The sequence below is a fragment of the Streptomyces hyderabadensis genome (genome assembly GCF_020404845.1).
In the GTDB taxonomy this organism is placed as follows: Bacteria; Actinomycetota; Actinomycetes; order Streptomycetales; family Streptomycetaceae; genus Streptomyces; species Streptomyces hyderabadensis.
In genome coordinates, this window is sequence record NZ_JAIOJZ010000039.1 from 1 (window position 1) to 57,671 (window position 57,671).

Here is a 57,671-nt window from a genome sequence, read left to right on the forward strand (position 1 = left end):
TACCGAGGTCGCTGTACAGGTGCGGGGAGGTGGAGTAGGTCTCCGCCGGGTCGTTGAAGCCCAGGTCCAGCGCCTTGTTGATCAGCTGCCAGCGCGGGATGTCGTCCCAGTCGACCAGCGTGATCGCCGTACCCTTCGCGCCCGCGCGGCCGGTGCGGCCGATGCGGTGCAGGTACGTCTTCTCCTCCTCCGGCGACTGGTAGTTGATGACGTGGGTCACGCCCTCGACGTCGATGCCGCGGGCGGCGACGTCGGTGCAGACGAGCACGTCCACCTTGCCGTTGCGGAAGGCGCGCAGCGCCTGCTCGCGGGCGCCCTGGCCGAGGTCGCCGTGGACCGCGCCGGAGGCGAAGCCGCGCTGCTTGAGCTGGTCGGCCAGGTCGGCGGCGGTGCGCTTGGTGCGGCAGAAGACCATGGCCAGACCGCGGCCCTCGGCCTGCAGTATGCGGGCCACCATCTCGGGCTTGTCCATGTTGTGCGCGCGGTAGACGAACTGCTTGGTGTTCGCCACCGTCGCGCCCGCGTCGTCCGGCGAGGTGGCGCGGATGTGCGTGGGCTGCGACATGTACCGGCGGGCGAGTCCGATGACCGCGCCCGGCATGGTCGCCGAGAACAGCATGGTCTGGCGCCGGACCGGCAGCATGTTGATGATCTTCTCGACGTCGGGCAGGAAGCCCAGGTCGAGCATCTCGTCGGCCTCGTCGAGCACCAGGCACTTGACGTGCTTGAGGCTCAGCTTCTTCTGGCCCGCCAGGTCCAGCAGGCGGCCCGGGGTGCCGACGATCACGTCGACGCCCTTCTTCAGGGCCTCCACCTGCGGCTCGTAGGCGCGGCCGCCGTAGATCGCGGTGACGCGCACGTTGCGGACCTTGCCGGCGGTCAGCAGGTCGTTGGTGACCTGCTGGCACAGCTCGCGCGTCGGAACGACGACGAGGGCCTGCGGGGCGTCGGTGAGGGACTCGGGGGCGGCGCGGCCCGCCTCGACGTCGGCGGGGACGGTGACGCGCTCCAGGAGCGGGAGGCCGAAGCCGAGCGTCTTGCCCGTGCCGGTCTTGGCCTGGCCGATCACGTCCGTGCCCGACAGGGCCACGGGGAGCGTCAGCTCCTGGATGGGGAAGGGAGTGGTGATGCCGACGGCTTCGAGGGCTTCGGCGGTCTCGGGGAGGATCCCGAGGGATCGGAACGTCGTAGTCAGGGTGCTGCCTCTTCTGTGTGCGTGGTGCGAGGCGAGCGCGCGGGTCGTGCCGGACCGTGTCGGGGACGTCGGCTGCCTTACGGGTGAGCCGTAGGACACGGGACCTCTGTCGACGCTCCAGCGCTCGTACCACTGAGGGTCCCCCTCCGGAATCCGTACGCAGCATGGCGTACGGCAGGGAGGGCTGTCGGGTCGGAGCCGATCGGGCCACCGACCGGGCATCCTCATGCGTGCGGCCCGACGACGATGTCACGTACCCGTACGTCACATACTCGGCAGGCGCATTACCACCATACCCCGGATTCGCGCACATGCGATGGCCGATTTGCTCACGTAGTCGTCGTCACACTGACTGACCAGGGACTTACCACCGCCGAAGAGCGGGCTATTGTGCGCTGCATGACGAGCTCTGACAAGCCTGGCCCCGCCGCAGACGCCCCCGCCGAGACCTCCGGAGCAGCCGGTGGCGCCGGAGCCACGCCGGTCGCCGCCCGCGACTGGGACACGGCCGCGTCCGACCCGCAGTACCGCGCCGCGGTCGTGGACCTGCTCGGCGCGCTCGCGTACGGCGAGCTGGCGGCGTTCGAGCGGCTCGCGGAGGACGCCAAGCTGGCGCCCACGCTGGCGGACAAGGCGGAGCTGGCGAAGATGGCGTCGGCGGAGTTCCACCACTTCGAGCGGCTGCGCGACCGGCTGGCCGAGATCGGCGAGGAGCCCACGGGCGCCATGGAGCCCTTCGTGGCCGCCTACGACGGCTTCCACAAGCAGACGGACCCCTCGGACTGGCTGGAGGGCCTGGTCAAGGCCTACGTCGGCGACTCCATCGCCAGCGACTTCTACCGCGAGGTCGCCGCCCGCCTCGACACGGACACCCGCGAGCTGGTGCTCGCCGTGCTCGACGACACCGGGCACGCCGGTTTCGCCGTGGAGAAGGTGCGCGCGGCGATCGAAGCCGACCCGCGCGTGGGCGGGCGGCTCGCGCTGTGGGCGCGGCGGCTGATGGGGGAGGCGCTCTCCCAGTCCCAGCGGGTGGTGGCCGACCGGGACGCGCTGTCGACGATGCTCGTCGGCGGGGTGGCGGACGGCTTCGACCTGGCCGAGGTCGGCAAGATGTTCTCCCGGATCACCGAGGCGCACACGAAGCGGATGGCGGCGCTGGGCCTGGCCGCCTGAGCGGGCCTGAGCGGGATCGACGGCCCGGCCACCGTCGGACGGGGCCCCGCCCGCTACGGCGGCCGCCGGTCAGGCGGCCGCCGAGCTGCGACGCAGTCGCCCCGCGGGGCGCAGCAGCAGCGACAGCGAGGCCGCGCAGAGCGTCGCCGAGCCCAGCAGCACCAGCACGAACCCTCCGGCGCCCAGCGCGGTGTGCGTGACGAACGCCCCGAAGAGGGCCCCGGCGACGCCGGTCGGCAGGACCAGGAGCGGGGCGGGCAGGCGGTGGGGCAGACGGTGCGCGGCGGCCCATGCCAGGGCGAGGCCGAGGAGTACGGCGCTGAGCGCTTCCAAGATCATGTCGGGGTCCCTCCCACATGGCCGGCCTGCCCCAAACGGTCACAGCCGACTTACCCCTGACCTGCGGAATGCAATCCTCCCCCTGTGGGTGAACTGTGCTCCGCCCGTGAACGGGAAACGGGAGCGGGACGGGCACGGAACGGGAGCGGAACGGGAGCGGAACGGAGCGGGACGGGAACGGAACGAGGGCAGGGACGGGGGCGGCACGACCGGAAAAGTGACGGGGCGGGACGGGCAGACGCGTGGGGCCCGGCGGTGTGTCACCGCCGGCCCCCACCCGGTCTTCGTCCGTCGTCCCGCGTCCGGCGGCTACAGCGCGCCGAAGCCCACCTTGCGCGGGGCCGGCTCACCGATCTCGACGTAGGCGAGCCGGTCGGCCGGCACCAGGACCTTGCGGCCGTGTTCGTCCACCAGGCTCAGCAGCTGCGACTTGCCGGCCAGTGCCTCGCCCACCACGCGCTCGACCTCCTCGGCGCTCTGACCGCTCTCCAGAACGATCTCGCGGGGCGCGTGCTGCACGCCGATCTTGACCTCCACGGCTATGTCCCTCCGACGGTCATCAAGTGCGCGATCTCCCGCGCCGTACCAGCACACATTAGCCCGGTGAGGGGACGTACACGCTGCGTCGGAGAACGCCAGGAGCGAACAGCCGACGGGAACAGAACCCGCGCCCCGGTGGTCAGTGCTGCTCGGTGCCGTGCAACGGGAAGCCGGCGATGCCCCGCCAGGCCAGCGAGGTCAGCAGCTGGACCGCCTGGTCGCGGGGCACGCTGCGGTCGCTGTGCAGCCAGGAGCGCGCCACCACCTGCGCGAGACCGCCCAGGCCGGAGGCGAGCAGCATCGACTCCGCGCGCGAGAGACCGGTGTCCTCGGCGATGACGTCGCAGATCGCTTCGGCGCACTCGTTCGTCACCTTGTCCACGCGCTCGCGCACGGCGGGCTCGTTGGTCAGGTCCGACTCGAAGACCAGGCGGAAGGCGCCGCCGTCGTCCTCGACGTAGGCGAAGTAGGCGTCCATCGTCGCCCGGACGCGCTGTTTGTTGTCGGAGGTCGAGGCGAGCGCGCCGCGCACGGACTGGATCAGCGCCTCGCAGTGCTGGTCCAGCAGGGCGAGGTAGAGGTCGAGCTTGCCGGGGAAGTGCTGGTAGAGGACCGGCTTGCTGACGCCGGCGCGCTCGGCGATGTCGTCCATGGCGGCCGCGTGGTAGCCCTGGGCCACGAACACTTCCTGTGCGGCGCCCAGCAGCTGGTTGCGTCGGGCTCGGCGGGGAAGGCGTGTGCCCCGCGGGCGTACCGCCTCTGTCTGCTCGATGGCTGTCACGCCGCCTCCCATAGTCGTCCTCGTGCGGTGTGCGCCGCGTCGACATCGTACTTTTCGGTAACCGTGGTGTGGGTGCTGCGAGCGCAGAATTTCACGGACCGGACGGTGGCGAAAGCCGCACAACAGGTTTCAAAAGGGTCCAGGCCGGGCAAAAGTCGGCCTCCCTTCTGCTCGGTGGAGCCGCTCCGCCGTCTCGTGGCGTCGGGCGTCCCCGCCGTTCAGCGGTAGTCGTCCTCGTCCTGCGAGACGACCCGGGCCTGTTCGGCCAGGTCGGCCTCGTTGGCGCGGTCCGGCTCGACGCCGGTCAGCGGTTCGTCGCGGTCCTGCCCGATGTCCGCCCGCTGCTCGGCGGCGTCGGCGTCGGGCGCCTCCACGTCGCGGTCCTCCGGATCCGGTGCCTCGTCCTCGAAGGTGTCGGGGTCGGTCGGGTCGACGGTCATGCTGGGCTCCCTTCCTACGGACTCTCCCCGGGGGTGCAGGGGTCACACGCGGGTGCCCACTTCACGAGCCTAGGAGACACCCGATCCGGACGCCATGCGTCGCTCGTCCCGGTCTGGTGCGGTCCCGATCTCGTGCGGCGGGTCCCGGCGCCGACCGCATCCGTACCCCGCGGACGCGCCTCGGCAGCCCCGCCTGTGACTGCGAACACATGAGCCACCGCGTGATCGTCTCGTAACATTGGCACATGCCTTCGACCGAGCCGCCGTCCGTGCCGCCCGCCAACGTGCTGCCGAGGGTCGCGGCCGTCAAGGCCGCGGACGGGGAGCGGCTCAGGTCGGTCCACCTTCCCGGCATCACCCTTACGGTGCGGTCGAGGCGGCCCGCCCACGAAGGACTGCCGCCCGCCCTCTACGTCCACGGCCTCAGCGGCTCCTCGCAGAACTGGTCGGCGCTCATGCCGCTGCTGGACGGGGTCGTCCACAGCGAGGCCCTCGACCTGCCCGGCTTCGGCGACTCCCCGCCGCCGGACGACGGCGACTACTCGATCACCGGCCACGCGCGTGCGGTCGTCCGTTACCTCGACGCGTCCGGGCGCGGTCCCGTGCACCTGTTCGGGAACTCGCTGGGCGGTGCCGTCGTCACCCGCGTCGCCGCGGCCCGTCCCGACCTGGTGCGGACGCTGACCCTCGTGTCGCCCGCACTGCCGGAGATACGCGTGCAGCGCAGCGCCGTACCGACGGGGCTGCTGGCGGTGCCCGGGGTGGCGACGCTGTTCACCCGGCTCACCCGGGAGTGGACCGCGGAGCAGCGGGTGCGCGGCGTCATGGCGCTCTGCTACGGCGACCCCGGCAGAGTGAGCGAGGAGGGGTTCCGCAACGCCGTCGAGGAGATGGAGCGGCGGCTGCAACTGCCGTACTTCTGGGACGCGATGGTGCGTTCCGCGCGGGGAATCGTGAACGCGTACACGCTCGGCGGCCAGCACGCGCTGTGGCGACAGGCCGAGCGGGTTCTCGCACCCACGCTCCTGGTCTACGGTGGACGGGACCAACTCGTCGGCTACCGCATGGCCCAGCGGGCCGCCCGCGCCTTCCGTGACTCCCGGCTGCTGACCCTGCCGGACGCGGGGCACGTGGCGATGATGGAGTATCCGGAGACGGTGGCCACGGCGTTCCGTGAACTCCTCGCGGACACCGCGGGCACCGCGGACGCGGTGGACACCGGGAAGCCGGCGGGTGGCGAAAGGACCGACGGGGCCGCGGACAGCGAGCCCGCCAACCAGACCACAGGAGGCTGAGGCGCGACGTGGGACGCCACAGCCGCCGCGGGCCCGCCCCCAAGGCAGACGCCGCGGACACCGCCGCCGCACGCGAGAACCGGTCCGCCCGGCCCGACCCGCGCCGGTCGGACGGGCCGTCGCAGGAGCCTCAGGGGCCCCTGGGGCCTCAGGGGCCGTATCAGCCCCAGGGACCTCAGGGGCCTTACCGGCCGCAGGGGGCCTACGGGACGCCCCGAGGGGCGGTGCCGGGCGACGCGCCCGGCGTCCGACAGGGGTACGCGGGCACCGGTCCCGGCTCTGAGAGGGGCCCGGGCGGGAGGATCCCGGAGCGGACACCGGCCCGCGGTTTCCCCCGGACGGCGGACGGCACGCCGGCGCGGGGTGTTCCGAGGCTCCCCGACGGCACGCCGGCGCACGGCGTCCCCCGGTTCTCCGACGGGACGCCGGCTCATGGGGTCCCCGGATTTCCCGACGGCACCCCGGCGCAGGGTGTGCCGCGGGTCCGAGGCGGACACCCAGAGCAGCGGGAACCCGGCGGCGGCTGGGGTGAGTTGGGCGGGATGCCCGGTGCCGGGCGCGGATCGGCGACGGGGCCGCGTACCGGTGCGCCCGGTGCTTCCGGTGCCCCCGGGGCCTTCGCGCCGCCCTCGCCCTTCCCCAGGCAGCGGCAGGCGCCCGCGGAGGGGCCGCGGCAGGACTACCTCGACGCCTTCGGGGACGATGAAGACGTCTTCGCGGCCCGCCCCCAGGGGCGTACTCCCGCTGCGCCACCGCCCGCCGACCCGTACGCCTCCGTCACCGACTGGAGTGCCGTCGACGGCGGCGGGGGCGGGGGCGGTGCCGCCGACGCGGGCGGGGACGCCGACGACCTGCCGCCCACGGGGGAGCCCGCACCGGCGAAGGGCGGCAAGGGCCGGACCTTCACCGGTATCGCGGCGGCCGCCGTCACCACCGTGCTGGCCGTCGTCGTGGCCGGCCAGGTCGCCGACGGGTCGGACGGGAACGACATGCGCGCCCAGTCCGCCACCGACCAGGCTCGGGGCGCCCACGATCCGACGTCACGGGACGACGAACGGTCGACGCCGACGCCCTCCGCGTCCGCGGACGCGAAGCCGCTGACGTACGCGCAGAAGATGGGCAAGACGTACCCGCTCAGCGCCACCCTGAAGGGCTCGGGGAAGTTCGACGCCATCCCGGGCATCGCCAAGGGGACCGGGAAGGGGGAGCGGTACACCTACCGCATCGACGTGGAGCAGGGGCTCGGCCTCGACGGCGAACTCTTCGCCCAGGCCGTGCAGAAGACCCTCAATGACGACCGGAGCTGGGCCCACAACGGCGCCCGCACCTTCGAGCGCATCGAGTCGGGGCAGCCCGACTTCGTCATCACGCTGGCCAGCCCCGGCACCACGGCGGAGTGGTGCGCCAAGTCCGGCCTCGACACCACCGAGGACAACGTCTCCTGTGACTCGGCCGCCACCCAGCGCGTGATGATCAACGCCTACCGCTGGGCCCAGGGCGCCGCGCCCTACGGTGACGCGATCCACGCCTACCGGCAGATGCTGATCAACCACGAGGTCGGCCACCGCATCGGCTACAACCACGTCACCTGCGACAAGGACGGCGAACTCGCCCCGGTCATGCAGCAACAGACGAAGTTCATCGACCACGACGGAATCGACTGCCGCCCGAACCCCTGGGCCTACCCGAACGGCTGACGGAGCGGGACGGATCAGGTCGGGGCCAGTGCGTCACGCATGGTGACCAGTTGATCTCTTAGCGCGACCGAACGCGCCTCGCACGGGAAAGTTACGACCGTTCACCCCTTTTGGTGGCGCGATGGACAACCGTCCATCGCGCCACCTCCCTGTCCGCATACGTTCGTCCCGCTGCGAGCCGCCGGGCCAACGGCGGCTCCCCAAACGGGAGATCGGGGGTGCGCGCGTGCGCATCGGACTGCTTACGGAGGGTGGCTATCCGTATCTGAGCGGTGAGGCCGGGCTCTGGTGCGACCGGCTCGTGCGCGGCCTGGAACAGCACGAGTTCGACCTCTACGCGCTCAGCCGCAGCGAGCGCGAGGAGGCCGAGGGCTGGGTCCCGCTGCCACCGCAGGTCGGCCGGGTGCGGACCGCTCCGCTGTGGGAAACCGTGGACGACGGGATCGTCCACGGACGGCGCGCGCGCCGGCGCTTCGCCGAGTGCTACGGCGAGTTGGCCACCGCCCTGTGCACCGCGGGCCCGGGGGGTGCGTCCGGAGGGCCCGAGGGGGAGCCGGCAGGGCAGTCGGCCCTTGAGGCGGACCGTTTCGCCAGTGCGCTGTACGGCCTCGCCGAACTCGCCCGCGACGAGGGCGGACTGCCCACCGCACTCCGCTCGGAGACCGCCGTACGCGCCCTGGAACGAGCCTGTCGCGCGCCCGGCGCCCACCGCGCCGCGCGCGAGGCGCGCGTTCCCGATCTGCTGACCGTCACCGCGCGCCTCGAACGCGCCCTGCGCCCCCTGTCCCTCGACTGGTACGAGGACGACGATCTCGGTTCGGTGGACCTGTGCCACGCGACCTCCGGCGGCACCGCGGCCCTTCCGGGCCTGCTCGCGCGGCACTTCTGCGACGTGCCACTGCTGGTGACCGAGTACGGCGTCCGGCTGCGCACGCACTACCTGACGGAACCCGACTCCTCGCCCGCGATACGGTCGCTGCTCGCCGCCTTCCACGGTCGGCTGGCCACCGAGACCTACCGGCGCGCGGCCGTGATCACCCCCGGCAACACGCACGCCCGACGCTGGCAGGAACGGTGCGGCGCCGACCGCGCCAAGCTGCGCACGGTCCACCCGGGCATGGACGCGGCCCCGTTCGCGGAGGCGGGCGAGTCCCCCGACTGCGCCGATCCGCAGACCCTCGTCTGGGTCGGCCGCGTCGAACCGGCCAAGGACCTGGTCTCGCTGCTGCACGCCTTCGCGGAGATCCGCCGGGCGGAGCCCGGCGCGCGGCTCAGGATCGTCGGCGCGCCCACGGGCCCCGAGGGCGCCGCGTACCTGGGCCACTGCAAGGCACTGGCCGCGCAGCTGTTTCCCGACGAGGCCGACGGTCCGCACGCCGTCGGCCGCAACCCGGTCTCCTTCGAGGAGACCGGCGGCCCCGAGCTGCCCTCCCGTGCCGACGCGTACGCCTCGGGCGCCCTGGTGGTGCTCTCCAGCGTCGTCGAAGGGTTCCCGGCCGGGCTCGTCGAGGCCATGTTCTGCGGCCGCGCGACGGTGTCCACCGACGTCGGCGCGGTCGTGGAGGCCATCGGCGGCACCGGACTCGTCGTGCCCCCGCGCAATCCGCGGGCGCTCGCCGAGGCCTGCGTCGCGCTGTTGCGCGACCCCGAGCGCCGGAATCGACTGGGCGCCGCCGCGCGCGCCCGCGCGCTTGAGCTGTTCACCGTCGAGCAGAACATCGCGGCATTTCACAGCATTTACCTGGAGATCCTCTCGCGTACACCGGCACGCCGCGTCGTTCTCGACGACACCGGCGAGCCCCTGCCCTTCGGCGTCCCCGCCGAGGCTCACGTCCCCGGTCGCTGGAGCGACCCCACGGCCCGCGTCGCGGCCAGGGGCGGACCCGGCACGGCACGGAGCGGTCCCGGCTGGGCGACGGAGGCCGAGCCGGTCCGGGCGACGACATCGGTCGCGGCGAGCGAGGGGGCGGCCCGATGAACGGCGTCGGCGGCAAGGGTGCAGCTCGCGAGAGTGTAGGTCGCGAGGGCACAGATCGCGCAGGTGCCGGTCGCGAGGGTACAGGTCGCGCTGGTGCTGGATGGGAAGTTGCCGGTCGCGCAGGTGCCGGTCGGGCAGTGGGTGTCGCCGTCGGCGAGGCTCGCGACGGCCGGCAGACGCCGGCCCCGTCCGCCGCACGCCGTTCCGCCGCGGATCCCGTGAAAGGCTTGCTGCACCGGCACCGCGAACTGTGCGAACGCGCCGTGGACCCACTGGAGATCGCCGCGGGTCTGGAAGCCCACGGTGTCACCGACCGGACCGCCGCACGCTTCCGCCACCGGGACGTCTTCTCCCTCGCCGAAGAGATGTACGCCCGCGCCCCGCGCGACCGCGACACCCATGCCCCCGCGAGCCCCGAGGAGCCGCCGGCGCCCCGGCCGGGCGGGCCACGCACCGCCGGAATCGTTCTCGCCCTGCTGCCCGGTGTGCTCTGTGCCGCCGCCGTGGCCGGACTGCGCCTGACGGACGGCCGGCCGCGGCTGATCGCGGCCGCCGTCGGGATCCTCGCGGTGACCCTGGCCCTGGGCGCGGCGCTGCGCCGCGGGCCGCTGAGCGCCGCCACCCGCACCACCAGCACCTGGACCTGCTGGCTCGTCGGCTACGCCCTCCTGGGCGACGGACTCCTGCGCACCGCTGTCGGCGGCGGCCCGGACGGTCTCCCCAACGGCACCACCGACGGCCCGTGGCCCGTCTCCCTCGCCCCCGTCCTGGCGCTCGCGCTGTCCTTCGTTCCCGCGGCCGGATGCGCCCACCTCTTCGCCGCGGGCGCCCGCCGCAAACTGACGTCCAGCCGGGGCCTGGCCGACTTCTCCGCCTCCGTGCGCCCTCTGCTGCTCGGCACGTTCGCCCTGTACACGGGCGCCCTCGCGGGTCTGCTCGCGCTGACCGGCGCCGTGCTCGGCGAGCCCGCCGCCCTTGCCCAGGGCCTCAGTCTGGGCGCCCTGCTGCTGCTCGCCCGGCTGCTCACCGTGCACGGTCACGCGCACGCCCCCACGCTCGTCCTCGCCGCCGCGGCCACCGCGGAGGCAGTCGCCCTGGCCACGCTCTTCGCCGGCCGCCTGCCCGGCTGCGGCTTCCTGGCCGCGCCCGTGGAGGCGCTGGTCACCGCCTGCGGCCCGGCCGGTGTCCCGACGGTCGCCTGCGGCATCGGCGCACTCACCCTCCTCGTCCACGCCTGCCGTCGCCTGACCAGGGCCTCGGCCCACGCGTCGACGGGGCGAACGCGGTGAGCGCGCGCACGGGACAGCCCCCCACACGCCCCGACACCCTCGCATCACCCCTTGAAGGAGCCCCCAGATGACCACCTCCCGACCCGACGCCTCGGCACCGGGAGCCGCCCGATGAGAGTCCTGCTGATCGGAGCCAACGGCTACATCGGCCGCTTCGTCGCCGACCGTCTGCTCGCCGACCCGGCCGTCCAGCTCACCGCCCTCGGCCGAGGCGACGACGCCGACGTCCGCTTCGACCTCGCCACCGGAAGCCCCGGCGCCCTCACCCGCTTCCTCGACGCGGTCCATCCCGGAGTGGTCGTCAACTGCGCGGGCGCCACCCGGGGCGGCGCCCGTGAACTCACCCGGCACAACACCGTCGCCGTCGCCACCGTCTGCGAGGCCCTGCGGCGCAGCGGCTGCGGTGCCCGCCTGGTGCAGGTCGGCTGCAGCGCCGAGTACGGCCCCAGCCAGCCCGGTTCCTCGACCGCCGAGGACGCCGTGCCCCGCCCCGGCGGCCCCTACGGCGTCAGCAAACTCGCCGCGACCGAACTCGTCCTCGGGTCCGGTCTGGACGCCGTCGTGCTGCGGGTCTTCTCGCCCGCGGGGCCCGGCACGCCCGCCGGCTCCCCGCTGGGCCGGCTCGCCGAGGCGATGCGCCGCGCGATGCAGTCCGGCGACGGTGAGCTGCGGCTCGGCGGCCTCGGCGCGCAGCGGGACTTCATCGACGTCCGCGACGTCGCCCGCGCGGTGCACGCCGCCTCGCTCTCCGCCGCCCAGGGCGTCATCAACATCGGCTCCGGCCGTGCCGTCCGCCTGCGCGACGCCGCCGCCACCCTCGCCCGGGTCGCCGGTTACGGCGGCGCCCTGCACGAGCTGGACGGCCCTCCCGGCGCGCTGCGGCCCGCCATCGGCCACCCCCGTACCGAGGCCGTCGGCCACCGCGTCGACGCCCTCGGCCACCACCGGACCGACGCCCTCGGCCACCATCGCCCGGACCCCCTCGGGGGCCGCGGCGAGCGCACCGACGCCGAGCACCCGGCACCGGCCCCCCACCCGTACCCCGACGGCTGCGGCAGCTGGCAGCAGGCCGATGTGCGCACCGCACGCGACCGGCTCGGCTGGCGGCCCCGGATCGCCCTCGAAGAGTCCCTCGCCGACATCTGGATGGAGGCGGCATGCCGTATCTGACCAGCACCAAAGCGGGCACCGCGAGCACCGGTGTCCGAACCGGCCTCGGTGTCCCGGGCCTGGCCCACCCCCTCGTCGCCCCCGACGAGTGGACCGGCCTCACCTGCCCCGGCACCCCGCTGCACTGGGTCGTCCTCAACATCGCCGACGGTCCCGGCGCGCACCCCGACCCGCGGTGCCTGGAGGCCGCCGGCCGCCTGCGCAACGCGGGTGTCCGCGTCCTCGGCCACCTCGACGCCGCGTACGGAGCGCGCAGCCTCGGCGAACAGGTCTCCGACGCCCGCCGGTACCTCGACTGGTACCAGGTCGACGGATTCCTCCTCGCCCACTGCCCGTCCGACCGGGCCGGCCTCCCCGAGGTCCGCCGTACGGTCACCACCCTCCGCGCGTTCCGTGACGATGCCCACATCGTCCTGGGCCACGGCACCCACCCCAGCCCCGGCTACGCGGAGAACGCCGACCAACTCGTCACCTTCTCCGGCACCTGGGCCGACTACCGCTGGTCCCAGGCGGCCGAGTGGAGCGCCGACTATCCGCCCGAGCGCTTCTGCCACTTCGTGCACGGCCTGCCGCGCGGACACCTGGAGGAAGCGCTGCGCATCGCTCGCTGGCAGGGGGCCGCGACGATCTACTTCACCGACCGCACGGACCGCGGCGGCCGGGCCGACCCCTGGGAGACCATGCCCGGCTACTGGGACGAAATCGTCTCGCGAGTCGGGACGGGTGTCTCGGAATGAAAAAGGCCGTGGCAGTGTTACTGGGAGAACAACCGTAATTACTGACCGACCAACGGAGTCCCCGTGTCGCTGCCACCCCTGGTCGAGCCGGCCGCCGAGCTCACCGTAGACGAGGTCCGCAGGTACTCCCGCCACCTGATCATCCCCGACGTGGGGATGGACGGGCAGAAGCGGCTGAAGAACGCCAAGGTGCTCGCCGTGGGCGCGGGCGGCCTCGGTTCGCCGACCCTGATGTACCTGGCGGCAGCCGGTGTCGGCACGCTCGGCATCATCGAGTTCGACGAGGTCGACGAGTCCAACCTGCAGCGGCAGGTCATCCACAGCCAGGCCGACATCGGCCGGCCCAAGGCCGAGTCCGCGCGTGACACCATCAAGGGCATCAACCCGCTGGTGGAGGTGATCCTTCACCAGGAGCGGCTCGAGGCCGACAACGTGATGGACATCTTCAGCCAGTACGACCTGATCGTCGACGGTACGGACAACTTCGCGACCCGCTACCTGGTCAACGACGCCTGTGTGCTGCTGAACAAGCCCTACGTCTGGGGCTCGATCTACCGCTTCGACGGCCAGGCCTCCGTCTTCTGGTCCGAGCACGGCCCCTGCTACCGCTGCCTCTACCCGGAGCCCCCGCCCCCCGGCATGGTCCCCTCCTGCGCCGAGGGCGGCGTGCTGGGCGTGCTGTGCGCGTCCATCGGCTCCATCCAGACCAACGAGGCCATCAAGCTCCTCGCGGGCATCGGCGAGCCGCTGGTCGGCCGCCTGATGATCTACGACGCCCTGGAGATGACCTACCGCCAGGTCAAGGTCCGCAAGGACCCCAACTGCGCGGTCTGCGGCGAGAACCCGACCGTCACCGAGCTGATCGACTACGAGGCCTTCTGCGGCGTCGTGTCCGAGGAGGCCCAGGCGGCGGCCGCCGACTCGACGATCACTCCCAAGCAGCTCAAGGAGTGGATCGACGACGGCGAGAACATCGAGCTGATCGACGTCCGCGAGCCGAACGAGTTCGAGATCGTCTCCATCCCGGGCGCCCGGCTGATCCCGAAGAACGAGTTCCTCATGGGCTCGGCCCTGGAGAGCCTCCCGCAGGACAAGAAGATCGTCTTGAATTGCAAGACGGGTGTCCGCAGTGCGGAAGTCCTCGCGGTCCTCAAGTCCGCCGGCTTCTCGGACGCCGTCCACGTCGGCGGCGGCGTGATCGGCTGGGTCAACCAGATCGAGCCGGAGAAGCCCGTCTACTGACCGGCTCCCGGAGCTGCTTCCCCGGCGGCGGGGGTTTCGCGCACCGCAGGTGCCCGAAGCCCCCGCCGCCGTCATGAGCAGACCGTGCCGTCCTTCGGTACCGTCCCCTTCAGCAGGTAGGCGTCCACCGTGGAGTCGACACAGTCGCTCCCGCTCCCGTACGCGCCGTGCCCCTCGCCCTTCCAGGTCAGCACCACGCCGACGTCCTTGCCCAGCTCGTCCGCCATCCGCTGCGCGCCCTCGTAGGGCGTGGCCGGGTCGCCCGTGTTGCCGACCACCAGGACCGGGGCCGCGCCGGGCGCGCTCACCTCCGGTGTCTCGTGCTGACCGGCCACCGGCCAGTCGTGGCACCACCCGGCGGTGTCCCAGCCGAGGAAGGCGCCGAAGACCGGCGAGACCTGCTCGAATTCCGGCAGCAGCTTCTTGGTCTCCGCCACGGTCGGCCGCTGCTTGTCGTCCAGGCACGATATGACCCGTTGCGAGTGGGTCGTCGTGCCGTAGCGTCCCGAGGGATCGCGCTCGTTGTAGCCGTCGGCGAGGGCCAGCAGCTCCGAGCCGTCGCCCTCCTCGGCCGCCTCCAGCGCACTGGTCAGGGCCGGCCAGCCGCTCTCGCTGTACAGCGGCAGCACGATCCCGGTGAGCGCGAGCGTCTGCGTCAGCTTCCGTCCCGGCGACGAGGTCGGCAGCGGCTCCGCGTCCAGGCGCTCCAGCAGGTCGACGATCTTCCGGGAGCCCTGCGCGGGGTCCTGCCCGGTCGACTCCAGATAGTCGTCCAGCGCCCGCTGGAAGCCCCTGGCCTGGTTCTCCGCGTGGCCCATCGTGTCGGCGGCCGGGTCGACCACGGCGTCGAGGATCACGCGTCCCACGTGCTTGGGGAACAGGTGGGCGTAGACGCCGCCGAGTTCGGTGCCGTAGGAGATGCCGAAGTAGTGCAGCTTCGTGTCGCCCAGCACATGCCGCATCAGGTCCATGTCGCGGGCGGTGTCCGTGGTCGAGACGTGTTCCATGAGCTTGCCGGCGGCCTTCTCGCAGCCCTTGCCGAAGTCCGCGGCGTCCTGCAGATAGGCCTGCTCCTCGGCCGGGGTGTCCGGTGTGGAGTCCACCGACTCGGCGGCCTCGATCGCCGCGTCGCTGCGGCAGCGGACGCCTTCGCTGGCGGCCACCCCGCGCGGATCCCAGCTCACCAGGTCGTAGCGCTCGTGCAGGGAGGAGACGGTGTCGGCGTAGGACGGCATCATGGAGACGCCGGATCCGCCGGGGCCGCCGAAGTTGAACAGCAGGGAGCCGATGCGGTCGTCCCCGCTCGCCTTCGACCGGATCAGCGCGAGATCGATCGTCTCGCCGTCCGGGTCGGACCAGTCCAGCGGCGCCTTCAGCGTGGCGCACCGCCAGTCGCCGTCCGGAGCCGGGGCGTCGTCGGTGCCCTTGCACCGGGTCCAGTCCAGCGTCTGGGACGCCAGGGCCTGCGGCACTCCGGACGGGGCCGCCGCCGAAGGTCCCGCGCTGCTCCTGCCCCCGTCGTCCTTGTCCTCGTCGGACGAGCCGCCGCTGCAGCCCGCCGTCAGCAGTGCGGCGGCGGCCGTCAGAGCCGTCCACCGGACGAGACGCGCCATGTCCTCTCCCCCCTGACAAGCCGTCCGCGCCTTGCGGCGGATGGCGTTCCTGCCATGGTAGGTGGCGCGGGCAGGGTCCGCCGTCGCCTGTGGATAACCCTCTGACCTGCATTTTCGCCCGAGCTGTGACGCCTTCGGCGGTCAGGGGCACACGCGGTCAGGAGCGTACACGTCAGGAGAGTATGCGGTCAGGAGCACACCAGGTCAGGAGCACACGGTCCCGGCCGCCGGTACCCGGCCGTCGAGCAGATAGCCGTGCACCGCGTCCTGCACGCACCGGTTCTTGCTGTCGTAGGCGCCGTGCCCCTGGCCCTTGTAGGTCAGCTCCACACCGACGCCCTCGCCCAGCGCGTCCACCATCTTCCCGGCGCCCTCGTAGGGCGTCGCGGGGTCGCCCGTGTTGCCGATGACCAGGATCGGCGGCGCGCCCGGGGCACGGACGTCCGGATGGTCGGCGGCTCCGGCGACCGGCCAGTCGGTGCAGCTGAGCATGGACCAGGCGAGGTAGTCGCCGAACACGGGGGAGGCATCCCGGAACTCGGGCAGCTTGCGCTCCACGTACGCGGGGTCGTACCGGGGTTTGTCGTCGGCGCAGTTGATGGCGACGTTCGCCGCGGTGATGTTGCTGTACTCGCCGTCCTCGTTGCGCCCGTTCAAGGCGTCCGACAGCACCATGAGGACCCGGCCGTCCCCGTCGTACGCCTGCTCCAGGCCCTCGGTGAGGTACTCCCAGAAGTCCTTCGAGTACAGCGCCTGGGCGATGCCGCCGGTCGCGGCGGTCTCGGTGAGTTTGCGGGGGAAGATGCCGGGGATCGGTTTGCGGTCGAGGTCCTTGAGCAGCCGGGCGATGCGCGCCTTGACGTCCTCGGCCGTGTCTCCGACCGGGCAGTCCTCGGCCTTCGACACACAGTCCTCGGCGAAGTTGTCGAGTGCCAGCTGGAATCCTTCGGCCTGTCCCAGCGAGCTCTGTTCCGAGGTCTGCGTCGGGTCGACCACGGCGTCGAAGACGGCCCGGCCGACGTGCTTCGGGAACAGGTGGGCGTAGACGCCGCCGAGTTCGGTGCCGTAGGAGATGCCGAAGTAGTGGAGCTTGTCGTCGCCCAGGACCTGGCGCATCAGGTCCATGTCCCGGGCCGCGTCGGTGGTGCGCACATGCGGCAGGATCTTCTTGGAGTTCTTCTCGCAGGCCGCGTTGAACTCCTCCGTGTTGTCCAGCAGCTCGGTGCGCTCGGCCCGGTCGTCGGGGGTGGCGTCCTGCTGGAAGTAGGTGTCGAGCTGCTTGTCGTCCAGGCACTCCACGGGGTCGCTGCGGCCGACCCCGCGCGGATCGAAGCTGACCAGGTCGTAACGGGTGCGCAGTTTCGCGTAGTCCTGGCCGAACGCGGGCAGTGTGGTGACGCCCGATCCGCCCGGCCCGCCGAAGTTGAAGACGAGCGAGCCGATCCGCCGGTCCGCGGCGCCACTGGCCCGGGCGCGGATCAGCGCGAGGCCGATCGTGTCGCCGTCGGGGTCGTCCCAGTCGAGCGGGGCCTTCATGGTGGCGCACTGCCACTCGTCACCGTCCGGCAGCGGAGAGGGGGCCGCGCCGCCGCCCTCGGCCTCGGACGGCGCCGGGCAGTCCTTCCAGTCCAGCTTCTGACCCGTCAGGTCCTCGTCGTCCTCCTGGGACCCGCCGCCGCAGCCCGCCAGCAGAACGGACAGCACGGCTGCGGTGGCGGTCAGGGCGGCGGCGCGCAGCCGGGAGGGATTCGGCATGCGTCCATCGTGCGGTCGCGCGGGAGCGCCCGCTCGGGGCCAGGGCCGTACGGGGTACGGAGCACCCTTGCGGGCAGTGCCCCTCCCGGGGCCGGTTACGGCGCCCGGTCCGGTTACGGCGCTCGGTCCGGTTACGGCGCTCGGTCCGGTTACGGCGCTCGGTCCGGTTACGGCGCCCGGTCCGGTTACAGCGCTTCCTTGCGCGTGAGGTGGTTGAAGACCAGCCAGCCCGGCAGTACCGGCAGCCACAGGGTGAGCAGCCGGTAGAGCAGCACCGCGGGCGCGGCGACCTCCTTGGGCAGGCCGACGGCGATCAGACCGACCGTCAGCGTCGCCTCCACCGCGCCCACACCGCCCGGCGTCGGCGCGGCGGACCCCAGGGCGTTGCCCGCGAGGAAGACGACCGCGACGCTCGCCAGACTGATCGACGACGAGTCGTCGCCGAAGGCGCGGATCGAGGCGTCAAGGCACATCACGAAACAGGCCGTCAGCAGCAGCATGCCGCCGATGCCGGTGATCAGCTTCTGCGGCCGCTGCAGCACGTCCAGCATGCGCGGCACGACCCCGGCGAAGAGCGACCGCACGCGCGTGACGACGAACTTGCGCAGGAACGGCACCGACGTCACCACGAGCACCAGCACCGCCACGGTCAGCAGACCGGCGATGACCGTCCTGGACGGCGACAGCGACGGAGTCTTCTCGGTGCCGGTCAGATAACCGAAGGACAGCAGCATCAGGATGTGGCAGCCGAGCCCGAACAACTGGGACGCGCCGACACTCGCCACCGCGAGCCCGGGGCGCACGCCCGCGCGTTGCAGGAAGCGGGTGTTCAGGGCGACGCCGCCGACCGCGGCGGGGGCGACGATCTTCACGAACGATCCGGCGACCTGCGCGGCCACGGTCCGCAGGAACGGCACCTTCTCCGGCACGAAACCCAGCAGGGACATCGCCGCCGCGACGTAGCTCGCCGCCGAGAACAGCACGGCGGCGGCCACCCAGCCCCACTGGGCGTTCGAGATCAGCGGCCCGAACTCGATGTGGGTGAGCTGCGTCAGCAGGAAGTAGGCGCCGATCGCGCCCGCGATGAAGCTGATCAGCGTGCGCGGCCGCACCCGTTCCAGCCGGGCCGGCTCGACGGGGGCCTGCGGCCTGATGCGCAGCACCGCGTGCCGGATCTGAGTGAGCAGATCCTCCTCGCGCGCCTCCTCGATGGCCTCGTCCACGGCCCGCTTCTCGGCCCGCTGCTCGGCACGTACCGCCTTCTTGCCGGGCTTGTCGAGTCTGTCGGGCTTGTCGGGTCTGTCGGTCTGGGTGGACTTGTCGGCCTGCTCGCGCGCGTGGCTCCCGGCGTCGCCGGCGGCCGCCTCCGCGCGGGCCAGCTTGGCCTGCCGGGACGACTCCAGCACCGCCTCCCGCTCGCGCTGGGCGCGTTCCCGCGCCAGTCTGCGCAGCGTCGCGCGCGTGGAGCGGCTGAGCGCGATGGGCTGGAGCATCGGCAGGCAGTCCGCCACCGTGTCGGGGCCGAGGACGTCCACCGCCGACGCGACCGCGCGTTCGGCGCCGACCCGCAGGCCGAGCGTCACCAGGAGTTGGGAGATGTCCATGCGCAGCAGCAGGTCGCCGGCGGCGATCTCGCCGATCCGCAGGTCGGTGAGGATCACCGTGCCGGAACGATCCACCAGGATCGCGTCGCCCACCAGCCTGCGGTGCGCGATGCGCCGGGACTGCAGGGCACGCACCTGCTCCCAGGTGCCCCGCAGCAGCTCGTCGGTGATCTCCTCGTCCGCCAGCGAGTCCAGGGTGCGCCCGCCGGTGTGCTCGTAGACGAGCATCACCGCGTCGGGGCCCAGCTCCGAGGTCGCGATGAGCTTGGGGGCGTTGGCACCGGCCGCGATGGCGGCGTAGGCGAGCAGCGCCTCCTGCTCCAGCGCCTGCCGCAGCGAGGGGAGGCTGCTGCGGGTGGCGAAGCCGCGCAGCGTCAGGTTGCGCCAGGCGCGGTAGAAGAAGCCCTGCGCCTGCTGTTCGCGGTCCACCACCGTCACGTCGAGCGGCCGGCCGTCCTCCAGCGTGACGAAGTAGCGGCGCCCGCGGTCACCGGTCTCGACGCTGTCGGACGGCGCTTCCTGCCGGGCGGCGGTCACCGGCCGGAAGCCGACGTGCCGCAGGCCCGCCATCAGCGTCCGCCCGGTGGGCCGGACGTTGGGGGAACCGACGGCGTACAGGGTGCCGTAGGCGACGGTCCAGCCGATGAGGACCGTCAGGATGATCGAGAAGGGTGTCGTGTACCCGGTGACGAGCATCGAGAAGGCGTCGAGGAGCAGCACGATCCACAGCACCGCGCGCCAGCGGGGTCTGCGGGACATGCCGACGGCCGTCATGTACGCGATGACCGGGGCGAGGTAGCCGTGCACGGGGTCGGTCAGCGCGTGGATGTCGCCCGGGGACGGCTGGGTGAGCGCCTCCTGGATGGAGCCGGGAGCGGCCTTGGCGACCCACAGGTCGGTGGCGAGGGTCACCCCGTGCGCCAGGACCGCCGCCAGTACGCCGTCGGCGATCCGCAGCCCGTCCCGTTTGATCAGCCGCTCGATCGCGAACGCGACGGGCACCAGGAGGATCGCGATGCTGGAGGCCAGCCCCGCGATCTTGATGAGCAGGTCGGGAGCCTGCCCGGTGCCCTTGTTGATGTCCTGTTCGAGGCCCGAGGTGGTGCCGTGCGCGAAGGCGGCGATGGCCAGGAGTACGGCGACGGCGAGTACGCCCACCAGGAGGCGCACCAGGTCGGAGGGGCGGTGCACGCGCGCGGGGAGCAGCGGTTCGTCGCCCTCGACCTCGTCGATGTGCGCCACGTCGTCGGGGTCGGCGGCCGTCGCCGACGGGCCCTCGGCCACCCGCTCGCCGGTCTTGCCGCCGCCCGCGTCCGCGGTGTCCGGGCGTGACGAAGCGTCAGAGGTGCCCTCGGCGTCCTCGGGGTGCACACCCTGCTGCTTCATCGCCTCTTCTTGCTCTCGTATCACTGGTCACCACCCGCACGATGGTGGCATGCCGCGTCGGACTCGGCAGGCATCAGGGTGCCCGTGCGGGCCGCACAGTCTGCCCGAAGCGCCGCTCGCGGGCGAGGGACGCGGACCCTCGGGAGCGCGTCGCGTTGTCGGCGGGGTACGGCAGGATGGGGCGGATGAGCGAGCAGAGCCTTCCGGACGGCGCCCGTCCGGAGACCGCGGACGCGCTGCCCGAGTACGCCGAGCGGGTCCTCGACGTGACCGAAGTGATCCCGCCGGGCCGCGTCATGACGTACGGGGACGTGGCCGAGTACTTGGAAGAGGGCGGACCCCGCCAGGTCGGCCGCGTCATGTCCCTGTACGGGGGAGGCGTCCCCTGGTGGCGTGTCGTCCGCGCGGACGGGGTCCTGCTCGCGGGGCACGAACTGGAGGCGCTCGACCGCTACCGAGAGGAGGGCACGCCCCTGAAGGAGGCGAGCAGGGCCGCCGAGGGGCACCTGCCGCGCCTCGATCTGAAGCGGGCGCGGTGGGACGGCGGTCAGCGCCCGCCGGAGCACGGCGGTGGACGCACACAGGAGCACGGCGGACGCGCACAGGGTCACACCTGACAGCTTCCGCCATGCGGCCGGCCGATGTGTGACCTGTGATCCGTATGAGCTAAACCGGGCACTTCGGGCATGTCCGTGGCATGACGTACGTTCGTGGGGCAGGGGGCGTTCGTGCCAGGAGTGACCCGAGGGAAGAAGAGGAAGCACTGCTTCCGCCTCTTGCGTCGGCGTAGCGTCGGCCGCACACGTCCCCCTCATCCCGCGGCCACCGCCCCGCCCGCGGCGCGGACGGCCCACCAGCACACCCACCAGGACCGGCGAACCACGTGAGCTCCTCTTCCTCCACCGGACACCCGCCGCACCCCCAGGCGCGACGGGGGAGCCGTGGCGCTTACCGACTGGTGCGTACCGCGCCGGCACGCGTGGACCCCCCTCGTCTGGACGCCGCACAGCGCGCCGTGGTTGACCACCGGGCCGGACCGCTGCTCGTCCTGGCGGGGCCGGGCACCGGCAAGACCACCACCCTGGTCGAGTCGGTGGCGGACCGGATCGCCGGGGGCGGCGACCCCGAACGCATCCTGGTGCTGACCTTCAGCCGCAAGGCGGCCGTCGAGCTGCGCGACCGGATGGCGCTGCGCATCGGCGCCGCGCGTGCTCCCCGGGCGACGACCTTTCACTCCTTCGGTTACGCCCTGGTCCGCGCCCACCAGGACAGCGACCTGTTCGTGGAGCCGCTGCGGCTGCTGTCCGGACCGGAGCAGGACGTGACGGTGCGCGAGCTGCTCGCCGGCCAGCTGGATCTGGAACGGCTCGGGCTCGCCCACGTGCGCTGGCCGGACGAGCTGCGGGCCTGCCTGACCACCCGCGGCTTCGCCGACGAGGTCCGCGCGGTGCTCGCCCGCAGCCGCGAACTGGGGCTCGGCCCGGACGCGCTCGGGGCCTTCGCCCGGCGCATCGGCCGCCCGGACTGGCGTGCCGCCGCCCTCTTCCTCGCCGAGTACCTCGACGTACTCGACCTCCAGGGCGTGCTCGACTACGCCGAACTGGTCCACCGCGCGGTGCTCCTCGCCCGCCGTCCCGAGGTCGCCGCGCACCTGGCCGCCCAGTACGACGCGGTGTACGTCGACGAGTACCAGGACACCGACCCGGCCCAGGTACGGCTGCTGCACGCCCTGGCGGACGGTGGGCGCACCCTCGTCGCCTTCGGCGACCCCGACCAGTCGATCTACGCCTTCCGGGGCGCGGACGTGAACGGCATCCTGGACTTCCCGACCGCCTTCCCGCGCGCGGACGGCCGCCCGGCGCCGGTCGAGGTGCTGCGGACCTCACGCAGGTCGGGCGACGCGCTGCTGGCCGCCACCCGGCTGCTGACCCGGCGCATGCCGCTGACCCGCCTTCCCGCCGAGAAGGTCCGCGCCCACCGTGAGCTGACCCCGGCGCGGGACGGCGGGCGGGTCGAGGTGTACACGTACCCGACCGCCGGCACCGAGCTGGACAACATCGCCGACATTCTGCGCCGGGCGCACCTGGAGGACGGCGTCCCGTGGAGCGAGATGGCCGTCCTGGTGCGCGCCGGTTCGCGCACGATCCCCACGCTCCGCCGGGTCCTCACCGCGGCCGGCGTCCCGCTGGACATCGACGGCGACGACCTGCCCCTGCGCCACGAGCCCGCGGTCGCGCCCCTGCTGACCGCACTGCGAGCCGTGGCGGAGGCCGCGACGGGGATGGGAGCGGGGGAGCAGCCCGGGACAGGCCCGGGCGGGACGGGCCAGGGCGGAGCGGAGGAGGCTGAGACCGCCGGCCCGGGCGGAGTTGAGACCGGCTCGGGAGGGCTGGCCGAGGTCGCTGTCAGCGTCGGCCCTGCCAGTGTCGAGACCGACGCGGTCGAGCAGTACGTGCCCGAGGCGGCGGCGAACGACGCACCCGTACGCGAGCCCGTGGGCGACGCGGATTCCGACGCCGACGCGGATGCGGATGTGGACGCGGATGCCGACACCGACACGGATACCGAAACGGAGGCAGACACCCAGGCGAAGCCCGCGCGGGGTCACCGCGCCCACCGCGCTGACGAGCCGTGCTGGCTGTCCACCGAGACCGCCCTCACCCTGCTCACCTCCCCCCTCGCCGGGATGGACGCCGCGGACCTGCGCCGCCTCGGGCGCGCCCTGCGCGACGAAGAGCGCGCCGCCGGCAACCCGCTCCCGCCGCCCTCGGACGAACTGCTCGCGCGGGCGCTGGCCGAGCCGGAGCGGCTCGCCGTACACGACCCCGCGTACGCGCGCGGCGCCCAGCGGCTCGGCGCGCTGCTGCGCAAGGCACGTGAGCGCCTGGCGGGAGGCGGCAGCGCCGAGGAGGCGCTGTGGGACCTGTGGGACGGCACCCCGTGGCCCACCCGCCTGGAACGCTCCGCCCGGCGCGGCGGCGCGGCCGGGCGCAACGCCGACCGCGACCTGGACGCCGTGTGCGCGCTGTTCGCGACGGCCGCCCGCGCGGAGGAGCGCACCGGTGGCCGGGGTGCCCTGAACTTCCTGGAGGAGATCGACGCGGAGGACATCGCGGCCGACACCCTCGCGCGGCGTGCGGTACGCCCCGACGCCGTCCGCCTGATGACCGCGCACCGCTCCAAGGGCCTGGAGTGGCGGCTGGTCGTCGTCGCCGGTGTCCAGGAGGGCCTGTGGCCGGACCTGCGCCGGCGCGGCTCGCTCCTGGAGGCCGACCGGATCGGCCGCGACGGACTCGCCGAACCCCTCACCCCCGGCGCCCTGCTCGCCGAGGAGCGCCGCCTGTTCTACGTGGCCGCCACGCGCGCGCGTGAACGACTCGTCGTGACCGCGGTGAAGGCACCGGCCGACGACGGGGACCAGCCCTCACGGTTCCTGACCGAACTCGGCGTCGAACCCGCCGACGTCACGGGCCGCCCGCGCCGCCCCCTGGCCGTCGCGGCGCTCGTCGCCGAACTGCGGGCCACCACGGTCGACCCCCGCGTCTCCGAGCCCCTGAGGGAGGCCGCGGCCCGCCGTCTGGCCCGGCTCGCCGCGCTGACCGACGAGGACGGCCGCCCCTTGGTGCCGTCCGCCCACCCCTACCGCTGGTGGGGCATGTGGGACCCGACCGAGAGCAAGGTGCCCCTGCGCGACCGAGACCAGCCCGTCACCCTCTCCGGCAGCGCCCTGGACCAGTTGGCCAACACCTGCGCCCTGCAGTGGTTCCTCGGCCGCGAGGTGAAGGCCGACGCGCCCGCGACCACCGCCCAGGGCTTCGGCAACGTGGTGCACGTACTCGCCGACGAGGTGGCCTCCGGACACACCCCGGCCGACCTCGCCGTCCTCATGGAACGCCTGGACTCCGTGTGGAACGCGCTCGCCTTCGACGCGCCGTGGAAGTCGGCGCAGGAGAAGGCCAACGCGCGCGTGGCGCTCGAACGCTTCCTGAAGTGGCACGTCATGGACCGCGCCGGGCGCACCCCGGTGGCGAGCGAGCACGACTTCGACGTGACCCTGGAGGCGGGCGACTACCAGGTGCGCATCCGGGGCCAGATGGACCGCGTGGAGGCCGACGGCGACGGCCGCGCCTACGTCGTCGACTTCAAGACCGGCAAACACGCACCCACGTCCTCAGAGGTGGCCCGCCACCCGCAGCTCGCCGTCTACCAGCTCGCCGTCCGCGAGGGCGCCGTCGACGCGGCCTTCGACGGCGTACGTCCCGAACCGGGCGGCGCCGAACTCGTCCACCTGCGCCAGGGCGCGCCCCGGCGGGACGGCGGCGAGTCCCTGCCGAAGGTGCAGGCGCAGGAGTCGCAGGAGGGGCCGGAGGGCGAGTGGGTCGGCGACCTGCTGGCGACGGCCGCGGGCAAGGTCCTCGACGAACGGTTCACCCCGACCACGGGCCAGCACTGCACCCACTGCGCCTTCCGCGCGTCCTGCAGCGCCCGGCCCGAGGGGCGGCACGTCGTGGAGTGAGCCAGGAGAGCGACGGAAGCGACTGGAGCAGGGGAGAAGCGCGGGAGTAGGGGGGGAGCGACCGGAGCAAGGGAAGCGACCGGAGCGACGTGAGCGAGGGACGGCCGCCGGTGTGACGAGCCGCACCACAGGGCCTGACCTGCGTTTCTCTCCTCCCGGCAGGTGACCCCGCACCCCGCTGTCAGTGCCCGCCGCTAGCCTCTCTGACGTGCCCGCCCATCTCACCGATCCCGAGCAGCTCAAGGAGCTCCTCGGTATCCCCTTCACCCCGGAGCAGACGGCCTGCATCGTCGCGCCGCCCGCCCCGCAGGTGATCGTGGCCGGAGCCGGGTCCGGCAAGACGACGGTGATGGCCGCGCGCGTGGTGTGGCTGGTCGGCACCGGCCAGGTCGCCCCGGAGCAGGTCCTGGGCCTCACCTTCACCAACAAGGCGGCCGGCGAACTCGCCGAACGCGTCCGCAAGGCGCTGATCAGGGCCGGCGTTACCGACCCCGACGTGATCGACCCGGACGATCCGCCGGGCGAACCGGTGATCTCGACCTACCACGCCTTCGCGGGCCGCCTCCTGACCGACCACGGCCTGCGCCTCGGCCTGGAGCCGACCTCCCGGCTGCTCGCCGACGCCACCCGCTACCAGCTCGCCGCGCGAGTGCTGCGCGAGGCCCCCGGCCCCTACCCCGCCCTCACCCGCTCCTTCGCCGACCTGGTCAGCGACCTCCTCGCCCTCGACGCGGAGCTCGCCGAGCACCTGGTGCGCCCCGAAGACCTGCGCACCTGGGACACCGGGCTCCTGGACACCCTGCGGAGCGTCAAGCTCGGCAACGCCGATCTGCGCAAGGTCCCCGAGGCGGCAGCCGCCCGCCGTGAACTGGCCGACCTGGTGATCCGCTACCGGGCCGCCAAGCGCGAACGGGACCTGCTCGACTTCGGCGACCAGATCGCCCTGTCCGCACGGCTCGCCGGGCTCCCGGAGGTGGGCCGCGTGCTGCGCGACGAGTTCCGGGTCGTGCTGCTCGACGAGTACCAGGACACCTCCGTGGCCCAGCGCATCCTCCTGGCGGGCCTGTTCGGCGGTGGCACCGGCCATCCCGTGACCGCCGTGGGCGACCCCTGCCAGGCGATCTACGGCTGGCGCGGAGCCTCCGTCGCCAACCTCGACGACTTCCCGGAGCACTTCGCGCGCGCCGACGGCCGCCCCGCCACCCGACAGGCGCTCAGCGAGAACCGCCGCAGCGGCGGCCGCCTCCTCGACCTCGCCAACGGCCTCGCCGCGCCGCTGCGCGCCATGCACGCGGGCGTGGAGGCCCTGCGGCCCGCCCCCGGCGCCGAACGCGACGGCACGGTCCGCTGCGCCCTGCTGCGCACCCACGCCGAGGAGATCGACTGGATCGCCGACTCCGTCGCCCACCTCGTGGACACCGGCACGGCTCCCGGTGAGATCGCCGTCCTGTGCCGCACGGCGACCGACTTCGCCGAGATCCAGGGCGCGCTGGTGGCCCGCGACGTTCCCGTCGAGGTCGTCGGCCTCTCCGGGCTGCTGCACCTGCCCGAAGTGGCCGACCTGGTCGCCGTCTGCGAAGTCCTCCAGGATCCGGGCGCCAACGCCTCCCTGGTGCGTCTGCTCTCCGGTCCGCGCTGGCGCATCGGCCCGCGCGACCTGGCCCTCCTGGGCCGCCGTGCCCGGCTGCTGGTGAGCCACGCGCGCGTGGCGGGCGACGACGACCCCGACCGGAGGCTCGCCGAGGCCGTCGAGGGGGTCGACCCGTCCGAGGTGATATCGCTCGCGGACGCCCTGGACACCTTCCTGGAGACGCCGCTGGACGGCAGCGGGGACGACGACGGGCTGCCCTTCTCGGCGGACGCGCGCGTGCGGTTCGCCCGGCTGGCCACCGAGCTGCGCGAGCTGCGCCGGGCGCTGTCCGACCCGCTCATGGACGTCCTGCACCGCGTCCTCGCCGTCACCGGCCTGGAGGTCGAGCTGTCGGCGTCCCCGCACGCCCTGGCGGCCCGCCGCCGCGAGACCCTGTCCAACTTCCTCGACGTCGCCGCGTCCTTCGCCGCGGGCGACGGCGAGGCCACCCTGCTCGCCTTCCTGGGCTTCCTGCGTACCGCCGCGCAGTACGAGAAGGGCCTGGACAACGCGCTGCCCGGCGGCGAGAACACCGTCAAGGTGCTCACCGCGCACAAGTCCAAGGGACTCGAGTGGGACGTCGTGGCCGTGCCCGGTCTCGTCACCGGGACCTTCCCCAGCGGTCAGGGCCGCGAGAAGTGGACCGCCCAGGGCAAGGTGCTGCCGCACGGCCTGCGCGGCGACGCCGAGACCCTGCCCGACGTCATGTCGTGGGACTCCCGCGGCCTGAAGGCCTTCCACGAGGCCATGAAGGACCACCAGCACACCGAGGAACTGCGCCTCGGCTACGTCACCTTCACCCGCCCCCGCTCCCTCCTCCTCGGTTCCGGACACTGGTGGGGCCCCAGCCAGAAGAAGCCCCGCGGCCCCTCGGACTTCCTCACGGCCCTGTACGAGCACTGCGCCGCCGGACACGGCGAGATCGAGGCCTGGGCGGACGAACCCGCCGAGGGCGAGGAGAACCCGGCCCTGCACCGGGCCACCGCCGACGAGGTCTGGCCCCTGCCCCTGGACGACGAGGCACTCGCCCGCCGCCGGGCCGCCGCCGGGACAGTCCTCGCCCACCTGGACGCCCTCGCCGCCGGGGAAGGCGGCCTGACCGCCGACCCCGGCCCCGGCGCCTACGACGACCCGGACTGGCCGCCGCCCCCGGAGGACGACGAGGCGCTCCCGGAGGACGCGGATCCCGACTGGGCCGGGGACCCCGCCGACTGGGACACCTGGACCACCGACCGCCCCGCCGCCCCGCGGCAGGACCCCACGGTCCCGCACCAGGGGACGCCCCGGGAACAGCCACCCGGCGCCGGCCCCGCCCCCCGGTCCGCGCCGCCCGCCCCCGCCCCCCGGTCCGCGCCGCCCGCGCCCGCTCGCCTCACGCCGGAGGAGGCCCGCACCGTCGCCTCCTGGGACCGTGACCTCGACGCACTCACCGGCGAGCTGCTGCGCGCCCGCGAGAGCGTCACCGAAGTGCCCCTTCCGGCGTCGCTGACCGCCTCCCAGCTGCTGAGCCTGGCCGCCGACCCGGACGGCTTCGCCCAGGAGCTGGCCCGCCCCATGCCCCGCCCGCCGCAGCCCGCCGCCCGCCGCGGCACCCGGTTCCACGCCTGGGTCGAGGCCCGGTTCGAACCCCTGACGCTCCCCCTGCTGGAGCCGGAGGAGCTGCCCGGCGGCGACGCCGAGATCGCCGACGAACAGGACCTGGAGTTCCTGAAGGACGCCTTCGAGCGCACCGAGTACGCCCGCCGCACCCCCTTCCGCGTCGAGGCGCCCTTCCAGCTCTCGCTCGCCGGCCGGGTCGTACGCGGCCGCATCGACGCCGTCTACAAGGAGGGCGACGGAGCCACCGCGACGTACGAGATCGTCGACTGGAAGACGAACCGCGCCGCCACCGCCGACCCGCTCCAGCTCGCGCTCTACCGCGTCGCCTGGGCCGAGCAGCAGGGCGTACCGCCCACCTCGGTGACGGCCGCCTTCCTGTACGTGCGCACCGGCGAGGTCGTACGGCCCCAGGGGCTGCCGGACCGCGCGGCGCTGGAGAAGCTGCTGCTGGCCGAGCCGGTCGGTGACGAACCGCACGACCGGGGTGCGCGCGCGGGCCGATAGGCTCGTAAGCATGAGCCACCCCGTTGACAATGCTGTCAGCGCTGTCCGCACGTACATCGAACAGCACCGCGACGCCTTCCTCGACGACCTCGTCGACTGGCTGCGCATCCCGTCCGTGTCGGCCCAGCCCGAGCACGCGACCGATGTCCGCCGCAGCGCCGACTGGCTCGCCGCCGCACTGAAGGAGACCGGCTTCCCGACCGCCGAGGTCTGGCCCACGCCCGGCGCCCCCGCGGTCTTCGCCGAGTGGCCCTCCGGAGACCCGCAGGCGCCGACGGTCCTCGTCTACGGCCACCACGACGTACAGCCCGCCGCCCGCGAGGACGGCTGGCACAGCGAGCCCTTCGAGCCCGTCGTCCGAGAGAACCGCCTCTACGCGCGCGGGGCGGCCGACGACAAGGGGCAGGTGTTCTTCCACACACTCGGGGTCCGCGCCCATCTCGCCGCCACCGGCCGCACCGCCCCCGCGGTGAACCTCAAGCTGCTGATCGAGGGCGAGGAGGAATCCGGCTCCCCGCACTTCCGCGCCCTCGTCGAGGAGCGCGCCGAGTGGCTCACCGCCGACGCGGTGATCGTCTCCGACACCGGCATGTGGTCCGAGGACACCCCCACGGTCTGCACCGGCATGCGGGGCCTCGCCGAGTGCGAGATCCACCTGTACGGACCCGACCAGGACGTCCACTCGGGCTCCTTCGGCGGCGCGGTCCCCAACCCGGCCACCGCCCTCGCCCGCCTCGTGGCCGCCCTGCACGACGAGCACGCGCGCGTGGCGATCCCGGGCTTCTACGACGGAGTGGCCGACCTCACCGACCGCGAGCGCGAGCTGTTCGCCGAGCTGCCCTTCGACGAGCGGCAGTGGCTGCGCACGGCCAAGTCCCACGCCGCCCACGGCGAAGCCGGACACACCACCCTGGAGCGCATCTGGGCCCGCCCCACCGCCGAGGTCAACGGCATCGGAGGTGGCTACCAGGGCCCCGGCAGCAAGACGATCATCCCGTCGTCCGCCATGGTGAAGCTCTCCTTCCGCCTCGTCGCGGGCCAGGACCCGGACCACGTGGAGAAGGCCGTCCGCGCCTGGGCCGCCGACCAGGTTCCGGCGGGCATCCGCTGCGAGATCACCTTCGGCTCCGCCACTCGCCCGTGCCTGACGCCGCTGGACCACCCGGCGCTGCGGTCCGTGGTCCGGGCGATGGGCCGCGCCTTCGGGAAACCGGTCCGCTTCACGCGCGAGGGCGGCTCCGGACCGGCCGCCGACCTCCAGGAGGTCCTCGGGGCGCCGGTGCTCTTCCTCGGCATCTCCGTCCCGTCCGACGGCTGGCACGCCCCCGACGAGAAGGTGGAACTGGACCTGCTCCTCAAGGGCGTCGAAACCTCCGCCCACCTCTGGGGCGATCTGGCGGAGCACTGGCGTCACGCCCCCTGAGCACCGCGCACGGTCCGGGACCCGCCCGGCGTCGCGCGCGGCACACTGGAAAGGCCGCCCCGCACCGCCGAGCCCTCCCGGACCCGGTCACCGCCCGCTGTACGAACCGCCGAAACCGCCTGCCGAACCGAACCGCTCACCGGGGGAGTTGGAAGCACCCGTGACCACCTGGACCGACCACACCGCCGACCGTCCCATCTCGCTCACCGCTCCGAGCGGCATCGACCGCGCCGCCCACCACCGCCTCGACGAGGCCTGGCTCGCGGCGGCGTGGAGCCACCCCTCGACGCGCTGCTTCGTGGTGTCCGGCGGCCAGGTCCTGATCGACGAGACGCCGGACGGGGCCACCGAACTCGTCATGACCCCCTCCTTCGAGGCCCCGCTCACCGAGGCTCACCGCTACTTCCTGGGCACCGACGAGGAGGGCATCAGCTACTTCGCCCTCCAGAAGGACTCGCTGCCCGGCCGCATGGACCAGTCCGCCCGTCCCGCGGGCCTGCGCGAGGCCGGGCTGCTCCTGTCGCCCCGGGACGCCGGTCTGATGGCCCACGCGGTCGCCTTGGAGAACTGGCAGCGTCTGCACCGGTTCTGCTCCCGCTGCGGAGAGCGCACCGTCATCGCCGCGGCCGGCCACATCCGCCGTTGCCCGGCCTGCGGCGCCGAGCACTACCCGCGCACCGACCCGGCGGTGATCATGGCCGTCACGGACGAGGAGGACCGCATCCTGCTCGGCCGCCAGGTGCACTGGCCCGAGGGCCGCTTCTCGACCCTCGCCGGTTTCGTGGAGCCCGGGGAGTCCATCGAGCAGTCGGTACGCCGCGAGGTCCAGGAGGAGGTGGGTGTCACCGTCGGTCCGGTCCAGTACGTCGCGAGCCAGCCGTGGCCCTTCCCGTCCAGCCTGATGCTCGGTTTCATGGCCCACGCCACGTCGACGGAGATCAACGTCGACGGCGACGAGATCCACGAGGCCCGCTGGTTCTCCCGCGACGAACTGGGTGCCGCCTTCGAGTCCGGCGAGGTGCTGCCGCCCTACGGCATCTCGATCGCGGCCCGCCTCATCGAACTGTGGTACGGCAGGCCCCTGCCGACGCGCAGCGCCTTCTGAGCCCGAGGTAACGCGAGGGGCGGTCCACTCCCGCAGCGGGAGTGGACCGCCCCTCTTCACCTGCTACGACCGGCGGCGTCCGGTGCCCGGCGTCCGCCGTACCGGCTACGCGCCGATCTTCTGCTTCACCTGCGCCAGCGACGGGTTCGTCAGCGTCGAGCCGTCGGGGAAGAGCACGGTCGGCACCGTCTGGTTTCCGCCATTCGCCTTCTCCACGAACGCGGCGGACTCCGGGTCCTGCTCGATGTTGACCTCGGTGTACGCGATGCCCTCGCGGTCCATCTGGCTCTTCAGCCGACGGCAGTAGCCGCACCACGTGGTGCTGTACATCGTCACAGTGCCCGGCATGTCTCTCGTGCTCCTTCGGCGACTCGGGGAAGCGGCGGCTCGGGGTTGAGGTCGCACGAGGGGAACGTCCATGGCGCCGCGACCATTCCCGTCGCGCATTCCCCGCCGCGGGATGCCCATCGCGTGACACCTGTCGCATTGGTGCGACTATCGGTGCGTGCCTGTGGACAACCGACTCACCCGTCCCGCGAGACCTGGCAGCATGGCGGTGTGACAGCAGCAACGCACTCCACCCTCTTCCCGCAGGTACCGGACTCGGCCGACGCGGTGCTCGACGGGCTCGACCCCGAGCAGCGCGAGGTGGCGACCGCCCTGCGCGGCCCGGTGTGCGTGCTGGCGGGAGCCGGTACGGGCAAGACCCGGGCCATCACCCACCGCATCGCCTACGGGGTGCGGGCCGGGATCCTCCAGCCCTCCAGCGTCCTCGCCGTCACCTTCACCAACCGTGCGGCCGGTGAGATGCGCGGCCGGCTGCGCCAGCTCGGCGCCGCCGGGGTGCAGGCCCGCACCTTCCACTCGGCGGCGCTGCGGCAGCTCCAGTACTTCTGGCCGAAAGCGATCGGTGGCTCCCTGCCCAGGCTCGTCGACCGCAAGATCCAGCTCGTCGCCGACGCTGCCGCGGCCTGCCGCATCCGCCTCGACCGGGGCGAGCTGCGCGACGCCGCCGCGGAGATCGAGTGGTCCAAGGTGACCCAGACCGTCCCCGCGGACTACGCCCTGGCCGCGGCCAAGGCCGGCCGCGAGGCGCCCCGCGACCCGGCGGAGATCGCGCAGCTGTACGCCGCCTACGAGGACCTCAAGCGCGCACGCTCCGTCATCGACTTCGAGGACGTGCTGCTGCTGACGGTGGCCGTCCTCCAGGACCGCCAGGACGTCGCCGACCAGGTCCGCGCCCAGTACCAGCACTTCGTGGTCGACGAGTACCAGGACGTCAGCCCCCTCCAGCAGCGCCTGCTGGAGCTGTGGCTCGGGGACCGCGACGACCTGTGCGTGGTCGGCGACGCCAGCCAGACGATCTATTCGTTCACGGGAGCAACCCCCGACCATCTGCTCGACTTCCGCGTCCGCCACCCCGGCGCCACCGTCGTCAAGCTGGTCCGCGACTACCGGTCCACCCCCCAGGTCGTCCACCTCGCCAACGGCCTCCTCGGCCAGGCCCGGGGCCGGGCCGCCGACCACCGCCTGGAGCTGGTCTCCCAGCGTGCCGCGGGCCCCGAGCCCGTCTACGCCGAGTACGCCGACGAGCCGGCCGAGGCCGAGGGAGCGGCCCGCCGCATCCGCGAGCTCATCGACTCGGGCGTCCCGGCCGCCGAGATCGCCGTCCTGTTCCGCACCAACTCCCAGTCGGAGACCTACGAGCAGGCGCTCGCCGACGCCGGCGTGCCCTACCAGCTGCGGGGGGCGGAGCGGTTCTTCGACCGGCCGGAGGTGCGCAAGGCCGGCAGCGCCCTGCGGGCCGCGGCGCGCTTCGGCGGCAACGACTCCCTCCTGGACGACGTCGTCGACCTGCCCTCCCAGGTGCGCGCGGTGCTGTCCGGAGAGGGCTGGACGACCGAGCCCCCGGCCGGTTCGGGCGCCGTGCGGGAGCGCTGGGAGTCGCTGGCCGCACTGGTCGGCCTGGCCCAGGACTTCGCCGCCGCCCGAGCCGGTGCCACGCTGAGCGATCTCGTCGTGGAACTCGACGAGCGCGCGGGTGCCCAGCACGCGCCGACGGTGCAGGGCGTCACCCTCGCCTCCCTGCACTCGGCCAAGGGCCTGGAGTGGGACGTCGTCTTCCTGGTCGGCGTCGCCGAGGGCATGATGCCGATCACCTACGCAAAGACCGACGAGCAGATCGAGGAGGAGCGCCGCCTGCTCTACGTCGGTGTCACCCGCGCGCGTGAACGGCTGCACCTGTCCTGGGCGCTGGCCCGGTCGCCCGGCGGCCGGCCGAGCCGCAGGCCCAGCCGCTTCCTGAAGGGTCTGCGGCCCGGCTCGGGCACGGCAGGCGGGCGGGCGGCCGCCGGGGGCACCGGAGGCGTGGAGCGCGGGTTCCGAGGCGGCGGTGGCGGTACCGAGGCCGCCGTGCCGAGAAGGACCCGGCGGACACCGGCCCGCTGCCGGGTCTGCGGACGCACGCTCACCGACGCCGGTGAGATGAAGCTGATGCGCTGCGAGGGCTGCCCGTCCGACATGGACGAGGGCGTCTACGAGCGGCTGCGCGAGTGGCGGGCGGTGCAGGCGGGACGCAGCGGACAGCCCGCGTTCTGCGTCTTCACCGACAAGACGCTGATGGCGATCGCCGAGTCCGTCCCCGAGGACGAGCGGGAACTGGCCCGGATCCCAGGGGTTGGGGCGCGCAAGCTCAACCGCTACGGGGCCGACGTCCTGGCGATCTGCGCAGGTCAGGAGGGCGTGGGACTTGACGAGGACGACTGATGCAAACTCGTCGAAAAAATAGTTTGCGCATGCCCCGGGAATCCCCATAGGTTCTTGGTCACGGGAACAGCGGCCTTCCCGGAGGCCCTGAATCCGTGTTGTACTTGCATATCCGCGGACTGGTTCGTCCCAGTCCCCCGAGACGCCGAGAGGAGGCGAGTCCAGTGATCAGCATCAACAGCAGCTTCGTCGTCAGCTCCACCGCCAAAATGACCGATCGCTCGGCCGTCTCCCTGTGCACGCTCGGCGCTTCCCACTCGGGCACCGGTCTGTCCGGCATTCGTGCCGTGCGTCCGGCTGCCGCCGCTTCCGCTCCCGCGGGCCTTCCCGTCCGCGAGCGCAATGAGCGACCGACCAAGGCACTGGAAGCAGCAGTAGTGGCACAGGCGCAGGCCTATGCCTTTACCGCGACCGGTGCCGGATTCCGGAAGCAGACGACGCAGCACCACCTGATGTGGGCCTTCCGTGGGCCAGAACCCTGGAGTGATCCAGCCTGATCGCCGATCAGGCCGGCGCCTTCAGGGCCGCGGAACCCCACCCGGGATCCGCGGCCCTTCTGTTTGTCCCCGAACGGGGGCGACAGCAAGAAGGAGCCTCGGGACAAGAAAAGACCCGGTACCAAGCCGCCACCCGGTCAACCGGCCGGAACGAACAGACGAGGAAGACCACCCGTGCAACTCGAAGCGCACGCCCCGTCCGTACCGCCTTCCGACACGATCCCCAAGCCCTGTTCCACGGAGGACTCCACCTTGACCCCGCTCACCGCGCTCACCGCGCTCGACGACGCCATCGAGAACCTCGGCGTGCCCGTCCCCTGCCGCTCCTACGACCCGGAGGTCTTCTTCGCCGAGTCGCCGGCGGACGTGGAGTACGCCAAGTCCCTCTGCCGCACCTGCCCGCTGATCGAGGCCTGCCTCGCCGGTGCCAAGGAGCGGCGTGAGCCCTGGGGCGTCTGGGGTGGCGAGCTGTTCGTCCAGGGTGTCGTCGTTGCCCGGAAGCGGCCCCGTGGCCGCCCGCGCAAGAACCCGGTTTCGGCATGAACACCGCAGGAACGATCGACCGCCCCCTCACGTACGACCCCCAGAAGCAGGCCCCGATGAAGCCGTCCACCCACGACACCGCAGGCACCGCGCCTGAAGACTTCACCACCAGCGGCGCGAAGGACTCGCGTCAGAACAGGACCCGTGAGATGCAACTCATCCCAGAAGCCCTGGCACGTGCGCATATGCACGACCGCCTGCATGAGGCCGAGCAGGAACGCCGGGCGCTGCGCCTGGCGACCGCTCGCCGGATGCAGCGTCGGGCGGAGCGCGCCTCGATGCGTGCCCGGCGTGCGCTGGCCATGGCGGTCATGCAGTAACCGACACACCTGAAGCGGTGGTCTCCCGGCGGGAGACGAAGCTCCGCACACGGGGGCCGGTCCGTTCCAACGGGCCGGCCCCCACGGCGTGTTCGGCCCCGGTGGATCAGGCCTCCGCGGCCGCCTCCTTCACCTCGTACACGTCCTCGGCCTCCTCGGCGAGGTCCTCGTCCGACTCCGCGGCCCCGTCCTCGGCGAGGAACCCGACCAGCCACTCCTCCAGCTCGTCGCGCAGCCGGACGGTGGCCCCCAGCTGGCACAGCACACCGATGGTGCTCAGGGTGACGCGGTGGATCAGGAGGTAGGCCGGCGGCAGGTTGAGCTGCTTGGCCAGCTGGTACGCGGGGGAGCGGGGATCACCGATGCGGGCGGCCTGGCTCCGCATCCAGCCGCGGGTGAAGGTGAACGCGTCGACCCTGGCCGGCTCGATGATCGGCAGCAGGTAGTCGAGAACCGCGTCCGGGTCCAGCTCTATCGACTCCTTGACGAAGCCCTCCGCGCAGAGCATCTCGTAGACGGCCTCCGCCTCGCCGTCCAGCGTCATGCGCAACGCCTCGCCGATGGGCTCGGGCAGGCCGCCCGGCAGGCGGTCGACCGTGCCGAAGTCCAGGACGCCCAGGCGCCAGTCGTCCTCGCCCCGGGGCCCGCCGGGCAGCAGCCTGAAGTTGCCGGGGTGCGGGTCGGCGTGCAGGAGCCCGGTGCGGGCCGGCCCCGAGAAGAGGAAGTGGGCCAGCAGCTGGCCGGCCCGGTCGCGCTGCTCCTGTGTGCCGTTCGAGATGATCTCCGACAGCGGGATGCCGTCGATCCACTCGGTGATCAGCACCTGCTCGCACTGGTGGACGACGTCCGGCACCACGATGTCCGGGTCCTCGTCGAAGACCTCGGCATGCGTCCGCTGGGCCTGTGCCTCCAGGTCGTAGTCCAGCTCCTCCGAGACCCGGTCCTTCAGCTCGGTGATCAGCGGCTTGATGTCCATGCCGGGCACCAGCGGCCCGAGCAGCCGGGCGAAGCGGCTGAGCTGGTTCAGGTCGGACAGCAGGGCCTCGCCGGCGCCCGGGTACTGCACCTTGACCGCCACCTCGCGGCCGTCGTGCCACACCCCCCGGTGCACCTGCCCGATCGAGGCGGCCGCGGCGGGCTTGTCCTCGAACTCCAGGAACAGGTCCTGCCAGTCCTCACCGAGCCGCTCCGCGAGCACGGCGTGCACGGTGCGGGTCGGCATCGGCGGCGCCGCCTCCTGCAGCTTGGTCAGCGCGGCCCGGTAGGGGCCGGCGACCTCCTCGGGCAGCGCCGACTCGAAGACGGACAGGGCCTGTCCGAACTTCATCGCCCCGCCCTTGAGCTCACCCAGCACCTTGAACAGCTGGTCCGCGGTGCGCTGCTGCAGCTGCTGGCCGACCATCTCCGCGGACTCGCCCACGATTCGCTTGCCCAGCCCCCAGGTGGCCCGCCCGGCGAAGCCGAGCGGGAGCGCGGCGAGCTTGGCGGTCCGGGTGACCGCCTTGCGCGGAAGATCAGACATGCGCCCTCCAAGTCCCAGCCGGCCGTGCCGGTTCCACCTCGTGGTGTACGTCCGCCGACGGCCCTTGCCCAGCCATTGTCGCGCGCCGCCGCCCGTCCTCGGGGATGTGTTCCCGCTTACCTTTTCCGGCCGCTCCGCAGGGGCAGCCGGGGTGCGCCCGGACCGGCCGCACCTGCCATCGCAGGCCGGGCAGCGCGACCTCCCAGCGCGCGCCCGTGCTCGACGGCGTCCGGCCGTCCAGGAAGGCGAGCGCGTGCGCCGCAGCGAACCCGGCGACGGTGGTGGCGAGGGTGAGGTCGCAGGGCGGTACCCGGCGCGGCCGGCCGGAGCGCCACTGCGCGACCAGCCGCGGCCAGGCCGGGTCCCGGTCGGTGCGGTCGGCGTACAGACATCCGGCGCACCCCGTCTCGCCGGGCAGGACGAGAGGGCCGACGACGCCGGTTCCCTCCACCACACCGGCGTACAGGTGGGGCGTGCCGGAGGCCATCAGGGGCTCCGCGGCGGCGGGGTCGGGGGTGTGCACCGCGACGTCGTCGCGCGGGGCGACGACCACCAGGGAGAGGCCAGGGGCGGCCTCCTCGGGCGGTGCCGTCGGGCCGCGGCGCGGCGGCCGGTCGGGGGCGGCCCGGCGGACGACACGGCGGGCCGTCTCGTCCCGGCGGTCGCCGACCGACTCGGCGGGCAGGCCGCCCGGCGCGACGTCCCACGGCTCGACGCGTCCGCCGTCGCGCACGTCGATCTCGCCGACGCCCGCGCCCGACAACAGCGCCGCCAGCACCGCGCCCACCCGTCCCGCACCCCGCACACCCACCCGCAGGGTCCGCCGGGCGGCCAGGTGTCTGATCGCGTCGCCCGGTGCCGAGGTGGTCAGGGACAGTGAGGCCAGGTCGGGGCCGAGCCGGTCGAGGACCTCCTTCTTCTCCCGCAGGGCGTCGGCGGCCGGTCCGCCGCCCCGGGAGTCGTCGAGCAGACCCGCCCGCGCCAGTCCCTCCACGACCCGGTCGACATGCCCCTCCGGCAGATCCATGCGATGTCCCGCCTCCCGCAGGAGCGCCGGGCCACGGGTGCCGTTGAGCAGTTCGAGGAAGCTGCCCGTCGCCGTGTCCACCGGAGCCAGCGTCAGCGCGTGCGCCGGTGTCATCCCGAACTGCACGGTGTTCAGATCACGCCAGCCGCGCCTGAGCGCGGGCTTCACCATCGGATGCATACCAGGTCCCCCGTTCGTCCTGCTGCGTCTTCCCGTGTCGTTCTGCGTCCTCGGCATTCGGCCGGTCGCGAATCCGTCCGCGGGAGCCAGCATGCCCGGAAGCGCTCCAGGGCGTCGAAAGTTGTCCACAGGCAGTGGGTATTCGTCGTACGAATCAACCGCCCATGTCCCAGGACGAGTGGTGGATCGGCACCGATGCGTCCCGGAGCCGGGACTTCCCCGTGTGCAGCGGGTAACGTCGTGGCGTGTCCGCCGACCCACTGCACCGCGCCGGGGCACCCCCGCGCACCACGACGAGTCCGCCACCCAGCGGCCCGGGGACGAGCGCGATCGAGGTGCGCAGGAGCACCCGGCGACGCCGCACGGTATCCGCGTACCGCGAGGGCGATCGCACCGTCGTGCTGATCCCCGCCCGGATGTCCGAGGCCGAGGAGCAACGCTGGGTGAGCGTCATGCTGGACAAGCTGGCCGCCCAGGAGAGCAAGCGTGTCCTCGGCGACGCCGAGCTGGCCGAGCGCGCCGAGCGCCTGTCGGGACAGTACTTCGAGGGCCGGGCCCGGCCCGCCTCGGTCCGCTGGGTCACCAACCAGAACACCCGCTGGGGCTCGTGCACCCCGTCCGAGGGCAGCATCCGCCTGTCGCACCGCCTCCAGGGCATGCCCGAGTACGTCGTCGACTACGTCCTCCTGCACGAACTGGCGCATCTGCTGGTCCCCGGGCACGGGCCCAGGTTCTGGCGGCTCCTGGAGGCCTATCCGCGGACCGAGCGCGCCAGGGGCTACCTGGAGGGCGTGGTCGCCGCGGACCGGCTGCCGCACGTACCCGGCGCCCGCAGCGAGTAGCGTGCGGCGCCGACCGGTGCCTGACACGGCCTCGCACGGGTTTCGTACCGGGTCTGTACCGACTTCCTCGGGTGTCGGTGTTTGCCGTTAGCCTGTCGCGACGCACTCACACTCGGATGGGGGACGGTCGTAACGCATGGCCAGGGAATTTCAACGCGGCCACAAGGCCAGGATCAGTGACCTCACCGCGGGCACGGATCTGTACGTAGGCGTGCAGATCTCCGGCCCCGGGCTGAGCTTCGACATCAGCTGCTTCGGTCTCGATGCCGACGAGCGGTTGTCGGACGACCGGTACTTCGTGTTCTTCAACCAACCGAAGACCCCCGAGGAGTCCATCCAGCTCCTGGGTGCGCAGGCGGGCGACACGGAGTCCTTCCGGGTCACCCTGGACCGGATCCCGCAGCAGATCCAGAAGCTGTCCTTCACCGCGACGATCGACGGCGCGGGCCAGATGTCGCAGGTGGGACCGGGGTACATCCGGATCGTCGCGGGTGGCGAGGAGGTGGCCCGGTACCCGTTCAGCGGCGCCGAGTTCTCCACCGAGCGCGCCGTGATGCTGGGCGACTTCTACCTGAAGGACGTGTGGCGGTTCGCCGCCGTGGGACAGGGCTTCGACGGCGGCCTCGACGCGCTGCTGAGGAACTTCGGCGGCGAGGTGGCCGAGGACGAGGCGCCCGCCCCGCAGCAGGCGCAGCAGCCGCAGGCCGGTGCCGCCCCGGGCTTCGCCCCGCCCGCCCAGGCCTCGGCGCCGCCGGCCTTCGGCGCACCCGCCGCGTCCGCACCGGCCCCGGCCCCCGCACCGCAGCCGGCCCCGCAGCCCGCCTCGCAGGGCTTCGCGCCGCCGCCCGCCGCCACACCCCCTCCGGCTCCCGCCCCGGCGCCCGCCCCGGACGTGCACGCCGCGCAGACGATCGTGGCGCCCATGAACACGCCGCCCGGCGGCGCCCCGGTGCCGCCCCCCGCCCCGGCACCCGCGCCGTACGGCCAGCCGGGCCAGCCCGGTCAGCAGCCGCCGTACGGCCAGGTCCCCGGCCAGACCGCGCCGCCGCCCGGCTACGGCCAGCCGCAGGCCCCCCAGGCCCCGCCCCCGCCGCCGGGATACGGCCAGCCGACCGCGCCCCCCGGCTACGGGCAGCCGACACCGCCGCCCGGCTACGGCCAGCAGCCTCCCCAGGGCGCACCGCAGGGCATCCCGCAGGGAGCGCCGCAGGGCGCCGGGGTGACCGCGGCGCTCCAGCAGTTCCGGGAGACCCCGACCGGGCAGCGCTGGACCCAGCAGAACAAGAAGCTGGTCCGCGTCGACCTCGGAGCCGAGGGCCAGCCCGTGCTCGCCCGGCAGGGCAGCATGGTGCTCTACCAGGGCAAGGTCGACTTCAGCTACAAGGGCGCCGGATTCGCCGGCCGGGTCGTGGGCAACGCGACCGGCCAGGAGATGCAGCTGATGCGCTGCACCGGCAAGGGGCAGGTGTTCCTCGCGGACAACTCCGCGATGCTGCACCCCATCGAGCTGCAGGGCGACGCCGTCTGCGTCTCCGCGGAGAACGTCCTGGCCTTCGACGAGAGCCTCCAGTACGAGGTCCGCCGCATCGAGGGGCACGGCATCCCGGGCGGCGCGCTGTTCACGATGCAGTTCCAGGGCACCGGCACGATCGTCGTGAAGACGCGCGGTGTGCCCGTGGTGCTGCCCGTCACGCCCACGACCTTCGCCGACTGCAACGCCGTGGTCGCCTGGTCCGCCGCCGCCCAGGTGGTCGTCTCCAGCCAGGTGCGGATGCGCCGCAACTCCTACGCGGGCGACACGGGCGAGAGCGTCAACCTGCAGTTCCGGGCCGCGCCCGGCAGCTTCGTCGTCGTCCAGCCGTACGAGATCTGAGGGAGAGCCCGACATGAACCAGCCGCTCGCGGGCTACGCTCCCGCACCCGTCGCCGCCCGCATGGAGAACCACGGCAACCACATGCTGAAGGTCGCCATGCAGACCGGAAACGACCTCCTCGCGCGCGTGGGCTCGATGGTCGCCTACGAGGGCTTCGTCCAGTACGAGCCCAACCCGCCGGCCGTCCGCCAGATCGCCAAGGACTGGATGACCGGCGAGGGCGCGCCCCTGATGAAGTGCTCCGGCGACGGACTGCTCTACCTCGCCGACTACGGCGCCAACGTCGTCGTCATCAACCTCAACGGCGACGGGATCTCCGTCAACGCCACCAACCTGCTCGCCTTCGACGCCCACCTCACCTGGGGCGTGGAGCGGGTCAAGGGCCTGGCGAAGTTCGCCGGCCAGGGCCTGTGGAACACCAAGATCTCCGGTCAGGGCTGGGTCGCGCTCACTTCCCGGGGCAAGCCGATCGTGGTCGACTGCGGCGGTGGCGAGGACGAGACCTACGTCGACCCCGACGCGCTCGTCGCCTGGTCCCCGAACCTCAAGGTGAAGGGCAAGCGCAGCTTCAAGGCGCAGTCGCTGATCGGCCGCGGCAGCGGCGAGGCCTTCCAGATGGCCTTCTCCGGTCAGGGCATCGTCGTCGTCCAGCCCAGTGAGGACAGCACCGACCGCCTCCGGGTGCGGGGCTGAGGGGGAGCCAGAACATCATGCAGAGCCCGATTTTCGCCTACAACGACCAGCAGACCCAGGAAGCCTGGAGCCTGCAGAACAAGCACATGCTCCGGGTCGCCCTGACGGGCCACGACGACGTGCTCGCCCGCAAGGGCACGATGGTCGCCTACCAGGGGCTCGTCGAGTTCGACGCCGAGTACCAGAGCAACAGCCAGTCGCGCGCGCGTGCGCACACGGGTGAGGGCCTGGACCTGATGCGCTGCCACGGTCAGGGCACGGTCTACTTCTCCAACCTCGCCCAGTGCGTCCACGTGGTGGACGTCGACCAGGACGGCCTCACCGTCGACAGCAGCTATGTGCTCGCGATGGATTCAAACCTCCACCACGAGGTCATCGCGGTGGACAGCCTCTACGGCATCTCCGGCTCGGGGAAGTACCAGCTCAACATCACCGGGCGGGGCAAGGTCGCCCTGATGACCTCCGGATCTCCCCTGTTCATGCAGGTCACGCCCGACAAGTACGTCAACTGCGATGCCGACGCGATCGTCGCCTGGTCCACCGGTCTGCGCGTGCAGATGCAGGCCCAGACGCACTCCTCCGGGGTGTGGCGGCGCCGCGGTAGCACCGGCGAGGGCTGGGAGCTGAGCTTCATGGGCAGCGGCTTCGCGCTCGTCCAGCCCAGCGAGCTGCTGCCGCCGCAGAACGCGCAGATCGGCTCGGGCCTCGCCGCCCAGTACGGCATGGGGCAGCAGGGGGCCCGCGGTCAGAACCAGGGCAACGTCTGGAGCTGAGCACGGGAGGCAGCCACTTCGGCGAGGGGTGATCGCACAGGCGGTCACCCCTCGCCGGTCACAGGCGGGCGCGGGTCGCCTCCAGCAGGCGCACGACGGACTCGTCGGCCACGTCCGCGACCTCGGCGTACGGGAACCAGCGCAGGTCGAGGGACTCGTCGCTGATCGCCTCCACGGCACCCTCGGGAGCCACGGCCGCGTACTGGACGTCGAGGTGCCAGGCGCAGGGCGTGTGGTGGCGGTCCAGCCGCACCGGACCGCCCGGCAGCAGCGTCAGCCCGGCGATGCCCGACTCCTCCGTGCCCTCGCGCAGGGCCGCCCGGGCCAGCGTCTCGTCGACCGGTTCGCAGTGGCCGCCCATCTGGAGCCACATGCGCATCTTCTTGTGCAGGGTCAGCAGGACCCGTCCGCGCGGGGGGTCGATCACCATGGCACTCGCCGTGACGTGCCCGTCGGCGCAGGCCTTCCACATCCCGTCGGGGTGCGTGGCGAGATGGTCCAGGTAGACCTGCCGCAGCTCGTCCTGGCCCTCGTACGCCTTCAGGACCAGGACCGCGTCGTCGTGGAGGCTCACTCGCGGCCGTCGCCCTTGGGCTCGTCCCGGCCGTCGTCGCCGTCCTCGCCCTGGTCCTTCTTCTTCAGGTCGGGCTTGCCCGCCGCCTCGCCGAGCATCTTGTCCAGCTCGGAGAAGTCCAGCTGCTCGCGGTGCACGAAGCCGTCCGGGTCGTCCAGGTCGGTCGCGGTCGGCAGCATGTCCGGGTGGGCCCACAGACCGTCCCGGCCGTCGACACCGCGCGCGTCCGTCAGGGACGCCCACAGGCGGGAGGCGTCGCGCAGCCGGCGCGGGCGCAGCTCCAGGCCGATCAGCGTGGCGAAGGTCTGCTCCGCGGGACCGCCCGAGGCGCGCCGGCGGCGCAGCGTCTCGCGCAGCGCGTCGGCGGAGGACAGGCGCGGCTTGGCCGCGGTGTGCACCACCGCATCCACCCAGCCCTCGACGAGCGCCAGGGCCGTCTCCAGACGGGCCAGGGCCGCCTTCTGCTCCGGGGTGTCCTCCGGCTGGAACATGCCCTGCTGGAGAGCCTCCTGCAGCTGCTCCGGGTTCTGCGGGTCGAACTGGCCGACCACGTCCTCCAGCTTGGCCGTGTCGACCTTGATGCCACGGGCGTAGCCCTCGACGGCGCCGAACAGGTGCGAGCGCAGCCACGGCACGTGCGCGAAGAGACGCTGGTGGGCGGCCTCGCGCAGGGCCAGGTACAGCCGCACCTCCTCCTGGGGTACGCCGAGGTCCTTGCCGAACGACTCGATGTTCACCGGCAGCAGCGCGGCCTTGCCGGCCGGGCCGAGCGGCAGGCCCACGTCGGTCGAGCCGACGACCTCGCCGGCGAGCACACCGACGGCCTGCCCGATCTGCGTGCCGAACATGGCGCCGCCCATGGACCGCATCATGCCGATCAGCGGGCCGGCCATGGCCTGCATCTCCTCCGGCAGGACGTCGCCCATGGCGTTGCCGACGCGCTCGGCGACCGGGTCGACCAGCTCGCGCCAGGCGGGCAGGGTCGCCTCGACCCACTCCGCGCGGCTCCAGGCGACGGCGGTGCCCGCGCCCGACGGCAGGGCGGTGGCGTCGTCCAGCCACAGGTCGGCCAGGCGCACGGCCTCCTGGACGGCATTGCGCTCGGCGGGACCCACGCTGGCGTCCTTGCGGCCGTCGGGCGTGCCCTGGGAGACCGTCTGGCGAGCGATCTGCTTGGCCATGTCCCAGTTCACCGGGCCGCCCTCGTAGGAGAGCATCTGGCCCAGCTGCTGGAACGCGGCGCCCAGGTCGTTGGGGTTCATGGAACCGAACATGGCAGCGAACGGGTTGTCCGCGCCGGGGCCGCCCAGGCCTCCGGCTCCGGTCATCCCGAAACCGAACGGGTTGGCCGGTCCCTGACCACCGCCGCTCTGCTGGTCCTTCTTCTTGCCTTCGTCGCCGTCGTCCGGCTCCTCCGGCGGAAGGCCGAATCCGAATGGGGTGTCACTCACGGGGTTCCTCGGCTGGTAGGGCCGCCGGTTCTTTCCGGCGGCACGGCTGCCCGACTTCACCACCCAGCGTAGACACCCGAAGCCGTTCGGGCCTCGGTGCTTCGCCGACTGACGGCCTGCGGCAGGATGGATGCCACCTGGTACGCACGCGTCGCTCGCGCTCGTACTGAAGACAACCTCTGGAGACGCCCGGTGAGTTCCCCAGATCCGCAGGTTCGCGCAGCGCGAAACCAGTCAACCAGTTCCGCCCGCCCCGGCGCGCGCGGGCCCGTCGTCGCGGTCACCGGTGCCGCCTCCGGGGTCGGGGCCCTGCTCACCGCGCGGCTCGCCGCGTCCGCCGAGGTCAGACAGGTCGTGGCGATCGACGAACGGCGCGGGGAGTGCGAGGCCGCGCAGTGGCAGATCCTGGACGTACGGGACCCGGCCATCGCCGAGAAACTGCGTGGTGCGGACGTTGTGGTGCACCTGGCGCTCGACCTCGACCTGGAGACCGACGCGGCCGCCCGTACGGCTTACAACGTCCGGGGGACGCAGACCGTCCTGACCGCCGCGGCGGCGGCCGGCGTGCACCGGGTCGTGCTGTGCACCTCCGCGATGGTCTACGGCGCCCTCCCGGACAACGAGCTGCCGCTGTCCGAGGACGCCGAGCTGCGTGCCACGGCCGAGGCCACGGGCGTCGGCGACCTGCTGGAGATCGAGCGGCTCGCGCGGCGCGCACCCCGGGCGCATCCCGGCCTGAACGTGACGGTGGTGCGGCCCGCCGTGCTGGTCGGGGGCATGGACACCGCGCTGACCAGGTATTTCGAGTCGCCCCGGCTGCTGGTCGTGGCCGGATCGCGGCCGGCCTGGCAGTTCTGCCACGTCGACGACCTGTGCAGCGCCCTGGAGTACGCCGTCCTGGAGAAGGCCGACGGCGAGCTGGCCGTCGGGTGCGACGGCTGGCTGGAGCAGGAGGAGGTCGAGGAGCTGAGCGGCATCCGGCGCATGGAGCTGCCGTCCGCGGTCGCGCTGGGCGCGGCGGCCCGGCTGCACCGGATCGGACTGACGCCCTCCCCGGCGGGGGACCTGGCCTACACGATGTACCCCTGGGTGGTGAGCGGCAGCCGCCTGCACGATGCCGGATGGCGGCCCAAGCACACGAACGAGGAGGTCCTGGCGGAGCTGCTCGAGGAGGTCTCGGGGCGGCACACGGTCGCCGGCCGGCGCCTCGGGCGCAAGGACGCGACGGCGGCGGGGGCCGCGGGCGCCACGGTGGCGCTGCTGGGCGCGGCCGCGGTGGTGCGCCGCGCGCGCAAGGCCCGGCGCCGCATCTGAGGCAGGCTCCGCCGGCGGCCGCTGTAGGAGGCTCCAACGCCGTACGCGCGCGTGCCGGGCGATCACGCTATTCCGCGCCGTCCGCGGCGTGCGGCACGATGGGCGTATGGCAACCACGAACGATCACCCCGGTGAGCGGGCCGCAGCGGACCCCGTCAAGCTGATCGGCATCCGAGAGACGCCGCTGTCCGTGGACGAGGTCTTCGGCGCGGTCGGGGACGACGCTTCGGGCGGTACCGCACTGTTCGTGGGGACCGTGCGCAACCACGACGGGGGCACCGACGTCGACCGGCTCGGGTACTCGTGCCACCCGAGCGCCGAGGCCGAGATGCGGCGGATCGCCGAGAAGGTCGTCGCCGAGTACCCCGTACGGGCGCTCGCGGCGCTGCACCGTGTGGGGGATCTGGAGGTCGGGGACCTCGCGGTCGTCGTCGCCGTGTCCTGCCCGCACCGGGGCGAGGCCTTCGACGCCTGCCGGAAGCTGATCGACGACCTCAAGCACGAGGTGCCGATCTGGAAGCACCAGACGTTCTCCGACGGCACCGAGGAATGGGTGGGCGCGTAGCGCCCCCGGCCTGCCGCGCCCCCCGGCCCGCCGCGCCCGCGGCTCCGGTTGCGTAACCCGCCCCCCGGCGTGAGCGTTGTCACTGCGAATGGTTAATCTGCTGATCAGTCAGTCGCGGACGCTCATGGGGTTGGGAGGTCGGCATGGCAGCGCTTGCCTGGTTGCTGATTCCGCTGGTCGCCGCCGTCGGTGCGGGCCTGTGGGGCAGTTGGGCCAACCGGACCCGCAAGGCCCGCAGCGACGGTCCCGAGCTGGACGGGTACGCCCGCTTCCGCGAAGCCATGGAGAAGCCCCGCACGGGCGCCTGACCGCCGCCGCGACGGTCGCCCGACGACCGCAGCCCTGACGGTGTTCTGACAGCCGCGTCCCGTACTGTCGTGCCATGCCACGCCGCACCGCGACGATGCTCGCCTCCACCCTGATGCTGATCGCGCTCCTGTGCGCGGGTGTTTTCATCCCCGTGCCGTACTCGGAGATGTCACCCGGGCCGACGGTGAACACCCTCGGGGACCACGACGGCGAGCCGGTGCTGCAGATCTCCGGCCACAAGACCTACGAGGCGAGCGGTCACCTGAACATGACCACCGTCCGGGTCACCAGCGCCGAGTACAAGATGAACCTCGTGGAGGCCGTCTACGGCTGGCTGGCGCACGACAACAGCGTGGTGCCGCACGAGACCCTCTACCCGGACGGCAAGACCGAGGAAGAGGCCACCCAGGAGAACGCGGAGGAGTTCAGCCAGTCCCAGGAGACCGCGAAGGTGGCCGCCCTGAAGGCGCTCGACATCCCGGTGAAGTCCTGGGTCGTCGTCTCCGCCGTCGTCAAGGACTCCCCGTCGCAGGGCAGGCTGCACGCCGGTGACGTGATCAAGGCCGTGGACGGCACGACCGTCACGAAGCCCTCGGACGTCGCCGAACTGGTGACCAAGCACGAGCCGGGCGAGGACACCGTCTTCACCATCGTGCCCGCCAAGGAGCAGGCGGCCGCGGAGAAGGAGCGGCGGACGGCGACGAAGACGCAGAAGGTCACGATCACCACCGAGGCTTCCGACGACGCCGGCGAGAAGCGCGCCGTCGTCGGGATCTCCGCCGGGACCGACCACACGTTCCCGTTCGACATCGACATCAAGCTGGCCGACGTCGGCGGCCCGAGCGCCGGTCTGATGTTCGCCCTCGGCATCTACGACAAGCTGACCCCGGGCGACCTCACCGGCGGCAAGTTCGTCGCCGGCACCGGGACGATCGACGACGACGGCAAGGTCGGCCCGATCGGCGGCATCGGCATGAAGACCATCGGCGCGCACGACAAGGGCGCCCAGTACTTCCTGACGCCCGCGGACAACTGCGCGGCGGCCGCCGAGGACACCCCCGACGGGCTCACCCTGGTGAAGGTCGACACCATCGACGACGCCCTCGGCGCGCTGAAGGACATCCGCTCCGGGAAGACCGCCGACCTGCCGAAGTGCACGAAGGAGTAGCGGGCGGCCCTCCCACCCAGCCGTCCCGCCCAGCCGTCCCGGCGGTCGGCGTCCGCCGGCGCTACTCCGCGAAGGTCGCCGTCAGCGCCTCGGCCAGACCCGGCACCAGGTCGGAGCCCGTGAGCACCTCCGTGGCGGTGTCCTTCTCCCGCAGCCGCAGGGCCGAGTCGCGGGCGCCGTCGCGCAGGACCCCGACCGTCATGCGGACCTCCTGACGGTCCGGGTGCTCCGCCACCCATCGCGCGAGCTTCTTCTCGTTCAGGCCCTGGGGCACCTGGGCCTCGGCGGAGGGCGGCAGCATCAGGCGCTCCACGGCGAGCGCGCAGCCGACCACGGCGTCGGGCCAGGCGATGGTGCCCAGGAACTCGTCGAGCGCCTGGTCCGTTGGAATCTCGTCCTGCTCGATCGGGGTGAGGCCGGAAGTCTCCGGCTCGTCCTGCAGACCGAGCCGGTCCGCGAGCGAGGGCTGGTCGGCCCGCAGCCGTGCGGTGTCGACAAGGGCGAAGAGGCGTGCGGGCTGGTCCCAGCCGAGGCCGGAGACGTACTCGTCGATCTCGAGTACGGCCCGGGTGAGGGGGCTCGCTGCCATGGGGGTGTTGGACATGGTCACAATCCTGCCTCGTTCATGGCCCGAATCGGGAACCGAGTAAACGATGAGTAAGTTGCATAAGTGTGGGCCCGCGATCACGGGGGCGCACGGGGGGCCCGCGAACCCGAGGGCCTGACGGATCAACAGCGAACTTCGAGGTGCGCACCTTGGCTTTCCAGATGCCGGACCGCGGCGGAGGCCCCCCGACGGGGCCGCGGATCAGAGTGGGCCGCCCGTCCCGGCGTGTCCGAACCCTGCTGCTGACACTTGGTGTCCTCGCCGTGCTCGCCATGGCGTTCACCATGTTCGCGGGATTCTGGACGGACTGGCTCTGGTACCGGTCGGTCCACTACTCGTCGGTGTTCACGACGACCCTGTGGACCAAGATCGGGCTCTTCTTCGTCTTCGGCCTGCTGATGGCGCTCGCCGTCGGGTTCAACATCTGGTTGGCCCACCGCCTGCGCCCGCCGCTGAGCGCCATGTCGATGGAGCAGCAGAACCTCGACCGGTACCGGATGGGCATCGCCCCGTACAAGAAGTGGCTGCTGCTCGGCATCACCGCCCTCGTCGGCCTGATCGCCGGCGCCTCGGCGTCCGGCCAGTGGCGGACCTGGCTGATGTGGGTCAACGGCGTGCCCTTCGGGCAGAAGGACCCCCAGTTCAAGCTGGACGTCGCCTTCTACGCCTTCGACCTGCCCTGGTACCGGTTCCTGCTCGGCTTCGGCTTCGCAGCCGTGATCATTTCCGTGATCGCCGCCGCGCTCACCCACTACCTGTACGGCGGGCTGCGCGTCACCAGCCCGGGTGCGCGTGCCACGGCCGCGGCCACCGGGCACCTCTCGGTGCTCATCGGCGTCTTCGTCGCCCTCAAGGCGGTCGCCTACTGGCTCGACCGGTACGGCCTCGCGGTGAAGTCCAGCGACTTCAAGGCGACCGACAACTGGACGGGTCTGAGGTACGTCGACGCCAACGCCTACCTGCCGGCCAAGACGATCCTGTTCTGCATCGCCGTCATCTGCGCGCTGCTCTTCTTCGCCACCCTGTGGCGGCGCACCTGGCAGCTGCCGGTCATCGGCTTCGGCCTGATGGTGCTCTCCGCGATCCTCATCGGCGGCCTGTACCCGGCGCTGGTCCAGAAGTTCCAGGTCCAGCCGAACGAGCAGGCCAAGGAGGCGCCGTACGTCGAGAAGAACCTCGCGGCCACCCGCGAGGCCTACGACATCCAGGGCACCCAGGTCACCGAGTACCCGGGCAAGAGCCAGACCAAGGACAAGACGAAGCTCCGTGACGACGTGGACGCCGCCGCGTCCGTCCGCATCATGGACCCGAACGTCATCTCGCCGACCTTCCAGCAGCTCCAGCAGATGCGTAACTACTACGCGTTCCCGACCAACCTGGACGTCGACCGCTACGCCAAGGACGGCAAGGACCAGGACACGGTCATCGGCCTGCGCGAGCTGAACCTGGCGGGCATCCCGAAGAAGAACTGGATCAACAACCACTTCCGCTACACCCACGGCTACGGCGTGGTCGCGGCGAAGGGCACCCAGGTCGACTCCGAGGGGCGCCCGGTCTTCACCGAGTCCAACCTGCCGTCCGAGGGCGACCTCGGGAAGTACGAGCAGCGGATCTACTACGGCGAGAAGACCACCACCTACTCGATCGTCGGCGGTCCCCAGAAGGAGATCGACTACTCCGACGACACCGGGGAGAAAACCTTCAGCTACAAGGGCGACGGCGGGGTCGACCTGTCCAACCCGATCAACCGGGCGGCGTACGCGGCCGCGTTCAGCGAGCCGCAGATCCTCTACTCCGGTGCGATCGGCGACGGTTCGCGGATCCTCTACAACCGCACGCCCAAGGAGCGCGTCGAGGCGGTCGCACCCTGGCTGACCATCGACGGCGACGCCTACCCGGCGGTGGTGGACGGCCGTATCCAGTGGATCGTCGACGCGTACACCACGACGAACGGCTATCCGTACGCCTCGCGCACGACGCTCGGCGACACCACGGCCGACTCGCTCACCGCGAACAACAACTCGCGCGCGGTGGTGGCCCAGCAGAACCAGGTCAACTACATCCGCAACTCCGTGAAGGCGACCGTCGACGCGTACAGCGGTGACGTGAAGCTCTACGAGTGGGACACCGACGACCCGGTCCTGAAGACCTGGAAGAAGGCGTTCCCGGGCACGGTGAAGGACAAGAGCGAGATCTCCAGCGAGCTGATGGCGCACCTGCGCTATCCGCAGGATCTCTTCAAGGTCCAGCGCGAGCTGCTCACCCGCTACCACGTGAAGGACGCCAACACCTTCCTCAGCGGCAGCGAGGTGTGGCAGGTGCCGGACGACCCGACCAACAAGTCGGGCGACGCGGTGCCGCCGTACTACCTGAGCATGAAGATGCCCGACCAGGACGCGCAGGCGTTCTCGCTGACGACGACGTTCACTCCCAACGGGCGTGACAACCTCAGCGCGTTCATGGCGGTCGACGCCGAGGCCGGGACCAGTGACTACGGCAAGATCAGAATCCTGAAACTGCCGACGAGCACGACCGTCGACGGACCCAAACAGGTGCAGAGCCAGTTCAACTCCGAACAGGACATCGCCGAGTCCATCAGGCTGCTGAGAGGCGGCGACTCGGAGGTGGAGTACGGCAACCTGCTGACGGTGCCGCTCGACGGCGGACTGTTGTACGTCGAGCCCGTCTACGTGCGCGGCGGCGACCTCAAGTACCCGTTGCTGCGCAAGGTCCTGGTGAGTTACGGGGGCAACACCGCCTTCGAGAACACACTCGACGCGGCCCTGAACAAGGTCTTCGGAGCCCAGGCCGCCGAGAACGAACAGCCACCGGACGAGGGCGACGACACCACCGAACCGCCACCGACGTCCACCAACCCCACGGTCCGGGAAGCGCTGAGCGATGCGCAGAAGGCCTTCGACGCCGGGCAGAAGGCCCTGGAGCAGAAGGACCTGGCCGCGTACGCCGAGGCGCAGAAGGACCTCGAGGAGGCGCTCCAGCGGGCCGAGGACGCACAGGCCAAGGCCGACCAGAGCGCCGGCGGCAAGAACGGCGACGACAAGAACAGCGGGGACAAGGCCGGAGACGACAAGGCCAGTCCGGACGCGACGCCGACCGGTGATGCCGGGGGAGGCTCGGACACCGGCTGACGAGCGCCTCGCCGGGCGTTCGCGCCGGGCGTTCGAGCTGGTCAAAGCCCATCCCGCGCCGTGCTAGGGTTGTGAACACAACGGCGCGGGGTGGAGCAGCTCGGTAGCTCGCTGGGCTCATAACCCAGAGGTCGCAGGTTCAAATCCTGTCCCCGCTACTGAAGTCGTGAGCCAAGTGCGAGCGACCACGAAGGCCCGGATTCCACAAGGAATCCGGGCCTTCGTGATGTGCGAACGCATGTACCGGTGGACACGACGGCCGCGCCGCCAAGGGGAGTTGGGCAGTTCTGTGTTTGACTTGTCTCCCTGTGGGCATGTCGACAAAACGCTGAAGTGACCTCACTGACTGCGGTATACCGGATGTACCGAGGTTGCGGGTGGTGCGACGATGAACGTTATGGGGGACATGGCAAATCTGTTCGGGACGGGGCGTTTTGCGCAGCCGTCCGGTGAACTGTCGGGTCAGGAGGCCGCGGACGAGGCTCAGGAGGCCGCCGACCAGGCCGCCGAGGAAGTGCGCCTGCGGGTCGCCGTCGACGGTGGTGACGTCGAGGCGATGAGCGTGCTCGGCGCGATGCTGCTGCGCCGCGGCGACTTCGACGGAGCCGAGTCCCACCTGCGTGCCGCCACCGCGGCCGGCGACCGGGCCGCCGCCAACAACCTGGGCGTCCTGCTGCACCAGCGCGGGTACGCCGACGAGGCCGCCGGCTGGTGGCGCATCGCCGCCGTCGCCGGTTCCGCCGCCGCCGCGCACGCGCTGGGCCGGCACTTCCGCGAACGCGGGGACGAACCCGCCGCCGAGTACTGGCTGTGCCAGTCCGCGGAACAGGGCCACGTACTGGGCGCCTACGCGCTCGCCGACCTGCTGGAGCACCGCGGCGACGCCACCGGGTCCGAGCGGTGGATGCGGGCCGCGGCCGAGCGCGGGCACCGGGAAGCGGCGTACCGGCTGGCGCGGACGCTGGACCGGCGGGCCGGGCGGGACGGCGACGACAAGGCCGCCGCCCTCGCGGCCGACGAGGCCGAGCAGTGGTACCGGCAGGCCGCCGCGCGTGGCCACCGGCGGGGCGCGCTGCACCTGGGGACGATCCTGGAGAAGCGCGGGGAGCTGAAGGAGGCCGGCCGCTGGTACCTCACCTCCGCCAAGGACGGCGAGGCCCGCGCCGCCTGCGCGCTCGGCTTCCTGCTGCGGGACGCCGGGGACACCGAGAGCGCCGCCGTGTGGTGGCTGCGCGCCGCCCAGGACGGCGACGGCAACGCCGCCAACGCCCTGGGCGCACTGCACGCCGAGCGCGGCGAGCCGCAGACCGCGGAGCGCTGGTACCGGGCCGCGATGGACGCCGGTGACGACAACGGGGCGTACAACCTCGGACTGCTCTGCGCCGAGCAGGGCCGCACCACGCAGGCCGAGCAGTGGTACCGGCGGGCGGCCTACGCGGGGCACCGGGAGGCCTCGAACGCACTGGCCATCCTGCTGCTGCGCGCCGGGGACGAGAGCGGCGCCGAACCGTGGTTCTCCAAGGCCGCCGAGGCGGGCAGCGTCGACGCCGCCTTCAACCTCGGGATCCTGCACGCCGGGCGGAGCGAGGAGCGGACGGCGCTGCGCTGGTACGAGCGGGCCGCCGCGGCCGGGCACACCGAGGCGGCGCTCCAGGTCGGGATGGCGCGGCTGCGCGCCGGGGACGAGCGCGAGGCGGAGCGCTTCCTGCGCTGCGCGGCGGGGGGCGGCAGCGCGGAGGCCGCGTACCGGCTGGCGACGGTGCTGGACGCGCGCCGTCCACCGCCGCCCGCGCACGAGCTGGGCGAGCCGGCGCAGGAGAGGTCCGAGTGCGAGGAGTGGTACGAGCGGGCGGCCTCCCAGGGCCACCGGCGGGCCCAGGTGCGGGTCGGGATGCTCGCCGCGGCGCGGGGCGACGTGGTGGAGGCCGCGCGGTGGTACCGGGAGGCGGCCGAGGCCGGGTCGCGCAACGGCGCGTTCAATCTGGGGCTGCTGCTGGCGCGCGAGGGGAGCGAGCCGGAGGCCGTCGTGTGGTGGCGCCGGGCGGCCGACGCCGGGCACGGGCGGGCGGCGCTGCGGCTGGCGCTGGTCTTCGCGCGGCGGGGGGAGCTGGCGGAGGGGCAGCGCTGGGCGGACCTAGCGGTGTCGCTGGGGCCGGCGGAGGTGGGGGAGCGGGCGGCGCGGCTGCGGGACGCGTTGCGGCAGGAGCTGTCGGCGTGACGCTGCGCTGAGCTTGGGTGCCTGACGCTGCGCTGAGCTTGGGTGCCTTTTGAAGGTGCCGGCGCTTGCCGGGTGCCGCTGCGCCCACCCGTGCCGCCCCAGCGGCACGACTGCCCGCAGCTGCGGCGGCGCGGCTGCCCGCAGCTGCGGCGGCATACACCTAGGGCCGGAATCCTTTGGATTCCGGCCCTAAGTCTTCAGTAGCGGGGACAGGATTTGAACCTGCGACCTCTGGGTTATGAGCCCAGCGAGCTACCGAGCTGCTCCACCCCGCGTCGATGAATGGAACACTACGTCAATACGAAGACGAGAAGCAAATCCCGCTCACGCCGCCGCGCAGTTCGGGCAGGTGCCGCGGTACGTCACCTCGACGTCCGACACCGTGAAGCCGAAGCGCTCCGAGTCGGGGAGGTCGGCCAGCGGGTTGCCGGTCGGGTGGACGTCGCGGATGGCGCCGCACTGGGCACAGACCAGGTGGTGGTGCGGCCGGTGCGCGTTCGGGTCGTAGCGCTTGGCGCGCTTGTCCGTCGCGACCTCGAGCACCTCGCCGAGTGAGACCAGCTCGCCCAGCGTGTTGTAGACGGTCGCCCTGGAGATCTCGGGGAGCCTCGCCACGGCCCGGGAGTGCACCTCGTCGGCCGTCAGGTGGACGTGTTCGCCGTCGAGGACCTCGGCCACCACGCGCCGCTGCGCGGTCATGCGCCAACCGCGCCCGCGCAGCCGTTCCAGAAGGTCACTCATACGCATCAGCCTAACAGCAAGGGGGACCAGGTCCCGAACAGGTGTGACTTTGGAGTCCTGCTTGACTTAGACATTGTCTATTGTAGGATCGAGCATGGCATTAGCCAAGAGACAGAACGTGCAGGACTGCCAGGATTGGCACAGGAGGAGCTTGTGACTCAGGGACCGCTCACTACGGAGACAGGTGCTCCCGTAGCCGACAACCAGAACAGTGAGACCGCGGGCGTCGGCGGCCCCGTGCTCGTCCAGGACCAGCTCCTGCTGGAGAAGCTGGCCCACTTCAACCGGGAGCGCATCCCGGAGCGCGTCGTGCACGCCCGCGGCGCCGGCGCCTACGGCACCTTCACGGTCACCGCCGACGTCACCCCGTACACGCGTGCGGCCTTCCTCTCCGAGGTCGGCAAGGAGACGGAGACCTTCCTCCGCTTCTCCACCGTGGCCGGCAACCTGGGCGCGGCGGACGCCGTCCGGGACCCGCGCGGCTTCTCGCTGAAGTTCTACACCGAGGAGGGCAACTACGACCTCGTCGGCAACAACACCCCGGTGTTCTTCATCAAGGACGCCATCAAGTTCCCGGACTTCATCCACACCCAGAAGCGCGACCCCTACACGGGTTCGACCGAGATGGACAACGTCTGGGACTTCTGGAGCCTGTCGCCGGAGTCGACGCACCAGGTGACCTGGCTGTTCGGGGACCGCGGCATCCCGGCGTCGTACCGCCACATGGACGGCTTCGGCTCGCACACCTACCAGTGGAACAACGAGGCGGGCGAGGCCTTCTGGGTCAAGTACCACTTCAAGACCGACCAGGGCATCAAGAACCTCACCCAGGCCGAGGCCGACAAGCTCGCCGGTGAGGACCCCGACTCCCACCAGCGCGACCTGCGCGAGGCCATCGAGCGCGGCGACTTCCCGTCCTGGACCGTCGGCGTCCAGATCATGCCCGTGGCCGAGGCGGCGACGTACCGGTTCAACCCGTTCGACCTGACCAAGGTGTGGCCGCACGCGGACTACCCGATCGTCTGGTTCGGCAAGCTGGAGCTCAACCGCAACCCGGAGAACATCTTCGCCGAGGTCGAGCAGTCGATCTTCTCCCCGGCGCACTTCGTGCCCGGCATCGGCCCGTCGCCGGACAAGATGCTCCAGGGCCGCCTCTTCGCCTACGGCGACGCCCACCGCTACCGCGTCGGCATCAACGCCGACCAGCTGCCGGTGAACCGCCCGCACGCCACCGTGGCGCGCACCAACTCCCGTGACGGCCACCTGTACGACGGCCGGCACAAGGGCGCGAAGAACTACGAGCCGAACAGCTTCGGCGGTCCGTTCCAGACGGACCGGGCCCTGTGGCAGCCGGTCGCGGTCTCCGGCGTCACCGGCGAGAGCGCGGCGCCCTCGCACGCCGAGGACGACGACTTCGTCCAGGCGGGCAATCTCTACCGGTTGATGACGGAGGAGGAGAAGGGCCGCCTGGTCGACAACCTGGCGGGCGCCATCTCCAAGGTCTCGCGCGAGGACATCGTCGAGCGCGCGATCGACAACTTCCGTCGGGCCGACGGTGACTTCGGCAAGCGGCTGGAGGCCGCGGTCCAGGCCCTGCGCGGCTGACATCCAGCACTGGACCGCTTGCCGTAGCGGCGGGCCGGATCCCCGGGGACGGGGGTCCGGCCCGTTCGTCGTCGCGCCGGGGCCCCGTTGCGCGCCGCTCGGTCTGCTCGGGCGCGCTCAGGCGGTCACCACCGGCGCGTTGTGCGGAGCGCGCGCCGGTGCCCAGCGGCGGATGATGTCGCGCACCGAGACGATGCCGACGGGCTCGCCGCCGTCCAGGACGATGAGGTGGCGGAAGCCGCCGTGCGCCATCGCGCCCGCCGCCTCCTCCACGGTCCAGGTCGGGGCGGCGAAGACGACGTCGGTGGTGGTGTGGCCGTGGGCGCGCTCGGTGTCCGGGTCCTGGCCCCGGCCCACCGAGACGAGGACGTCGCGTTCGGTGAGGATGCCGATGCCGTCGGCGTCGGGGTCGTACACCACGGCCGCGCCGACGCGGCGGGCGGACATCAGGGCGGCGGCCTGGCGGAGTGTGTGGGCGGGACCGATGGTGAGGACGACCGTGCTCATGACTTCGCGGACGAGCATGGGTGGAGCCACCTCCTGCCGGTGAACCACGAGTTAGTTCATGGATTCACAAGTTCACAAGTGGGGGGACTCTCAGAGTGGCAGGTAAAGCACGGGTCAACAAGGGGGCGTGGAGGGGGAGTCGGCAGACGCTCAGTAGCGCTGGTTGAGAAACCCGAGCAGCTCGTCGTGGAGCCGGCCGTTCGACGCGGCCGCGTTGCCGCTGTGCGGGCCGGGGCGGCCGTCGAGGCCGGTGAAGGTGCCCCCGGCCTCCGTGACGATGATCGCGTTCGCGGCCATGTCCCAGAGGGAGAGTTCGGGTTCGGCGCAGATGTCCACCGAGCCCTCGGCGACCATCATGTACGGCCAGAAGTCGCCGTACGCGCGCGTGCGCCACACCGCGCGGGTCAGGTCCAGGAAGCCGTCCAGCCGGCCCTGCTCCTCCCAGCCGCTCAGCGAGGAGTACGCGAAGGAGGCGTCGGAGAGCGTGGAGACCTGGGAGACGTGGATCCGGGAGGCGGAGGTCAGACTGCGGCCCGTGAACGCGCCGTGGTCCTGGACCGCCCACCAGCGGCGGCCGAGGGCGGGCGCCGAGACCAGGCCGACGACCGGCTGGTAGCCGCCCTCCCTGGCCTCCATCAGCGCGATGAGGGTCGCCCAGACGGGGACGCCGCGGACGTAGTTCTTGGTGCCGTCGATCGGGTCGACCACCCAGCGGCGCGGGCCGGTGCCCGCCGCGCCGAACTCCTCGCCGTGCACCGAGTCGCGGGGGCGGGCGCGGGCGAGGTGACCGCGGATGAGCTCCTCGGCGGCCTTGTCCGCCTCGCTCACCGGGGTCATGTCCGGCTTCGTCTCGACCTTCAGGTCGAGTGCCTTGAAGCGGTCCATCGTCGCGGCGTCGGCGGCGTCGGCGAGAACGTGGGCGAGGCGGAGGTCGTCGAGGTAATCGGGCATGGCGTCACGCTATCTGTCGCGGGCGGGGCGGGGCCACCAGGGGTTTGGCGGGCGTGGCGGGCAACGGCACGGCGGCGGGAGGCGGCGCGGGGACCCTTGACAGTGCCCCCATACCCGTCAAATCTGGCAGCAAGTCGCTCGGCCGAGGGAGGCGAGGGTGCCTGCAGCCCGGGAGTCCCTGCTCGATGCCGCTTACACGGCGCTGGCGCGCCGGCCCTGGTCCGCCGTGCGGATGGTGGACGTGGCGGCGTCCGCCGGGGTGTCCCGGCAGACCCTCTACAACGAGTTCGGCAGCAAGGACGGCCTCGCCCGGGCCCTCGTGCGACGGGAGGCCGACGGCTACCTCGCCGGGGTGGAACGGGCGCTTGCCGGGGCCAGCGACCCGCGCGAGCGACTCACCGCCACCGCCGAGTGGGTGATGTCGGCGGCCCATGACAACGCGCTGGTCCGGGCCATGATCACGG

The 57,671-nt window shown here is 72.3% G+C and carries 46 protein-coding genes and 2 tRNA genes (1 of these 48 running past the window's edge); 30 read left to right on the top strand and 18 right to left on the bottom strand.

The genetic code is table 11. The annotated features are described in order from the left end of the window. Positions 1–1,294, bottom strand: a 1,294-nt coding sequence (locus K7854_RS26055) for a DEAD/DEAH box helicase (protein ID WP_372481075.1), incomplete at its 3' end; no start/stop codon positions are given. A gap of 300 nt (positions 1,295–1,594) precedes the next feature. Between K7854_RS26055 and K7854_RS26060 the strand changes: the two genes are divergently transcribed. After that, positions 1,595–2,368: a ferritin-like domain-containing protein gene (locus K7854_RS26060; RefSeq protein WP_226028976.1), complete on the top strand. Its 774-nt coding sequence runs from the start codon at positions 1,595–1,597 to the stop codon at positions 2,366–2,368. A gap of 69 nt (positions 2,369–2,437) precedes the next feature. Here the strand turns inward: K7854_RS26060 and K7854_RS26065 are convergent, their stop codons facing one another. The 4 genes from K7854_RS26065 to K7854_RS26080 form a co-directional block, all read right to left on the bottom strand. Then, entirely contained in the window at positions 2,438–2,707 is a 270-nt protein-coding gene (locus K7854_RS26065; RefSeq protein WP_226028977.1) for a hypothetical protein, read from the bottom strand. Between the two features lie 309 nt (positions 2,708–3,016). Further along, entirely contained in the window at positions 3,017–3,244 is a 228-nt protein-coding gene (locus tag K7854_RS26070; RefSeq protein ID WP_007444428.1) for a DUF3107 domain-containing protein, read from the bottom strand. A 142-nt stretch (positions 3,245–3,386) separates the two neighbouring features. Further along, positions 3,387–4,028, bottom strand: coding sequence for a TetR/AcrR family transcriptional regulator (locus tag K7854_RS26075; protein ID WP_061446908.1), 642 nt, complete (start codon positions 4,026–4,028; stop codon positions 3,387–3,389). A 218-nt stretch (positions 4,029–4,246) separates the two neighbouring features. Next, the gene (locus tag K7854_RS26080) at positions 4,247–4,468 is read right to left on the bottom strand and encodes an Rv3202a family protein (RefSeq protein WP_226028978.1); all 222 of its coding nucleotides are present in this window, start codon (positions 4,466–4,468) and stop codon (positions 4,247–4,249) included. A 245-nt stretch (positions 4,469–4,713) separates the two neighbouring features. Here K7854_RS26080 and K7854_RS26085 point away from each other — a divergent pair, with 245 nt between their 5' ends. The 7 genes from K7854_RS26085 to moeZ all read left to right on the top strand — a co-directional run bounded on the left by K7854_RS26085 (position 4,714) and on the right by moeZ (position 13,876). Then, on the top strand, positions 4,714–5,763 hold the full coding sequence (locus K7854_RS26085) for an alpha/beta fold hydrolase (protein WP_226028979.1): 1,050 nt from the start codon (positions 4,714–4,716) through the stop codon (positions 5,761–5,763). Between the two features lie 8 nt (positions 5,764–5,771). Next, on the top strand, positions 5,772–7,460 hold the full coding sequence (locus tag K7854_RS26090) for a DUF3152 domain-containing protein (protein ID WP_226028980.1): 1,689 nt from the start codon (positions 5,772–5,774) through the stop codon (positions 7,458–7,460). 226 nt (positions 7,461–7,686) lie between these two features. Further along, complete coding sequence (locus tag K7854_RS26095) at positions 7,687–9,438, top strand: DUF3492 domain-containing protein (protein WP_226028981.1); 1,752 nt, start codon at positions 7,687–7,689, stop codon at positions 9,436–9,438. Next, complete coding sequence (locus tag K7854_RS26100) at positions 9,435–10,727, top strand: hypothetical protein (RefSeq protein ID WP_226028982.1); 1,293 nt, start codon at positions 9,435–9,437, stop codon at positions 10,725–10,727. Before K7854_RS26095 ends, K7854_RS26100 begins: the two co-directional genes overlap by 4 nt. A gap of 111 nt (positions 10,728–10,838) precedes the next feature. Further along, on the top strand, positions 10,839–11,897 hold the full coding sequence (locus K7854_RS26105) for an SDR family oxidoreductase (RefSeq protein WP_226028983.1): 1,059 nt from the start codon (positions 10,839–10,841) through the stop codon (positions 11,895–11,897). Then, positions 11,885–12,634 (top strand): spherulation-specific family 4 protein, encoded by a 750-nt coding sequence (locus K7854_RS26110; protein ID WP_226028984.1) that lies wholly within the window; start codon positions 11,885–11,887, stop codon positions 12,632–12,634. The genes K7854_RS26105 and K7854_RS26110 overlap by 13 nt, the downstream gene beginning before the upstream one ends. 63 nt (positions 12,635–12,697) lie before the next feature. Beyond that, complete coding sequence (moeZ, locus tag K7854_RS26115) at positions 12,698–13,876, top strand: adenylyltransferase/sulfurtransferase MoeZ (RefSeq protein ID WP_226028985.1); 1,179 nt, start codon at positions 12,698–12,700, stop codon at positions 13,874–13,876. Positions 13,877–13,947: 71 nt separating this feature from the next. Here the strand turns inward: moeZ and K7854_RS26120 are convergent, their stop codons facing one another. The 3 genes from K7854_RS26120 to K7854_RS26130 form a co-directional block, all read right to left on the bottom strand. Next, a complete protein-coding gene (locus K7854_RS26120) occupies positions 13,948–15,489 on the bottom strand; it encodes an alpha/beta hydrolase (RefSeq protein ID WP_226028986.1) in 1,542 nt (513 codons plus the stop codon). Positions 15,490–15,693: 204 nt separating this feature from the next. Further along, a complete protein-coding gene (locus tag K7854_RS26125; protein ID WP_226028987.1) occupies positions 15,694–17,244 on the bottom strand; it encodes an alpha/beta hydrolase in 1,551 nt (516 codons plus the stop codon). Positions 17,245–17,429: 185 nt separating this feature from the next. Beyond that, positions 17,430–20,234, bottom strand: coding sequence for a lysylphosphatidylglycerol synthase transmembrane domain-containing protein (locus K7854_RS26130; RefSeq protein ID WP_226028988.1), 2,805 nt, complete (start codon positions 20,232–20,234; stop codon positions 17,430–17,432). Between the two features lie 185 nt (positions 20,235–20,419). On the opposite strand from K7854_RS26130, the gene K7854_RS26135 reads away from it, so the two are divergent. From K7854_RS26135 to nudC, 5 genes are all read left to right on the top strand, one after another. Next, a complete protein-coding gene (locus K7854_RS26135) occupies positions 20,420–20,851 on the top strand; it encodes an MGMT family protein (protein ID WP_308112564.1) in 432 nt (143 codons plus the stop codon). Positions 20,852–21,117: 266 nt separating this feature from the next. After that, positions 21,118–24,750 (top strand): ATP-dependent helicase, encoded by a 3,633-nt coding sequence (locus tag K7854_RS26140; RefSeq protein ID WP_226028990.1) that lies wholly within the window; start codon positions 21,118–21,120, stop codon positions 24,748–24,750. A gap of 208 nt (positions 24,751–24,958) precedes the next feature. Beyond that, entirely contained in the window at positions 24,959–28,483 is a 3,525-nt protein-coding gene (locus K7854_RS26145; protein WP_226028991.1) for an ATP-dependent helicase, read from the top strand. A 10-nt stretch (positions 28,484–28,493) separates the two neighbouring features. Beyond that, positions 28,494–29,906, top strand: a complete 1,413-nt coding sequence (locus K7854_RS26150) for a dipeptidase (RefSeq protein WP_226028992.1) — start codon at positions 28,494–28,496, stop codon at positions 29,904–29,906. Between the two features lie 160 nt (positions 29,907–30,066). Further along, entirely contained in the window at positions 30,067–31,011 is a 945-nt protein-coding gene (nudC, locus tag K7854_RS26155) for an NAD(+) diphosphatase (protein ID WP_226028993.1), read from the top strand. Between the two features lie 105 nt (positions 31,012–31,116). On the opposite strand, the gene K7854_RS26160 is transcribed toward nudC, so the two are convergent. Continuing rightward, on the bottom strand, positions 31,117–31,359 hold the full coding sequence (locus tag K7854_RS26160; RefSeq protein ID WP_030400692.1) for a mycoredoxin: 243 nt from the start codon (positions 31,357–31,359) through the stop codon (positions 31,117–31,119). Between the two features lie 210 nt (positions 31,360–31,569). Here K7854_RS26160 and K7854_RS26165 point away from each other — a divergent pair, with 210 nt between their 5' ends. From K7854_RS26165 to K7854_RS26180, 4 genes are all read left to right on the top strand, one after another. Then, the gene (locus K7854_RS26165) at positions 31,570–33,777 is read left to right on the top strand and encodes an ATP-dependent DNA helicase UvrD2 (protein ID WP_226028994.1); all 2,208 of its coding nucleotides are present in this window, start codon (positions 31,570–31,572) and stop codon (positions 33,775–33,777) included. 164 nt (positions 33,778–33,941) lie between these two features. Beyond that, positions 33,942–34,274: a hypothetical protein gene (locus tag K7854_RS26170; protein WP_226028995.1), complete on the top strand. Its 333-nt coding sequence runs from the start codon at positions 33,942–33,944 to the stop codon at positions 34,272–34,274. Positions 34,275–34,448: 174 nt separating this feature from the next. Continuing rightward, positions 34,449–34,817, top strand: coding sequence for a WhiB family transcriptional regulator (locus K7854_RS26175; RefSeq protein WP_003973786.1), 369 nt, complete (start codon positions 34,449–34,451; stop codon positions 34,815–34,817). After that, positions 34,814–35,137: a putative WhiB-interacting protein gene (locus K7854_RS26180; protein ID WP_226028996.1), complete on the top strand. Its 324-nt coding sequence runs from the start codon at positions 34,814–34,816 to the stop codon at positions 35,135–35,137. Before K7854_RS26175 ends, K7854_RS26180 begins: the two co-directional genes overlap by 4 nt. A gap of 106 nt (positions 35,138–35,243) precedes the next feature. Here the strand turns inward: K7854_RS26180 and K7854_RS26185 are convergent, their stop codons facing one another. Beyond that, on the bottom strand, positions 35,244–36,659 hold the full coding sequence (locus K7854_RS26185) for an ABC1 kinase family protein (protein WP_226028997.1): 1,416 nt from the start codon (positions 36,657–36,659) through the stop codon (positions 35,244–35,246). Continuing rightward, positions 36,652–37,866, bottom strand: coding sequence for a TOMM precursor leader peptide-binding protein (locus K7854_RS26190; RefSeq protein WP_226028998.1), 1,215 nt, complete (start codon positions 37,864–37,866; stop codon positions 36,652–36,654). The genes K7854_RS26185 and K7854_RS26190 overlap by 8 nt, the downstream gene beginning before the upstream one ends. A 245-nt stretch (positions 37,867–38,111) precedes the next feature. Between K7854_RS26190 and K7854_RS26195 the strand changes: the two genes are divergently transcribed. From K7854_RS26195 to K7854_RS26210, 4 genes are all read left to right on the top strand, one after another. Further along, positions 38,112–38,708, top strand: coding sequence for a M48 metallopeptidase family protein (locus tag K7854_RS26195; RefSeq protein ID WP_226028999.1), 597 nt, complete (start codon positions 38,112–38,114; stop codon positions 38,706–38,708). Positions 38,709–38,844: 136 nt separating this feature from the next. After that, the gene (locus tag K7854_RS26200) at positions 38,845–40,581 is read left to right on the top strand and encodes a TerD family protein (RefSeq protein WP_226029000.1); all 1,737 of its coding nucleotides are present in this window, start codon (positions 38,845–38,847) and stop codon (positions 40,579–40,581) included. Positions 40,582–40,594: 13 nt separating this feature from the next. Continuing rightward, positions 40,595–41,275 (top strand): AIM24 family protein, encoded by a 681-nt coding sequence (locus tag K7854_RS26205; RefSeq protein WP_030145911.1) that lies wholly within the window; start codon positions 40,595–40,597, stop codon positions 41,273–41,275. A 17-nt stretch (positions 41,276–41,292) separates the two neighbouring features. Next, the gene (locus K7854_RS26210) at positions 41,293–42,048 is read left to right on the top strand and encodes an AIM24 family protein (RefSeq protein ID WP_226029001.1); all 756 of its coding nucleotides are present in this window, start codon (positions 41,293–41,295) and stop codon (positions 42,046–42,048) included. A 58-nt stretch (positions 42,049–42,106) separates the two neighbouring features. On the opposite strand, the gene K7854_RS26215 is transcribed toward K7854_RS26210, so the two are convergent. Continuing rightward, positions 42,107–42,622 carry an NUDIX hydrolase gene (locus tag K7854_RS26215; protein WP_226029002.1) on the bottom strand — a complete coding sequence of 172 codons (516 nt, stop codon included), beginning with the start codon at positions 42,620–42,622 and terminating at the stop codon, positions 42,107–42,109. After that, on the bottom strand, positions 42,619–44,073 hold the full coding sequence (locus K7854_RS26220; protein WP_226029003.1) for a zinc-dependent metalloprotease: 1,455 nt from the start codon (positions 44,071–44,073) through the stop codon (positions 42,619–42,621). The genes K7854_RS26215 and K7854_RS26220 overlap by 4 nt, the downstream gene beginning before the upstream one ends. Before the next feature lie 192 nt (positions 44,074–44,265). Between K7854_RS26220 and K7854_RS26225 the strand changes: the two genes are divergently transcribed. From K7854_RS26225 to K7854_RS26240, 4 genes are all read left to right on the top strand, one after another. Beyond that, positions 44,266–45,387 carry an SDR family oxidoreductase gene (locus tag K7854_RS26225; protein ID WP_226029004.1) on the top strand — a complete coding sequence of 374 codons (1,122 nt, stop codon included), beginning with the start codon at positions 44,266–44,268 and terminating at the stop codon, positions 45,385–45,387. Between the two features lie 106 nt (positions 45,388–45,493). Then, positions 45,494–45,952, top strand: a complete 459-nt coding sequence (locus tag K7854_RS26230) for a molybdenum cofactor biosynthesis protein MoaE (RefSeq protein WP_003973775.1) — start codon at positions 45,494–45,496, stop codon at positions 45,950–45,952. A gap of 143 nt (positions 45,953–46,095) precedes the next feature. Next, positions 46,096–46,260: a hypothetical protein gene (locus tag K7854_RS26235; protein ID WP_007444545.1), complete on the top strand. Its 165-nt coding sequence runs from the start codon at positions 46,096–46,098 to the stop codon at positions 46,258–46,260. Between the two features lie 74 nt (positions 46,261–46,334). Beyond that, positions 46,335–47,429, top strand: a complete 1,095-nt coding sequence (locus K7854_RS26240) for a YlbL family protein (RefSeq protein ID WP_226029005.1) — start codon at positions 46,335–46,337, stop codon at positions 47,427–47,429. A 61-nt stretch (positions 47,430–47,490) separates the two neighbouring features. Here the strand turns inward: K7854_RS26240 and K7854_RS26245 are convergent, their stop codons facing one another. After that, entirely contained in the window at positions 47,491–48,033 is a 543-nt protein-coding gene (locus tag K7854_RS26245; RefSeq protein WP_226029006.1) for a PPA1309 family protein, read from the bottom strand. A gap of 164 nt (positions 48,034–48,197) precedes the next feature. Between K7854_RS26245 and K7854_RS26250 the strand changes: the two genes are divergently transcribed. The 3 genes from K7854_RS26250 to K7854_RS26260 all read left to right on the top strand — a co-directional run bounded on the left by K7854_RS26250 (position 48,198) and on the right by K7854_RS26260 (position 53,403). Next, on the top strand, positions 48,198–51,185 hold the full coding sequence (locus K7854_RS26250; protein WP_226029025.1) for a UPF0182 family membrane protein: 2,988 nt from the start codon (positions 48,198–48,200) through the stop codon (positions 51,183–51,185). 84 nt (positions 51,186–51,269) lie between these two features. Then, a tRNA-Met gene (locus K7854_RS26255) sits at positions 51,270–51,343 on the top strand. 230 nt (positions 51,344–51,573) lie between these two features. After that, positions 51,574–53,403, top strand: coding sequence for a tetratricopeptide repeat protein (locus K7854_RS26260; protein WP_226029007.1), 1,830 nt, complete (start codon positions 51,574–51,576; stop codon positions 53,401–53,403). A 201-nt stretch (positions 53,404–53,604) separates the two neighbouring features. On the opposite strand, the gene K7854_RS26265 is transcribed toward K7854_RS26260, so the two are convergent. Further along, a tRNA-Met gene (locus tag K7854_RS26265) sits at positions 53,605–53,678 on the bottom strand. Between the two features lie 49 nt (positions 53,679–53,727). Beyond that, positions 53,728–54,144 carry a Fur family transcriptional regulator gene (locus K7854_RS26270; RefSeq protein ID WP_226029008.1) on the bottom strand — a complete coding sequence of 139 codons (417 nt, stop codon included), beginning with the start codon at positions 54,142–54,144 and terminating at the stop codon, positions 53,728–53,730. Positions 54,145–54,297: 153 nt separating this feature from the next. Between K7854_RS26270 and K7854_RS26275 the strand changes: the two genes are divergently transcribed. Further along, positions 54,298–55,749, top strand: a complete 1,452-nt coding sequence (locus tag K7854_RS26275; protein ID WP_226029009.1) for a catalase — start codon at positions 54,298–54,300, stop codon at positions 55,747–55,749. A gap of 117 nt (positions 55,750–55,866) precedes the next feature. Here K7854_RS26275 and K7854_RS26280 read toward each other — a convergent pair whose 3' ends face one another. Further along, complete coding sequence (locus K7854_RS26280; protein ID WP_226029010.1) at positions 55,867–56,274, bottom strand: CBS domain-containing protein; 408 nt, start codon at positions 56,272–56,274, stop codon at positions 55,867–55,869. A 132-nt stretch (positions 56,275–56,406) separates the two neighbouring features. After that, positions 56,407–57,207: a histidinol-phosphatase gene (gene hisN, locus K7854_RS26285; protein ID WP_226029011.1), complete on the bottom strand. Its 801-nt coding sequence runs from the start codon at positions 57,205–57,207 to the stop codon at positions 56,407–56,409. Positions 57,208–57,364: 157 nt separating this feature from the next. On the opposite strand from hisN, the gene K7854_RS26290 reads away from it, so the two are divergent. Further along, positions 57,365–57,671, top strand: partial view of a TetR/AcrR family transcriptional regulator gene (locus K7854_RS26290; RefSeq protein ID WP_226029012.1) — the 5' portion only. The gene runs 305 nt beyond the window's last position; only the first 307 of its 612 coding nucleotides appear in the window; its start codon is at positions 57,365–57,367; the stop codon falls past the right edge of the window.

Coding starts and splice junctions, on each gene's coding strand:
- K7854_RS26200 (WP_226029000.1), top strand. CDS start 38,845: ATGGCCAGGGAATTTCAACGCGGCCACAAGGCCAGGATCAGTGACCTC.
- K7854_RS26150 (WP_226028992.1), top strand. CDS start 28,494: ATGAGCCACCCCGTTGACAATGCTGTCAGCGCTGTCCGCACGTACATC.
- K7854_RS26080 (WP_226028978.1), bottom strand. CDS start 4,468: ATGACCGTCGACCCGACCGACCCCGACACCTTCGAGGACGAGGCACCG.
- K7854_RS26205 (WP_030145911.1), top strand. CDS start 40,595: ATGAACCAGCCGCTCGCGGGCTACGCTCCCGCACCCGTCGCCGCCCGC.
- K7854_RS26235 (WP_007444545.1), top strand. CDS start 46,096: ATGGCAGCGCTTGCCTGGTTGCTGATTCCGCTGGTCGCCGCCGTCGGT.
- K7854_RS26125 (WP_226028987.1), bottom strand. CDS start 17,244: ATGCCGAATCCCTCCCGGCTGCGCGCCGCCGCCCTGACCGCCACCGCA.
- K7854_RS26160 (WP_030400692.1), bottom strand. CDS start 31,359: ATGCCGGGCACTGTGACGATGTACAGCACCACGTGGTGCGGCTACTGC.
- K7854_RS26230 (WP_003973775.1), top strand. CDS start 45,494: ATGGCAACCACGAACGATCACCCCGGTGAGCGGGCCGCAGCGGACCCC.
- K7854_RS26100 (WP_226028982.1), top strand. CDS start 9,435: ATGAACGGCGTCGGCGGCAAGGGTGCAGCTCGCGAGAGTGTAGGTCGC.
- K7854_RS26270 (WP_226029008.1), bottom strand. CDS start 54,144: ATGAGTGACCTTCTGGAACGGCTGCGCGGGCGCGGTTGGCGCATGACC.
- K7854_RS26105 (WP_226028983.1), top strand. CDS start 10,839: ATGAGAGTCCTGCTGATCGGAGCCAACGGCTACATCGGCCGCTTCGTC.
- K7854_RS26240 (WP_226029005.1), top strand. CDS start 46,335: ATGCCACGCCGCACCGCGACGATGCTCGCCTCCACCCTGATGCTGATC.
- hisN (WP_226029011.1), bottom strand. CDS start 57,207: ATGCCCGATTACCTCGACGACCTCCGCCTCGCCCACGTTCTCGCCGAC.
- K7854_RS26085 (WP_226028979.1), top strand. CDS start 4,714: ATGCCTTCGACCGAGCCGCCGTCCGTGCCGCCCGCCAACGTGCTGCCG.
- K7854_RS26280 (WP_226029010.1), bottom strand. CDS start 56,274: ATGCTCGTCCGCGAAGTCATGAGCACGGTCGTCCTCACCATCGGTCCC.
- K7854_RS26135 (WP_308112564.1), top strand. CDS start 20,420: ATGAGCGAGCAGAGCCTTCCGGACGGCGCCCGTCCGGAGACCGCGGAC.
- K7854_RS26190 (WP_226028998.1), bottom strand. CDS start 37,866: ATGCATCCGATGGTGAAGCCCGCGCTCAGGCGCGGCTGGCGTGATCTG.
- K7854_RS26260 (WP_226029007.1), top strand. CDS start 51,574: ATGAACGTTATGGGGGACATGGCAAATCTGTTCGGGACGGGGCGTTTT.
- K7854_RS26210 (WP_226029001.1), top strand. CDS start 41,293: ATGCAGAGCCCGATTTTCGCCTACAACGACCAGCAGACCCAGGAAGCC.
- K7854_RS26185 (WP_226028997.1), bottom strand. CDS start 36,659: ATGTCTGATCTTCCGCGCAAGGCGGTCACCCGGACCGCCAAGCTCGCC.
- K7854_RS26130 (WP_226028988.1), bottom strand. CDS start 20,234: ATGAAGCAGCAGGGTGTGCACCCCGAGGACGCCGAGGGCACCTCTGAC.
- K7854_RS26120 (WP_226028986.1), bottom strand. CDS start 15,489: ATGGCGCGTCTCGTCCGGTGGACGGCTCTGACGGCCGCCGCCGCACTG.
- K7854_RS26110 (WP_226028984.1), top strand. CDS start 11,885: ATGCCGTATCTGACCAGCACCAAAGCGGGCACCGCGAGCACCGGTGTC.
- K7854_RS26250 (WP_226029025.1), top strand. CDS start 48,198: ATGCCGGACCGCGGCGGAGGCCCCCCGACGGGGCCGCGGATCAGAGTG.
- K7854_RS26060 (WP_226028976.1), top strand. CDS start 1,595: ATGACGAGCTCTGACAAGCCTGGCCCCGCCGCAGACGCCCCCGCCGAG.
- K7854_RS26245 (WP_226029006.1), bottom strand. CDS start 48,033: ATGTCCAACACCCCCATGGCAGCGAGCCCCCTCACCCGGGCCGTACTC.
- K7854_RS26180 (WP_226028996.1), top strand. CDS start 34,814: ATGAACACCGCAGGAACGATCGACCGCCCCCTCACGTACGACCCCCAG.
- K7854_RS26065 (WP_226028977.1), bottom strand. CDS start 2,707: ATGATCTTGGAAGCGCTCAGCGCCGTACTCCTCGGCCTCGCCCTGGCA.